The sequence below is a fragment of the Polaribacter sp. YIW18 genome, assembly GCF_057219325.1.
The window spans coordinates 288358-346028 of the sequence record NZ_JBXVVE010000001.1; the positions used below are offsets into that span (position 1 = coordinate 288358).

A 57671-nucleotide genomic window follows, 5' to 3' on the forward strand; every position below is an offset into this window, starting at 1 on the left:
TTCTTAAAACCGTAAAAAGGTTTATATATTTTTTGATTTAAATTAAATACACCCCCTTTTATATTGCTGATATCATCACCTAAAAAACAAACTACAGAGATATTATTTTTAAATTGCACTTTTTTACTACTGTCTATTAAAGCAATATCTGTAATATTTTTGGTTACAATAGGTAATTTTGCAAAGTTATTAATACCTGAAGATAATACTAGGTAAAACAACAACGGAAAAATAAATAACAAGAATAGTACTATTCTTTTTTTACTAATAAATTTCATATTTATAAATGTATTTTAACCTATTTTTAACAAATTAAATCCAAAAAAAAAAGGTGGTTAAAACCACCTTTTTAAATATATCTTACCAGTTTACAAGTGGTGATAATGTGTCGTATAAATAACCTCCTTCTATTAATAATAAGGTTACAAGGTAGATGATTAGAAAAACGGCTGACCAAACAATTGAGCGTCTAAACCATTTTTTTTCTCCTTCTAAATGCATAAACACCCATGCAATACCATATGCTTTTGCTAAAGTTAATATGATAAAAATCCAATTTAACCAGCTTGTACCTGGACCATGTAAGTGTAATGCTTCTGGTTTAATAATACCTAAGTAAACCTCTACTAAAGTTATTATAGAAAGAATACCGAAGACTATCCAGATTCTTTTTGTATTTGATTCTTGTGCGTGTGCCATTTTTACTGTTTTTTATTGATTCCTGGTTTTACAGGAAAGTCATTTTATAGGAAACCATGAAATTTCATGGGAATTTCTTTTATACTAAGTAGAAGAAGGTAAATACAAATACCCAAACTAAATCTACAAAGTGCCAATATAAACCAACCTTTTCTACCATTTCGTAATGGCCTCTTCTTTCGTAAGTACCTAAAATTACATTAAAAAATATAATAATATTAATTACAATACCAGAAAGTACGTGAAAACCGTGAAAACCTGTGATAAAGAAAAAGAAATCTGCAAAAATGGTATTACCATATTCGTTTACTTCTAAATTAGCACCTTCTACAACTAATTTTGCTTTGGCTAATTCTGCTGCTCCTTTTTCTCTAGAAAGAATTGTTTTTTGCTTTTTATCTAAATCGATTAACTCTGTTCTAACTTGTATTGCAGGATTTGCTTTGTAGGCATTAACCACTTGGTCTACAGAATATGTAGAAACAGTTTCTCCACTTTCCCACCAAAGTCCGTTTGTTCTATTATGTGTTTCTAAAGCATCTGTTCTATCTCCTGTAACAAAATCTGCTAGTGCTATTTGCTTACCGTCTTTTACAAATTGCAACACTTTACCATCTGTAGTCTTAACTGCCCCATAAGTTCCGTTGATAAAAGTATTCCATTCCCACGCTTGTGAGCCTACGAAAATAATACCACCAATAATGGTTGCAAACATATACCATGCTACTTTATTTTTTTTCATTTGATGACCAGCATCTACCGCCAATACCATTGTTACAGATGAAAAGATTAGGATAAAAGTCATAATTGCAACGTAAATCATTGGGTAATCTCCATGTACAAAAGGTACGTGTGTAAAAACCTCATCTGCAATAGGCCAAGAGTCTATAAACTTAAAACGTGTTAAACCGTAAGCCGCTAAAAAACCAGAAAAGGTTAATGCATCAGATAGAATAAAAAACCACATCATCATTTTACCATAGCTAGCGCCAAATGGTCTAGCACCACCTCCACCCCAGGTTTCTTTTTTGTCAGTTGGTACAGCAATATTTGCTTCCATAAAAATTTTCTATTAATTGAATATTAAAAATAGTTGTGCAAAATTAATCATTTTTCATCACCTAATAAAATAGAAAAAGAAAAATAGATAAATCCATAGTACATCTACAAAATGCCAAAAGATTGCACCAAGTTCAAACCCTAGTAAATCATTTGGTTTATACTTATATTTAAAATGATTATAAATAACAATAAAAAGTACAAATACCCCAGCAATAAGGTGTAAAACGTGCATTAACGTTATACCAATTATAAATGATGTTGATACTGTACTGCCTGGGCCTGTAAAATACAAGCCTGCATTTTTAAGTTCGTTAAAGCCTACATATTGTTGCCAAATAAAAGCAATTCCTAAAATTAAGGTTACAATTACCAATACTAAAGAAATTTGTCTTTTATCTTGTTTTAAAAATCTTTGCGATAAAATAAGTGTTATACTACTTAATACAATAAGTATAGTACTCATATAAAATGCATCTGGTAAATCAAAAGTTACCCAGTCATCTCTTTTCATACTAATTACATAGGCACTAGTTAAGCCTGCAAAAAACATTACCATACTTATCATAGAAACCCATAACATAGGTTTTGCAGATTTTTTTCTAGCAACTGTTAATTCTTGTTGTAATGTTTGTTCTTCCATCTTAATTTTTTTAATGTAAAAATTTATCTACTACATAAATAACTTGTACAACAGTTATGTATAATACACTAGACAACATTAATTTTCTTGCGTCTATATTTTGTTCACTTTTATACAATTTTACCCCATAATACAACATTACTAGTCCTAAAAAAGCAACTATTACTGCTGTTGCTGGATAAATATAAAAATCTCCAGACACTTTTAATGCTGGCGCTATTGATACCAATATCATTATAATGGTATAAAATATAATTTGTTTGATAGCGCCTTTGTCTTTTTTGCCCATTGGCAACATGTTAAAGCCTGCTTTTTTATACTCTTCATATTGTAACCACCCAATAGCCCAAAAATGCGGAAATTGCCAAAAAAATTGAATCATAAATAAAAAACCTGCCTCAATACCAAAATTGTTGGTAGCTGCAACCCAACCTAACATAAAAGGGATTGCGCCTGGTATTGCACCAACAAAAACAGTTAATGGGGTTATTGCCTTTAATGGTGTATATACACTTGTGTATAAAAATATAGATATGGCACCAAACAATGCAGATTTTGGGTTGATACTATATAAAATTGAAATGCCTAAAATTGTAAATGTAATGGCAACAAAAAGGGCAGTATTTACAGACATTCTGCCTGTTGGTAGCGGTCTATTTTTTGTACGTTGCATAATAGCATCTGTATCTTTTTCTATAATTTGATTGAATGCGTTAGAAGCACCCACCATAAAAAAACCACCTAAGGCTAATAAAAAAAGAATAAAATAATTTATGGTTTCTACTGCCAAAAGATATCCTGCAATAGAAGAAAATACAACGCTTAAAGACAGACCAACTTTGGTAAGTTGTTTAAAATCTGAAATAATAGTTTGCATAGATGTTTTCTTGTCTGAAATAACTGTTGTATTCATTTTACCACAATTAGCTTGCAAAGATATTTGATAATTATGAATTTACCATAGCTTTAATGTGCTTTTGTTAGCATACTTTTTATAAAAACATTTAGATAGAACCAATTTTAACATTTTCTAAGTAGAAAGTGTATATAAATAAAAAACCCACTCAATTAATTGAGTGGGAAAATTGCTATGAAAAAGAAAAAGTGTGACACTTTAAAAGTATCACACTACAAATATAATCATATATTATGATATTTTATCTTAAAATAATTAAAATTTTAAATATATAAGTGTCTTTTTAACAAATATGCCGATATAGTAACAAAAAACAACATGTTTTTTCCTTTTCAAAAAGTGATTTTAAATACTTCTGGCAAAAATATTCTATAAATAAAACCTGCAAAAAAGTTTTTTTGTTTTAAAATTAAACTTCTATGGCTATAATGTTTAAGCCATTACACACATCATAAACAGAGAGTGTCTTTTTTTTGCAAAAAAGAGTGATGGAAGTAATAAAATTGGAAACATATACTTTTAGTCTCCTATAGTTTTATAACTGTATTATTTTTTAGTTGATATTTTTGTTGGCTTTCTTTACAAGTTGCAATACCATTTTCGTTAAAATGTAATCTATGACCATATTGGCTCACCCAACCAATTTGTTTCGATGGATTGCCGACCACCAAAGCATAAGGCAATACTTCTTTAATAACAACTGCTCCAGCACCTACAAATGCATATTCTCCAATATTATTACCACAAACAATGGTTGCATTGGCACCAATACTTGCTCCTTTTTCGACAATAGTTTCTAAATATTGGTCTTGTCTTTTTATAGCACTACGTGGATTAATTACGTTCGTAAATACCATAGAAGGACCTAAAAAAACATTGTCTTTACAAATAACGCCTGTATAAATAGAAACATTGTTTTGCACTTTTACATTTTTTCCCAAAGTTACTTTTGGAGATACCACCACGTTTTGCCCAATATTACAGCTTTCGCCAATTATGGCATGAGACATTATGTGACTAAAATGCCATATTTTAGTGTCTTTACCAATGTTACAATCTGGGTCTATAACAGCAGTTTCGTGTGCAAAAAAGTCTTTCAAAATTAGTAATCTATTGGGTTTGTATTGGGTTGTTTGCTAATTATTTCTTTTGATGATGATGTGCCAATTCTATCTACACCTAGGGCAATCATTTTTAAAGCAGTTTCGTAGTCTTTAACACCACCAGCAGCTTTTACTTGTAATGGTTTTACGTTTTTAGAAATTAGTTTAATGCGCTCTAAAGTAGCTCCATTTGGTAAATTATTAGCCGTTTTAAAAAAACCTGTAGACGATTTTACAAATACATTTTTTGCATTTTCTTCTCCAAAATTTTGTAAAACTATTCTTTTTATCAATTGTGAAATTACAATTATTTCTTTGTTTGTAAGTGCTGCAACTTCAATAATCCATTTTACAACTTTATTGTTTTTTAGACATAGTTTTGTGCCTTGGATCACTTCTTCTGTAATAAGCTTTACATTTCCATTTTTAAAGGCTTGGTAATTTATTACAAAATCTAACTCGTCTGCCCCTAAATCTATTGCTTTTTGTGCTTCTTCTAATTTTTCTGATAATCTATAGGTACCTTCATGAAAACCAATAACGGTACCAATTAATACATCGGATTTTGCATCTAATAACAGTTTTTTTACTGTTGGTATGTATTTAGCACGAATCATAACCAACTTATAATTATAAGTTATAGCTTCTTCTACAAGTGTTATTACGTTTTGTAAATTTTCTTGTTCAGAAATATGGGCTTGTACAGCTGTTTTTAAATAAGTTGCGTCTAAAAATTGACAAATTCTCATTTTACAAAAGTAACAAAATCTACTATGCAAGTAAAAAAAAGCCCAACCAAATGGTTGCGCTTTATAATTTATTGTGTTCTTTATTGAACACTAAATGCAATAGGGAGTGTATATCTAACTTTTACAGGTTGATTTCTTTGTTTACCAGGCGTAAATTTGGGTAACTTTTTTATTAATCTGTTGGTTTCTTTTTCTAAACGTTGGTGTGGTGCTCTAATTTGAATGTCTATTACGTTTCCTTTGTCATCTATAATAAACTGCGTTTGTATTTTGTATTTGCCTGCATTTAAACCTATTTCATTGGCTAATTCTACATCAAAATTTCTTTGGACAAATTGTTTCATCTTTTTATCAAAACAACGTTTGTTTTCTTCTTTTGACAAACCTTCACATCCTTTAAAAACAGGTGCATCTTCTATCATCATAAAAGGCACATCACCTTCTGTAGGTTCGTCATCTTCTGGAATCTCTACAGTTACCAATTCATCTGGAGTTAGAATTACTGGCTCATCATCTTTAGTATTTATAAGGGTTTCTGGTACATGGTTTTCTGCCTTTACCACTTCTTCTGGTATAAATACTTTTGGTTGTAGTACTTCTGGAGTAGTAACCACTTTTTTCTCTTTCTGAAACAAAATAGTTTCATCGGGTATCATGTAAATTGTGGTGTTATTTTTTGTATTTAAAACAGCAATCGTTTTTTGAGGAGTCTCGTGCTCTAAAGTTATGTACACTATAAAGAGCACTAATACAAGACCTAACTGGGTAAAAATGTTAGAGAACTTTTCTAATTGTTTGGTTGGTAGTTTTTTTAGGTTTTTCATAATTAGAAAGTTTTAATATTAAGACTTTACTAAAACAAAGTTTGTGCCATAAAAAAACATCACTAAAAAGTGATGCTTTTTTTAATTAAGACATTAATCTTAACTAATTTTTCTAATTCATTTCGTAATTTCCCCCGAAATTGTAATCAAATTTACAAAATTTATCTCTAATTAAAATTTAAAAATGTATAAATGGTACTAAATAAGGTATAAGTGGTATTATGATTTAAAAAACAGTTCTCATAAAAGTTTAGGACCTAAAATAATATTGAAATTTTATTTATTTTAAATGCTTTTCTGCAACTTTTTCTAATTCAGCATACCAATTTTCTCCAAACTTTCTAATTAAAGCTTGTTTTACAAATTTATAAACAGGTACTTGTAGCTCTTTCCCTAAAGAACAAGCGTCATCACAAATTTCCCACTTATGGTAATTTACAGCAGCAAACTCGGTATAATCTTTAACTCTTACAGGGTATAAATGGCAAGAAACTGGTTTTTTCCAATCAATCTCACCTTGGTTATAGGCTTCTTCAATAGCACAAAGCGCTGTGTTTTTTTCATCAAAAATAACATAAGCACAATCTGCGCCTTTTATTAGAGGGGTTTCTAACTCTCCCCATTCACTGGTTACCCAAGTACCTTCTTTTTCTATAACAGCAATTCCTTCTTTTCTTAAAAAAGGTTTTACCTTCGGATATATTTTTTCTAGAATTTTGGTTTCCTCTTTATCTAAAGGCGCACCAGCTTCACCATCTATACAGCATGCCCCTTTGCACGCAGATAAATTACAGACAAAATCTTTTTCTATAATATCTTCTGAAACTATTGTTTTTCCTAACTGAAACATGTGGCAAAAATAGTATATTTTTTTTCTTTAACTTTACAGAAAGCTAAAGTTAGTTGGCTAATTTTGCAAAAAAAATAGAAACATATATGGAATTTAATCTAAAACAAATTTTAACTGCATTTATGGTCTTGTTTGCAGTAATAGATATTATAGGAAACATACCTATTATTATAGATTTACGTAAAAAAGTAGGTCATATTCAATCTGAAAAGGCTTCTATAATTGCTGGTATTATTATGGTATTTTTTCTATTTTTAGGAAAAAGCTTGTTAAGTTTTATAGGGATAGATGTAAACTCTTTTGCTGTTGCAGGTTCGTTTATCTTATTTTTTATTGCTTTAGAAATGATTTTAGGTATTACACTTTATAAAGACGATGCAGATTCTGGAACTATAACCGCTACTGTTTTTCCATTAGCATTTCCTTTAATAGCGGGTCCTGGTAGTTTAACAACTTTGCTATCTTTAAGAGCAGAATTTGCCATAGAAAATATTATTGTAGCTGTTTTTTTAAATGTACTCGTTATTTACATGGTATTAAAAACATCATCTAAAATAGAGCGTTTGATTGGTGCTACAGGTATACAAATAATTAGAAAAGTTTTTGGTGTCATTTTACTGGCTATAGCTGTAAAATTATTTGCAGCCAATATAAAAATGTTGTTTTAATATGAGTTTTGATGTGTTAATTATTGGTGGTGGAGTTTCTGGTATGCAGTGTGCCTTGGTTTTAGGTTCTGCAAAAGAAAAAGCCTTTGCAACCGATAAAAAAATTGGAATATTTATGCACCAAAAAGCATCTCATTTACAAAATGCGTTGTTTAATAACGTGTTAGGGTTAAGCCCTGGTAAATTGGGGAGTACTATTCTTAAAGAAGGTAAAAAACAATTAACAGACCTGTATCCTCATATTAATCAAATGAATACAGAAAAAGTACTGTCTATAGAAAGTACTGACAATGGCTATAAAGTTACTTCAAACAAAAACACCTATTTCTCTAAAAATATTGTTGTTGCATTAAACTACTCTAAGCCTTTTACTATTAAAGGTTTAGAAGAATATGTGATTCCACATAAAAAAGCCAACATATCAAAAAATAGAATTCAGTTACAAAACAAAAATCACGTTATAAAAAGTGGTTTATATTGTTGTGGTACTATTGCTGGCTGGCGTAGTCAATTTGCAATTGCAGCTGGAAGTGGTGCTAGTGTTGCTACAGATATTTTAACTTTATGGAACAATAATATACATACCAAAGTGCATGATAAAGTATGATGAAAGTCATATTTTAAACCTACACTTAGTTTTACTTTTATAGTGTCTTAAAAACTTTATTGACGTATCAGATAAAGATATTGACAAGACTATTTTTAAATAGTTTAATTTTTTAGAACCTATAAAACGTATATCATGCAAATTAAAAAAAACCCAAAGTTTCAAATGGAAAACTTTAGCAAGATTTTTTTCGAGTTAGGGTTAGTACTTACGCTATTTATAATTTACAGTTTGGTAGAGCATAAAACTTACGAGAATAACGAGGTGCAAAGTTTAGGCGAATTTTCGATGACAGAAGATATCAAGGAAGACATACCAATTGTACAAATTAAAACAGCACCACCACCAAAACAAACACCATCAATAGTAGAAAAAATAAAGGTTGTAGAAGACGAATTAAAAGTGGAAGAAACCGTTATCGAATCTACAGAAACTGATGAAACTGATGCTGTAGTTGTTGATGTAAGAGAGATTGTAGAAATAGAAGAAGAGGAAGAGATAGAAGAAGATATTCCTTTTTTAATGATAGAAAGTGTACCTGTTTATCCTGGATGTAAAGGAAATAATAAACAGTTAAGAGATTGTTTTACAAAAAAAATAACTCAATTTTTTGGTAAAAAATTTGATGTAAACTTATCTCAAGAATTAGGGTTAAGCAATGGTAAAAAACGTTTGTATGTTGTTTTTAGAATAGATAAAAAGGGACATGTTGTTGATGTAAAAGCAAGAGCACCACATCCTGTTTTAGAAAAAGAAGTAAAACAAATTATAAGTTCTTTACCAAAAATGACTCCTGGTAAACAAAGAGACAAACCGGTAGCAGTTAGTTACAGTTTACCTATTACTTTTTTAGTAAAAGAGTAATTAAAAAAACCAGCTTAAAAAGCTGGTTTTTTTTAGTTATTCCACTGTAATAGTTTAATTCGTTGTGACAATTACTCTTACTCCTTATACTTTTTTTGGTGTTTTTCCTTTAATTGTTCGATAATAAGATGAGAGTTTTGGTTTATCCCAGTTCTTTCCTGTTGGAGTTAGTAACCTCTCTTTATTTAATGTTTCACAAATGTTTTTTAAAGATAAAAACTCTACTTCTTTAAGTTGAATTATTCTTTCATTTAAAACTTTACGAACCTCTTTATTTAACTTGGTTCTTATTTGTACTGGTTTTTCAAATCTAAAGTTTACTGTTCTATCTCCATCTTTAATTTTATAATCTTTAAAACCAGTTTCATTAATAATTCCTTTTTTGTCATAAATCAGTTCATCACCAACAATCGGTAATCTAAAATTGATTGTAATATCATGTTCCTTTGATTTCTCATCAAAAAATACTTTAATATTTTGAACGTTACGATTTATAAAATCTCTTTTTTGTTCTAAAGATGAATTCATAATTTTTTTTACATCTTTTTCCATTTTTGAAATCCAGTTTACCCATCCTTTAGATTCTGAAATCAATCTCTCCTCATTCTTAATTAAATCAATTTCCTCTTGAACTATTTCTATGGAAGTTTTAAATTTTTCTCGAAGTTTACTTCCAATTGATTCACTAATTTTTTTAGTTCTAACATCATACTCAATCTGAATCTGTTCATCTTCTAAACTTTCTAATTCTCTCCTTTTATTTCGTAATTGTGATCTAATACTTCCCAACCTTTTAGAATTCTTAGTTTCTGAATCCCATTTTGGGGATAAATACTTTATTTTGTATTTTTCTCTAACAATCGATGATTTAGTAATAATATCAATAATCTTATCAAGAATTTTTTCATCAGTTTCAACGATATTTAAACTCCTCTTCATTTTACAATTTGTTTTATTGTAATTCTTCTTTTTATTATCGAGGTAATCTTTGTTATGTTTCCAACTGTATTCTGAACATCTACCATAGTACTGTTGAGAATTTCCTCTTTTTCTATAAGATAAACTCAACCCACATTCATTACACACAATAGTTCCTCCAAGAATTTGGTCTGTAGGAATACTCTTCTTTCTTTTTTGAAGATGTAAATTCATTTTTTGATTTACACTTTCCCATAACTCTTTTTCAATCAGTTTTGGTGTTTTAATAATTATTTCATCAACAGTAGTTATATCACCATTTGGAAGTTTTTCTTCCCACTTCCAAACTTGTGTTCCAATATAAATTGTGTTCCTCATCATTTTTTGAATTGTCCCTAAATTCCATCCTAATTTGGTTCTACGAGGTTTAATATCAGGTATTTTATCAAGATACATTTTAATATCCATGGTACTTTTACCTTGATTGTACATTGTGAATATTTTTTTTACGTGGAAACTCTCTTTTTCATTTTCTTTAAGTTTCTTATTTTTTACAGTATACCCAAAAGGAATTGTTGAACCAAGATAAGTATTACCACTTCGAAGAGAGTTTCTTTTTCCCATAATACTTCTCATTCTTCTCAACTCATTATCATACTGTGATATCAAGGATAATACTCCTATCATTAATTTATCTGGTGAGTTATTTAAATCATATGGTTTGGTTGAATCTCCGATATAGATTTGAACCCCATAATCAATAAAAACTTTTAAAATAGAATACCAAGATTGAGAATATCTACCTAACCTATCTGTATTAAAAACCCAAACCTTTCTTATACCATTAGGTTTTTGAATTTCGTCTAATAATTCAACTAATTTCGGACGTTGATTTATTTCAACTTTAAATGAACTTTGAACCCCTTCGTTAAATTCTTGAGGTTTTAACCCTAATTTTTCTGATATTTTTATTCCTATTTCCCTCTGTACATCAAGAGAACTTCCATCTGTTTCTTGAGGTTTTGAACTAACTCTATATAATAATCCTATTTTTTCCATTTGGGGTAAGATTGACACAAATTTAATTTATCCAAATGTAATTATAATAATTATTTAAACAATATCTTACCTATTAAATTCTAAATATTTAATTAAATATGGTATTCAAAAACTCCATAATTTGACTATATTGTCTTCAAAAATTAATTATGAGTAACCACCAAGAAATATCCTCCTTTATTTGGAATGGATTTGATGGTTATTAGATTTCATGTATAAAGAAGTAGGAAAATGAAACTATTCAAATTAAATAAAACCAATCTCAATGAGGTTGAACAAATTCCATTCAAATTAGAAAAGGATATCCAATCATTAGTGGAAGTAAATGTTGAATCCGTATTTAATTTGAAATTTATCCAATCAGAATTGTCTGTAGATAAGTATAGGATAGATACATTATGTTTTGATGAAGAGAATAATTCATTTGTAATTATTGAATACAAAAAAGGTAAAAGTTATTCCGTTATAGACCAGGGATATACATACCTTCAATTACTTCTAAACAATAAATCGGATTTTTTATTAGTACTATCTCAATACTTTAATAAAGTTCTAAGAATGGAAGATGTAGATTGGTCACAATCTAGAATCATCTTTGTTTCACCTTCATTTAACTCTTATCAAAAAGATAGTGTAAATTTTAAAGGCTTACCTTTTGAACTATGGGAGATTAAACGGTATTCAAATGATACTGTTGTTTTAAATGAACATCGTTCAAACTCTAAAGAAAGTATTGAAACTTTGAATCCAAAAACTAATTCAACAATTTCTCAAGTAAGTAAAGAAGTTAAAGTTTATACTGAAGATGAACATACTTCAAAAATGAACAAAAATATTCTTGAATCTTGGATAGAGTTAAAAGAAGAACTTTTGGAATTAGGAGGTGTTGAATTTGTACCTAAAAGACATTATATTGGTTTGAGTTTCGAAGGTACAAATGTATGTTATATCAATTTTCGAAAGTCTCACATTTTAATAGATATTTTAGGTGGTACGATATATCCAGATAAAAGTAAATCAAGGAATTTCCTTACTTTAGAAGACCATAAAAATCTTACATCTAAGAGAAGTAGAATCTTAAATTCTGGTGGAAATCAAATTAGTTACAGAATTAAATTCGATTCTAATTCAGATATAGATTATGTGATGTTACTTATAAAACAATCATACAAATCAAAAAGTTAAAAATGTGTGATGTTAATGGAAAATTCAAACTATGTACTTGTTCTGAAAAGATTGACAAGAAAAAACCTTATTGGGTATTAAAATCAAATCGAGAAGAAGGAGAAGAGGTTGGAGTAAAGGGTGTGTTCTCTCAACCTAATCCAATTTTCACACCAATCTTAAGAAGAAATATCCTTAGAAGATTAAATTCAGTAAAAGATATTTTTGATTTTGAATATACTCCTAAAGACAAAGATTTACTTAAACTATTTGGGGAATATGATGAATACTATTGTGAGTTTGTAAAAGGTAAATGGAGATGGATAGAAAATTTTGATTATATCGGAAAAAAAGAGAGTGAATTTAAAAATAAATCAAAAGGATATATAAAAGGTTCAAAATCAAAATTGATGGAAGTTTTGAACGAGTATCAGAAACTCACAAAAACTAATCTTTATAGAACTTTAGATTTTGGTATGATAGAACCTAAAAATGAATTCGAAGAAACATTATACTATTCATAAAAAAAAATCAGAGAGAATTAATTCAATTGATTCAAGAAGAGATAAATAAATTAAACTAAAAAGAAAAATGACTGAAGAAGAATTAAAAATATTAAAAGAAAAATATGATGAAAAATTTCTAAAATACTGGTCAAAAAGAGATGGTTCTTCGAAATTTCAACCTATTTCAATGGAAGAGTTTAAAAAAAGGTTAAATGATGAAGAGTTTAGAAATAATATCATTAAAGGATAAATAATTAAATAATCTTATGAGTATTAATAACTAATTGTTCATCTATTAAAACCCTCATTTCATCAACTGATTTAAACTTGAAATTATACTTTTTAATATATCGATTTAAATTATTTGTTAGAGTATAATTAACGACTTCATTTTTATTATTTAATTCATAAAGAAAAAATTCTTTTTTAGAGAAATAAATTTTTTTATCTAGTTTTAAATCTATTGTTGAGTTTGTTTTCATTTTAAGAAATATTTTATTCAAAATTAAATTAAATCATAGTTCCCACTATTACATAAACAAGTAATTAATGTTGACTTTTCAAAAATTAATGTGATTAAAAAATGATTCTTATAACAATCTATCAATATTATCTAGAAAAAAATTGACTCCGATATAAAAACGGGTCAGACCACCCTTTTAGAAAAAAGTAATTCTCTCAGTTACAAGAAACCTCCTATTCCATTCAACTTGCACAAGAATATATTCTTCAATATATTCGTTTTATGAAAGTAAACATCTCTAAACTATCTCATCATCCTAAAAATCAAGAAATCTATGATTTATCTTCTATTGAAGAACTAATGGAGAGTATTTCTGAAGTGGGGTTACTCCAACCAATAGTTATCGACCAATATTTCCAAATTATAAGTGGTAATCGAAGGTTTGAATCTATTAGACGATTGGGTTGGGATGAGGTTGAAGTAATTAAAAGAGAGGTTAAGGGTGGAGAAGAAGAATTATTGTTAATTCATTACAATAAACAACGAATTAAGAGTTTTAAAGAACTTATCAATGAATACCTAATACTTGATAGATATTATAGAAAAGGACAAGGGAGAAGGACGGATTTAACTTCTGTTAAATCTAACAGAGGTTCTTCAAGGGATATGGTTTCTAAAGAATTAGGAATATCTTCTTCTCAGTTAAGAAGATTAGTATTCATCCATAAAAACAAACCAGAATATATTGAACTTTTAGATAAGGGTATTTTAACGGTTAATCAATCTTATCTTCAAATTCAGAGGGAAATTAAAGAAAAAGAATCTAAAAAACCTACTTCTTCAAAATCAGAAAGTTTAGTAAAATCGAATTGGAGGTTTTATCAGAAATCCTCTGATGATATGTGTGAACTAAATGAAGGTGAAGTTCAAACTATTTTTACTTCTCCCCCTTATTGGAATAAAAGAACCTATTCTGAAGAGAAAGGATTAGGGAATGAAAAAACATCTGAAGAGTTTGTAGTACATCTTTCTGAACATTTAAAAGATTGTAAAAGAGTATTAAAAGATAGAGGAAGTTTCTTTCTTAATTTAGGTGATACTTTTTATAATGGAAATCTCCAAAATGTTCCTCATAGAGTAATACTAAAACTTAAAGAACAAGGATGGATACTTCGAAATACTATTATCTGGTCTAAAACCAATCCAAAACCCTCTTCTTCAAAATCTAATCTAACTCCTTCTTATGAGTTTATCTTTCATTTGGTAAAATCAATGGAGTATGATTATTACCCAACGTTAACAAAACTATCCGATAAAACCAAAGCGTCTCTACCTCCAAGACATAGAAGTGTTAATGGGGAGTATTCAAAATCAATAACACCTTATTTACCTAACACGAATGGTAAAAATATGGGAGATTACTGGAATGAGGATATCGTGAGAACTTCGGTTGCAAATCAGAAACTAAATATTCAAGGAGAACACCCTGCTCCGTTTCCAAATGAAATCATAACCTTACCTATTCTTCAAACTTCTAAAGAGTTTGAAATGGTGTTAGACCCTTTTATGGGAAGTGGGACAACTGGAAGGATTTGTGATAAACTAAGAAGAAATTTTGTTGGGTATGATTTGAAGGTGTTTTAAAAAACGATAACCTATCAAATAAATGATAGGTCATCAGTCTCAAATAATCACTTCTCTTTTTCACTAAAAGTTTATAATAGTTTTTTCATCACTTTAATCATATTGATGAAATTTTATTTTTTTATAAATCTACGAACTAATTGTCCCCTTATATCAGTGAATTTTATTAGATAAATACCCCTTTTAAGGTTATTAATATCTATTTCACTTGACGTCATTTTTGATAATACTAACTTACCTAATATAGTATAAATTGAAACTTTAGTTTTCTTCTGTAATCCTTGAATGATTAATTTATCATCTACAGGATTTGGGTAAATTTTTAAAATATTATTAATGTTATCATCAACTGAAAGACTCGATTCTACATTTACTGTTCGGGTTACCTCTACTGATACATTACCATTCGCATCACTAACATTGTAAGTAACTGTATATGTACCTACAACTGATGTGTCTACATTATTTACCGTAACAATAGATTCTGTAATATCGCCATCATAGTTGTCTTCTGCTGTTGCTCCTGCATCACTGTAGGTAGTTCCTACTTCTAATGTAACTGTCGATTCCCCCTCTAGTGTAATGACTGGAACTGTAGTGTCTACTATTTGTACTGTTCGGGTTACCTCTTCTGCTACATTACCATTCGCATCACTAACATTGTAAGTAACTGTATATGTACCTACAACTGATGTGTCTACATTATTTACCGTAACAATAGATTCTGTAATATCTCCATCATAGTTGTCTTCTGCTGTTGCTCCTGCATCACTGTAGGTAGTTCCTACTTCTAATGTAACTGTCGATTCTCCTTCTATGGTAATGACTGGAACTGCAGTGTCTTCTACATTTGTTATAAAATTTGTTATGTAAAATCTACTAGAATTTACATCTACAACATCATAAAGGTTATCTTGATTTAAATCAATAAAAATATACTGACCTTTGTATCCAATTTCGTCAATATTAAACTTAACAGGATGAAACCTACCGTTTTCTTGAATGAAAATAATTTTTTGTTCGTTACTATTGTAATGTTCGAGTGTTTCAACTATTAAATCAGAATCACCATCATTATCTATATCCTGGAAATATTGGCCTTTTCCTAAATAATCCTTAGTAATAAAATCTTTTCCAAATAAGTACTCAGTAACATCATCTGTATTTGGAGAAGATAAATTATATGATACGAGTTTAAACTCATTATTTGACGAATGAAATCTAACAAATAAAATGTTATTTTCTCCAATTTTAGAAATGTTAGTCATATCTTCGTTTTCAGCTATACTCCAATCACTCCCCATAGAGAACTCTCCAATTAATTCTTTTTCACTAAAATCAATCTGATCCATAGAATTTTCATACCCTGAATATTTATGAATTCTATAAGTATTTGTTGAACCACGAGAAACACTAAGAGTTATTAAATCTTTAAACTCATCTTCATCGAAATGAATGTTATAAACATCATTAAATTTATCTTCTGAGGTAGTAATTTCTCTTATGAATTCATGTCTTCCTTTTTCAGTGTCATAATCATAAAACGCCATTTGTTTATCATAAGTAAGAACCGCTATTTCTTTACTCATATCTTCATCAATTTGAATCGGTTTTTGTAATGAAGTATTACTATATTTTTGGTTGTTATAAGTAAAATCTAAGGAATCAATTTTAAATCCATTATCATTTTTATAGTATAAAAAATCAGGTCTATTGTGTGTTCCGTTATAAAAGGGAGGTTGTGTATTATCATCACCATGATAATTCCCAGTTGGTATGAAAATATCCAATGAATCATCATTATTAAAATGACCTACTTCTGGTGCATTTGCATTTGGTTCTCCTTTAATTTCAATAACATTGTTTAAGGATATCTCAACCACTTCATTTGTAATATCAAATGAAAAAACACCTATACGAGCTATTCCTATAGGTCTTTCTGTATGATAAAACATCGTAACATAGTCTAATTTACCATCATTATCAAAATCAATAATATCATAACCTTGATTAAACATGTAATAAAACCAACTACCAGTTGGGTTCATAAAAGGGTTTACAAAATCACGAAACTCATTTGTTCCGGGAATCTCTTGGATGTTAAAATATATAATGTATGGATCCTGTAATTCATCATCACAAATATCACCTATTCCATTATTATTTGTATCTATTTGTTGTGGATTGTAAAAATTGGGACAATTATCCTCACTATCGATAATACCATCATTATCCAAATCATTATAAATTTTAAAATGATTAACATCGAAACCTAATTTATCATTATTTTCAATTTGATAATTACCAAAAAATGAGAAACAAATTATTGGAATTATATTTAAAAAAAGATTCATAATTATTAATTAATAATTTACAAAATTATAATATGTTTGTATTAATTGAAAATACTTCAATATAATGCGACTAATATTCTTTTTCATTCCTTTCATTTGTTTTTCTCAACATTCAGTCTTTAAAGACTCATTAGAATTTATAGACTTAAATAATTACCAGTCAGAATTTAAACCCATAAGACCTCAAGAATTAGAATTAATAAAAGTATCAGGAATAAGTTATTTAATAGATAAGTTTGGTGGTAATATATTTGTTTTAGAAAATGACCGATTAAAAAGAATAGATAATTCATATCGACATAGGTCACAAATTGAATCTAATATTTTTAGTTATAATGATACTATATTTAGACATGGAGGTTACGGTTTTTGGGAAACAAGAGACTTATTAACTTTCTTTGATTTTAAAACAAATGAATGGGAAATTAAACAAAATAAAAACAAGGGAACAAAAAAATACTCTCACCTAATCACAATAAAAAATAATAAATTAATAACTTTTGGAGGTTTTCTAAAAGATGATTCATTAAATTCTATTGAAACTAAATCAAATTCAGTTTACTCATATGATTTTCAGAAAAATGAATGGACAAATTTAGGGGTTTCTAAATATCATTTTTCTAAAAATGACAATATTATTGATATCGGAGATGATAAAAAAATTATTATTCGAAAAGATATAAAGGACACTATTTTTTTAATTAAACCATTTGAAAATAAGATTGAATTTTACAAATCAAATAATTTTACAAGAAATATTAAATCTAACAAAAACTTAAAATCATTTTATAAAGACAGTGTTTTTCATTTAATATCAAATATTCATGTAAAAAATAAATTAGAGATTAATAAAAGATTTTACGATGAATTCTTATCAAATAAATTTGGAGAGGATGGGTTTGTCTCCAAAAAAAACAACTACCTAATTGAAATTTTAGTAATCCTCTTTTTAATTGTTTTCATTTTAATTTATTTCAAAAAACCTAAAACTAAAAAAAACAGAAAAATTCTAATATTAAATAACAAATCTGTTCATTACAAAAAAAGAAAAATTGAAATCTCAGATTACGATTTGAGTATTATTAATTTGTTAAAAAAGAATAACGAATTTAAAATTATAGATTTAATGAGTATTTACAAAAACTCAGAATTAAATTATAATCATCAGTTAAGAATAATGAACAAAATAATTAATGATTTAAATAATAAAATAAAAACTTTAATGGATTTAAAAAAACCTTTTATAATAATGGAAAAGTCATATTTGGACAAAAGAATAAAGGTTTACAAATTAAATAATCAAGTAACGATTAAATAAAACATTTAACCTCTGTTAAATCTAACAGAAGTTGATTCTCAAAAACATCCTCTTTATTTCGATTTATAAACTTCATTCCCAATTTTAGAGTATACTTCATTTTACTAATCTCATTTTGTGAATTTACACTCAATATAGTTGTATATATTAATATATTTTCGTAATTTAAGGGTGTTTGATTATTAATCCTAATATTGCGAATTATGAAAGTATTTTTATCAAGAGTTTCCACTGATGAACAAAGTGAATTAAGACAGATTCAAAATGTAGAAGGATTTGATAAAGTTATCATAGATAAATGTAGTGGACTAGTTCCTTTATGGGAACGACCAAACATTATTAAAAACAAAATTAAGAAGTTAGTTGATAACGGAACTATCAAACATATTGAGGTTCACTCTATCGATAGATTAGGAAGGGATACACTTTCGGTATTATCTGTTTGGAAGGAACTGACCGAAAAAGGTGTTAGAGTTGTTTGTAGAAACCCAAACTTCCAAAACCTAAATGATTCAGGTGAAAAAGATTACTTCTCTGAATTATTATTGAACATTCTTTCTACTATGAGTTCATTTGAGAAATCAATGATTAAATCTCGACAAATGGAAGGGATTCGTATCACTCAGAAAACGAATCCAGAAAAATATAGTGGTAGAAAACAAAACACTAAGGAATCTACTCTTAAATTCTTAACCAAACATTCTAAAGTGGTTGAGTATTTAGAAAAAGGAATGAAAGGTATTGAGATTTCTAAGTTATGTGATGTTTCTCTAAACACAATTACTAAGGTTAAGAAAAACCTTAAACTTCAAGAAAAAGTATATGAGTAAAAAGAAGAAACAAAATAGAAAAATCAGAGATAGTTATGAAACTATTACTCTGAAAGAATTAGAAGAAAAAGGATTAGTTTCTAAAAACTTCCACTTGTTCGATAGTATAGATATGAATGAGTACCAACTTAAACATAAAACTGATTGGTGGAAGAGAATGAGTTACTAACCCATTCCTTCAATATATTTATTTTTTAAAAGTTTATTCTCCAATTGTTTAATTCTAAACTCTAATTCGTTAATTTTAGATTCAAACATTTCAACGTTTGAAGTTTTGATAGGGTTTGAATCTTCTTTTAGATGTTTATTCTCCCATTTATCTTTAAATTCAGGTAAATGGAATCCATACTTCTCATATATTGGATTCCATATTTCTAAAAGTTCATAATCAGTTAAATTAGAATCTAATCCATTTGTAATTCCTCTATTTATTTTTTCTTCTTCAGTTAAATTAATTGAATTAAATATTTTATTCAAATACACTTCCGATTTACTAATAAGTTCTTTCCGATTCTTTCGAGATAGTTTTTCATTACATTGAATGTAAAAATTAAACCCTTCGAACTTTCGTCTGGAAGGAGTTCCATTATTTCTAATAACCTTATATTTTTTCATTTCTATATTTCATTTCAAATATTTCTTTTTCCATTTCATATTTTTCTAATACATCATAAAAACACTCCATAGTGTATTCTTTAATCTCTTTCATTGTGTGAACTCCTCCAAAGATTTCTTCTAATTCTTCTTCGAAATAAGATTCTTCAACTTCCTCCATAAAGTCTTCAAATTCATAATAAATTCTTTCCCATGTTGATTGAATTGGTAATCCCATATCATCCTCTTTTCTTATTAAATCCTCCACAACTCTTTCAATAATTTCTTTTACTTCTTTTCTCATTTTATTTGTTTTTTATTTGATTAAACTCTCACTCATTAACTATACTTAATTTAACTGAAATTAAGTAAGAAATATTTTTTTTATCCTACCAATTTAAATTGATTCTTATACAAAGTTGACTTTAGTTTCCCAAGTTCATCTCTTAGTAAATAAAAATGTTTTCGAGATGATTTAAAGTAACCAATCGGTTTTATAAACTTAGAATCTATATGTGATTGATTTATTACTGAATGAAGAGGAGATGTAAATTCATTTATCTCTTCTGAGGTAACTTCACCATTTATACCTTTTGAATCAATTTCTAAAACAACCATTTTAATATCCTTAACTCCAAAACCCAACTGACTATACCCTATTTGATTCCAAATTAAAGGAGAGTCACTCTCAATAGTCCAAGTTTTTAATTCCTTAATCTTCTAATCATTCTTATATCAAACAAGAGTTCTTCCAAATCCTCTTTTTTTTCATCACAACTCTCATCACGGAGTATCCTAACATTATCCTCCAAACCATAGAGTTCCTTAATACTCATTTTATTCAAATCGTGTCGACTAATTTCTGTTGTCATAATCTTAATTTGTAATTCTACATCTGTCATATCCTTTAAATTTTAATTGTTTCTAATTCACTAAACGGATTGTTCCAAGGAGAATATTCATCACCTTCTAATCCCCACTTATCAAAATCTTTGATGTTTGGAAAATGTTCTTCAAGAAGTAATTCTAAAACACTCATTTGAAAGGAATAATTTTCTTCGGTGGGGTTTTCATATAATTTCTCCCCAAGAATATTTCTGACTTTATCTAACTTTACTAATCCACCTATTTTTTCAAGGTGTGTAGATTTAATCTTACCACTCTCACAACTTAATACCCAACCTCTTTTCAGGTTTTCGGTATATCTATACCATCTTGATGGGATTGAATTATAATTTTCATTTGATTTCTGATAAAGAGGAAGTTTATTTCCCCATGTTACTTTTACACTCATAATATTTTGTGTTTTATACCCACCGGTTTTTAATTAAATAATTTTGTTCTCTTTTCTTTATTGAGGGTTAGAATCTCACTCCCTCACTAACAATACTATAGTTAGTACTCATTTTACTTACACACTAATTTTATTTTTAGTGTTGGTAATTTTATTAATTCTCACTTTTAATAGGTGGAGAAGTTTAACCCTCACTCACTAACAATACTATAGTTAGTACTCATTTTACTTACACACTAATTTTATTTTTAGTGTTGGTAATTTTATGAGTTATTTAAAATTGTTAAATTTGGAAACATGGAAGATAAATGGAGAGTTAAAAAAGTTGGAGATGATTGGTGGTTTATTCCCCAAAAAGAAAGAGATGAAAAAAGAGATTATGAAAATCTTGTAAATCGAATAAAAAGAAGAGAAAAGAAGATTGAATCTGATTTAGAAAAGATTAAGGAACTCAAAAAGGAGTTGAGAAAATGGAAATCAGATAGAACTAAGGGATTTAATAAAATGATTAAGTATCATAAAAAGTTCTTACCTTCTTTTTCAATATTCTTGGATGGTGATGATTTTAACCCTCAATGGGGTATGTGGGTTTCAATTGGTGGTAAAAGAAAATATATATACATAGGTACTGTAGATGATGTATCGTATCACTTAGATTTATTAGAAGATAATGTTCCTCATTACAATAAGAATAATAGATATGAGGATGGTCCCGTTGGACACTATGGTTCTATGAACCCTAAGAACTACGAGGGTGATGAACATAAAGAAATAATCTCCTCTAAGATTGATTCTTATGTTTGTGATGTTGTTAAGAAGAAAATGTTGAGTATTCTGAAGAAAGATGGGAACTTAGATAGGTTTTATGACAAAAAATACAAACTAAAAGGAATTGATATTCTTTATGATTTATATAAAAAATCTCCACATTATACACCTCCTCAGAAAGAAAGAGAAAAGAAAAAAGGAGGTACATTAAAACCTCTATATGTTGGTAAAAAGAAACAGTGGTAGTAGAATAACAACCTATATACTAATCATATCAAGTTCTTGTAATATTAAAACCCTTCGGTATTCTTTGAATATGTATTGAAACAACAAAGACACCATATTTTACCAACTGATAGATTAACCATAACTCTTTCAATCTTCAAAGTATATCAAAGTTTGAATCAAAACTATTTTGATACTGTAATCATTTTTAAACTACACTAAGGTGTGATTTTGTTTCATTTGATTTTCCCACTCTAATAAATCAGTTTTCCTGATGTATTTTTTATGAGATGATATTTCTATCATTGGTAACCCAAACCTTCTTCTCCATTCTTCTATGGTGGTTCTGTTTACATTATACATCTTCATTAGTTGTTGTTTTGTTATTCTTTCTTCCATAGTTTCTCTTCTTCTTTTTTTAATAATTCTTTGAATAATTTTTTATACCCTATTCTATCATTATTTTTTCGATAAGATTCAAGTTTATCTGAGAAGTTTTTAACCAGTTCTGATTTTCTGATTAACTCATCAGTGAACTCTTTTGGATTATCTTTTATCCATTTTATTTCTTCATAAGTTAGTTTAGTTTGTTTCATCTTTAAACAGTTTAATTTATATAGTACCAACCTCGAGTTTTAAGTAAAAGGTTATAATCTTTTTTCAAATTTTTTATTTGTTTGAATACTTCAGTATTGGATACACCAATCCCCTTTAAGAATTTTACTTCTTTTTTTATTTAATTCTAAATTTCCTCAGACCAGTTCGATTTAATCACCCATATCTGATTTATAGTAGAACCATTTTTGATACTATCGGAGAAACCTCTTCCATTATGTATAGATATTATTTCAATCTTATAGAATACTATCCGACTTCTAACCCACTAACTATTCCTTAGAACCCTCGTGGGTGATTAGTATTTTACCCTATGATGGATACCAGTATCTACTATAAGTATTACAAAGTGTAGGAAAACGTAAAAAAATAGAAGGGTTTTATTTAATAACTTCTACAATAGGGGGAGTAACAACAACTACATCTGGTCTATTTATTCGTTCTTCACGAATTAAACCTTTCTTATAAATGGAATGGACGTGGTTGTTTTTAAATTCATTACCACGAGGTGTTTTTAATCCTTCCTCATTAAGAATTTGAGATATCTTTCTATATCCAATAGGGGTAAGAAAATGTTCTTTTAAACCCCTTATTCTATTAAATAAATACTGTTGATATTCCGAATATGAAGAACTCCACAGATGAGTAGTTCTTATTGATATTGAGAACGTTACTAACAATTTGTAGGAGTAAGAGTAATTGTCACGAGTAACTACTCCACCGTAACAGATTTGGCTAAATTTCTAGGTTGATCTACATTTTTACCTAACATTACAGCTATGTGATAAGATAACAACTGCAAAGGTATGGTTGTTAAGAGTGGTGTTAAAGCTTCCTCTGTTTCTGGTATTTCTATAACATGATCTGCTATTTCTTTAACTTGTGTGTCTCCTTCTGTAACAATAGCAATAATTTTACCTGCTCTAGACTTAATTTCTTGTATGTTACTAACCACTTTTTCGTAATGACCTTTGTTAGTTGCAATTACAAATATTGGCATGTTTTCATCTATCAATGCAATAGGCCCATGTTTCATCTCTGCAGCTGGGTAACCTTCTGCATGTATATAAGAAATCTCTTTTAACTTTAAAGCGCCTTCTAAAGCTACAGGAAAGTTAAAACCTCTACCTAAATACAAACAGTTTTTTGCATTTTTATAAACGGATGCAATTTCTTTCACTTTATCATCTATCGTTAAAAGTGCTTCTATTTTTTTAGGAACTAACTGCATTTTCTGCAGGTACATTCTAAAAGCAGAATTTGATAAAGTGCCTTTTGTTTTTGCTAATTTTAAAGAAATTAGAGATAAAACAGTTATTTGGGTTGTAAAAGCTTTGGTAGAAGCAACACCAATTTCTGGTCCTGCATGTGTGTAAGCTCCTGCATGCGTTTCTCTTGCAATAGAAGATCCAACAACATTACAAATACCAAAAACAAAAGCGCCTTTAGACTTTGCTAGTTTTATGGCAGCTAAAGTATCTGCAGTTTCTCCAGATTGTGAAATAGCAATTACAACATCTTTAGATGTAATAATTGGGTTTCTATATCTAAATTCAGAGGCATATTCTACTTCTACAGGTATACGTGCCATATCTTCTATAAGATACTCGCCTACCAACCCTGCATGCCAAGAAGTACCACAGGCAACAACTATTATTCTATCTGCATTTAAAAACTTCTGAATATGATCATCTATACCAGACATTTTAATAATGCCTTCACCTGGTAACATTCTTCCTCTATAAGTATCTATTATCGCTTTTGGTTGCTCATAAATTTCTTTTAACATAAAGTGATCGTAACCCCCTTTTTCTATTTGATCTAAACTAATTTGTAGTTCTTGTATTTTTGCGTCAACTAAAGAGTCGTCTTTTATTTTTCTAACCTTAATACCTTTATCTAGTTTGATAATAGCCATTTCTTCATCTTCTAAATAAATAGCTTCTTTGGTATATTCTATAAATGGTGATGCATCTGAAGCTACAAAAAACTCTGCATTATTTTCTCCAACACCAATTGCAATTGGGCTTCCTAATCTTGCAACAACCAATTCGTTTGGTTTTGTTTTATCAAAAACAGCAATTGCATAAGCGCCAATAACATTATTTAATGCTACTTGAACTGCTTTACCTAACTTGCATTGTTCCTGTTTTTTTACTTCTTCTATTAAGTTTACAAGTACTTCGGTATCTGTATCGCTTTTAAAAGTATAACCTCTAGATATTAATTCTTTTTTTAAAGTATCGTAATTTTCTATTATACCATTGTGTACAATAACCAAATTACTAGATTCAGAAAAGTGAGGGTGAGAGTTTACATCATTTGGTACACCATGTGTTGCCCAGCGTGTATGACCCATACCTATTTTACCTACTTTTCTTTCCTTTTCTTTATTTGTAATAACCTCTAAATCAGAAACTTTCCCTTTGGTTTTAGATAAATGGATGTTATTGCCATCATACATCATGATTCCTGCACTATCATACCCTCTATATTCTAGTCTCTTTAAGCCATTTATTACTATTGGATATGCATCTCTAAAACCTATGTATCCTGTAATTCCACACATAAAAATTAATATTTATAATTTTGGTTGATTAATTTGATGGTTTTTCTGTGTAAGAAATTTTTAATTTAGCTCTTCTTGTTTCTCCGTTTGCAGCTTTATCGCCATTTAAAAGAGAGACTGCTTTTGGGTTCCAACTAAAATTTCTAAAAATAGTGTCGTTTATTTGTGTATCTGAAGTATTAAAAACTTTTAATCTTAAAGGAGGGTTGTAAGTAGTTTCCCCACTTAGCAAGTCTGACACATAATCTGTTATTCTAAAATTGTAACGATCTACTTTACCACTTTCTCTAATTAAATTGCCTCCAAAAAAAGCCGTTTCTGTATAAACATCTTTTACAAAGCTTTGTATTGAGTTTCCATTAGCATCGATACCTTTTTTGTATAAAAATAATTTGTTTGGTACGTCTGTAGTATCTATGTCTTTATTTATGTAAAAAGTTAATGAAGCGTCGTTTATTAACCAATTTTTAGCTTTTAAAGCTGCCAATTCATTTCCATTTAAAACCTCTACCTTAGCTTCAGAGCCAGCTGCACCTTGTAAACGAACTTCGTTTGTAATAGGATAGGTTCTATTGGTCATTTCAAATTTATTGTTTGCTATACCACCTAACTGAAAGGTATGATTTACTTTTATAACAGTATCTATTTCAGTACTATTTGCTTTAAAATAAGTATTTGTATAATAGACCTCTATGGATGATGTAGATGCCTGTGTATTAGAGTTTCTTAAATTAAAAGAAATTAAAGCGCCTCCTTTTTCTCCAGAAGCATGGTTTATTTCTTTTGCCTCTATTTTAATACCTCTAAAATAATCGTTAAATGCTTGTTGAGATTCAAAATTTGATGACCCATAATTATCTACAAATACTTGTTTTGCAAAACTCTTTTTTAAAGGAATAATTGCCATTGGTCTTGAAATTTCAGAAGTTACACCAGAAGTATATTTTATGGTATCTGTTTCAAACAAGTCTCCTAAACTATTTCTTCTTTTAATGATAACTAAAGTATCATTAGCGGTTGGAGTAAAATCAATATCAGCAAACTCATTTAAAGGGTTGGGTTTTACATCATAATCTGTATCTGAAAGAAAAACGTTGGTTTTTGAAGGGTCTGCAGGGTTTAATCTATTTAAATAAGTGTCTAACTCATAAATATTTAATGTAAATGGCAAGTCTTTATTGCCAACAATAGAATCTAAAGTATAAACTGGTCTGTCTGTATTTGATTCTAAAGTAGCGTAATATGGCAATCTTACATAAGCTGTATCTATTGTGGTTTCAAAAGCTAAATTATCAGGATTGCTGTATGGTGAAACTTCTAAGCTGGTATTTATAAGAACTTGTGAAATAATAGAAGCTTCTATATTCTCAAAATCATCATTTATATAAGTACCTAGCAAATATTGCCCTTGAAAACCAAAAAATGGTGTTGCTGTTAATGTTAAACCATCTGCTCTAACATTATCTACTGGTGCATTAGAAACTACAATATCTAAAATTGTGTCTTTGGTTATAAATTTTGTATTACTTACTACCCCACTTTTAATATCTGTAAAGTCTTCTTCGCAAGAAATAACAGCAGATAAAACGAATATTAATACACCTAAAAAGGCGCTTTTTCTAAGAATTTTTTTCACCATAAACCAATTAATTTTCCGACACTAAGTCAGCATAAAAATTTAAATAATTTTCTTTTAGATTTTCTTCTTGAAATCCTAAAAAAGGAATTTCTTTTTCTTCTACAAAAGAAGTTAATTCTTCAGAAACATCTTCACTACCATAAATAATTGCATCAGAATTTTCTATGGCACTTTTTAATATATTAGTATGGTTAGGTATTTGTATTGTTGCTGCTTTTTTTGCTTCATTTAAATCGAAAGTAACTTTATCTGCCAAAGCTTTATTTAAACAACCTTCAAAACCATTATTATAAATAGAAGTTACAATTTTACTCTCTGTAAAAAGTGGTTCTTCATTATAAAACTCTTTTAAATAAAGGGGTAATAAAGACGCCATCCAACCATGAACATGAATAATATCTGGTGCCCAATTTAATTTTTTTACCGTTTCTATAACGCCTTTTGCAAAGAAAATAGCACGCTCATCATTATCTTCAAAAAGAGTATCATCTTCATCTGTAAAAACGGCTTTTCTTTTAAAGTATTCTTCGTTATCTATAAAATAAACTTGCATTCTTTCTTTTGGTATCGAAGCCACTTTTATAATTAACGGCATATCCATATCATTTACAACAAGGTTCATTCCAGAAAGACGAATTACTTCATGTAATTGATGTCTTCTTTCATTAATAACGCCAAATCTTGGCATAAAAATTCTGGTTTGTACTCCTTTAGAATGCGCGTTTTTTGCAGCATTAAATGCGGTTGACGATAATTCTGTTTCTGGTAAGTAAGGTACTACTTCAGACGAAACAAATAATATTCTCTTGTCCTTCATTAAATCAAACTCTTTTGTGAGATTGGCAAAAATACAAATTAATATGCAAATATCGTGTTAAAATGGTAAGTTTGCACGCAATATCAATTTTTCAAACATGAATATTTTTTCTACAAAGAAAGATTTAACAGGTTGTATTTTAAGTTATAAGGCAAAAAATAAATCTATTGGTTTTGTTCCAACAATGGGGGCTTTGCATCAAGGGCATTTATCTTTAATATCTACTGCAAAAAAGAAAAATGATGTTGTTGTGGTAAGTATTTTTGTAAATCCAACCCAATTTGATAATGTAGAAGATTTAAAAAAATATCCTAAAACACTAGAAAATGATATTAAATTACTAGATACAATTTCTTGTGATATCGTTTTTACGCCTTCTGTAGAAGAAATTTATGCAGAAAACATTGTTTCCAATAAATTTAATTTTGATGGTTTAGAAAACCAAATGGAAGGAAAATTTAGGACTGGACATTTTGATGGTGTAGCCACAATTGTAAAAACGCTCTTCGAAATTGTACAACCAAATCGGGCATATTTTGGGCAAAAAGATTTTCAGCAATTGCAAATCATTAAAAAAATGGTCAAAAAAAATAGACTTCCTGTAAAAATAAAAGGATGTTCTATTTTTAGAGAAGAAGACGGTTTGGCAATGAGTTCTAGAAATATTCGTCTATCTAAAAAACAACGAGAAGCAGCTCCTTTTATTTACAAAACTTTAAAAAAGGTACAAAGAAAAATTGGTGCAAAAAATATTACTGAAATTAACGAATGGGTAGAAAATGAGTTTAAAAAACAACCTTTATTAGAATTAGAATATTTTACCATTGCTGAAGAAAAAACATTAGAAACAGTAGAAAAGATAGAATCTGACAAAAAATATCGTGCTTTTATGGCAGTATTTGCAGGAAAAATTAGATTGATTGACAACATTCGCTTAAAATAATAATAATAAAAAAAGAGTATTTTTGCAACATGTTAGTACAAGTAGTAAAATCTAAAATCCACCGTGTAAAAGTTACAGGTGCAGATTTAAATTATATAGGAAGCATTACCATAGATGAAGATTTAATGGATGCAGCCAACATTATAGAAGGAGAACGCGTTCAAATTGTAAACAACAATAATGGCGAACGTTTAGAAACATATGCCATTCCAGGACCAAGAGGTAGTGGAGAAATTACCCTAAATGGTGCTGCAGCAAGAAGAGTTGCTGTTGGCGATGTGTTGATTTTAATAGTGTATGGGTTTATGGATTTTGAAGAGGCTAAAACATTTAAACCATCATTGGTATTTCCGAACGAAAAAGACAATACCCTTACCTAATTTTGAACATTAAAAAAACTTTAAAAACAATTTTACCTCTCTTATTGGGAGGTTTTTTAGTTTGGTATTCTTTGTCTAAAATCTCTTTAGAAACTTTAGGAAATTATTTTAAGGAAGCCAATTATGGTTGGATTTTATTAGGCCTTTTCTTTGGAATTTTAAGTCATTTATCTAGAGCATACAGGTGGAAATTTATACTAGAACCTTTAGGTTTTAAGCCCAAATTTACCAATAGTGTTTTGGCTGTTTTAGTTGGGTATTTAGTTAATTTAGCATTGCCTAGAGCTGGAGAAATCTCTAGAGCCACAGTAATGACCCAATATGAAGAAATTCCTTTTGAAAAAGGATTTGGAACCATTGTAGCAGAACGTATTGCAGATTTAATTATGATGCTTTCCATTATTGCCATTACGCTTTTTGTACAATTTGATTTTATTTACGAACTCCTAACCAAAAATTTCGATCCCACAAAAATGATTATTGGATCAATAATTCTAGTAATTGGTTTTTTTATTTTTACCTCTTTTGTAAAAAAAGCAAAATCTGGTTTTTTATTAAAAATTAAAACCTTTATAACAGGTTTAATCGAAGGTGTGACAAGCATTTTTAAAATGAAAAACAAGTGGGCTTTTATTTTTCACACCGTTTTTATTTGGATAATGTATGTCGCCATGTTTTGGGCAACAATCCCTGCAATTAAAGGTTTAGAGGTTCCTTTTGGTGGTATTTTAATAGGTTTTATTGCTGGCGGCTTTTCTATTGCTGCTACAAATGGCGGAATTGGTTTATACCCAATTGCAGTAGCAGGTGCATTGGCTTTATTTAACATCCCTACAGAACCTGCAACCGCCTTTGGTTGGATTATGTGGACAGCACAAACAGCAATGATTGTTGTTTTTGGCGGTTTGGCATTTTTATTATTACCAATTTACAATAAGGAAAAATAATTTTTGGGCGTTTCTTTATCCTGAAAGCGTTCAGGACCAAGTCGCGCTTTCACTACTCGCTTTTTTATTTTATCAAATAAAAAGAGCTCAAACAAGTCGTTCAATCGCTAACGCAACTATTTGCCAGATTATAAAAATTCCGAATTACTTTTTTTATTTAAGAGCTAAAACCTTTTCAATTTACAAGACCCTTCAGGTTTTTAAAACCTGAAGGATCAATTATTTTTTTAACCCATAAATTATTACAATATCAAGTTATAAAAAATAGCTATTTATAATCTAACTTTACTTTGTAACTTTACAGCTTTCAAACTTTGCAACTAAATCAAAATGGCTAAAACCAAAACAACTTTTTTCTGTCAAAACTGTGGTACCCAACACGCAAAATGGATTGGGCAATGTGGTGCCTGTAAAGAGTGGAATACTATTGTAGAAGAAGTGATTCAGACAGCAGAAAAACGCGTTTGGAAACAAGCTACAACAGCAAAGCAAACTATAAACAAACCGTTAAAAATTGCAGACATTGTTCTAAATCCAGAAGAACGGGTTGTTACCAATAACAACGAATTAGACACAGTTTTAGGTGGTGGTTTGGTAAAAGGCTCTGTAACACTTTTAGGTGGTGAACCTGGTATAGGAAAATCTACCTTACTGCTACAAGTTGCTTTAAATATCAGTCAAAAAGTGCTGTATGTTTCTGGTGAAGAAAGTCAGTCTCAAATTAAAATGCGAGCAGAACGTTTGGCTGCCCAAAATTCTAATTGTTTAATTTTAACAGAAACCAATACCCAACAAATATTTAAAAACATAGAAGAAACCGAACCCGAAGTTTTGGTTATAGATTCTATACAAACCTTACATACCAATTCTATTGAAGCTTCTCCTGGAAGCATTTCTCAAATTAGAGAAACCTCTGCAGAATTGATTAAATTTGCCAAAGAAACTGCAACACCTGTCTTGTTAATTGGTCATATTAATAAAGAAGGAAACATTGCTGGTCCTAAAATTTTAGAACACATGGTAGACGTGGTTTTACAATTTGAAGGCGATAGAAATCACACCTATAGAATTTTAAGAAGCCAGAAAAACAGATTTGGTTCTACTTCAGAATTAGGAATTTACGAAATGCTTTCTAATGGTTTGAGAGAAATTACAAATCCATCAGAAATACTAATTTCTAAAAAAGATGCAGATTTAAGCGGAACAGCAATTGCATCAACCTTAGAGGGAGTTAGACCTTTAATGATAGAAATTCAAGCCTTGGTTTCTACAGCAGTTTATGGTACACCACAACGTTCTACCACAGGTTACAATCTAAAAAGATTAAATATGTTATTGGCTGTTTTAGAAAAACGAGCTGGTTTTAAATTAGGTGCAAAAGATGTATTTTTAAACATTACTGGAGGGATTAACGTAGATGATCCTGCCATAGATTTAGCTGTTGTTGCAGCTATTTTATCATCCAACCAAGACATTGCAATTAACCCCAATGTATGTTTTGCTGCAGAGGTTGGTTTGGCAGGAGAAATTAGACCTGTTTCTAAAATAGACCAACGTATTACAGAAGCAGAAAAGTTGGGTTATAAAAGTTTTGTAGCCTCTAAATACAATAAGATTTCTTCTAAAAATCATGGAATTAAATTGATTTTAGTTGGTAAGATTGAAGAAGCATTTGCTACTTTATTTGCTTAAATTTAAATTTATCTAAAAATTAATCAACTTTAAAAAACTTTTTTAAGACAAAAAAACCGAACATTACTGTTCGGTTTTGATTTAAAATATTGTAAAAGAGTTGTTATTTCTTATTTGCTTCTTTAATATATTTTTCTAATGCCATTGTCATAGAAGGCGTTTCTGGCGCTGGCGCTTTTATATCACATTTAAACCCAGCTGCAGTAACCGCACTTACTGTAGAGTTACCAAAAGCGGCAATTCTAGTATTGTTTTGTTTAAAGTCTGGAAAGTTTTGTAGTAAAGATTCGATACCAGAAGGGCTAAAAAACACTAAAATATCATAAAAAACATCTTCTAAATCCGATAAATCGCTTACTACAGTTCTATACAAATCTAAACGGGTCCATTTTACACCTAATGCATTTAACTCATCTGGAATTAATGGTTTTAATTTGTTAGAAGATGGTAATAAAAAGTTTTCTGTTTTATGTTTTTTAATCAACTTTGTTAACTCAGGAAACGTTCTGTTACCAACATAAATCTTACGCTTTCTGTACACTACGTATTTTTGTAGGTAATAAGCAACAGCTTCTGACTGGCAAAAATATTTCATATCATCTGGCACTTTAAAACGCATTTCTTCTGCAATTTTAAAGAAATAATCTACAGCATTTCTACTTGTTAAAATAATAGCAGTAAAGTTTTTAAGATCTACTTTTTGAGATCTTACCTCTTTTACAGGAATCCCTTCTACATGAATAAAAGATCTAAAGTCAATTTTTACTTTCTGTTTGCTAGACAATTCAAAATAAGGGGAAGTTTCTGTTTTAGGCTCAGGTTGCGATACTAAAATAGTTTTCACTTTCATACGCTTTTGTTTTTTAATTTAAAGTATCAATTTAAATAATAAAAATAGCGGTGCTATTTCGAGGGCGCAAATATACAAAATAAAATAAAACAACTTGCTAAAAATCAGCTTTTTGTTAATTACAATGTGAGCTATAAAACGAATTACTAACAAAAAAAGCGTGCTATAAAGTAAGACACTCGCTTTTAAAGCACTATAGACAGTTAAAATATATACAATAAACAATACAAAACTGATGGTATAAAGGTAACTAGTTTTAGAAATTGTATAAAACAGTAGCTGTTTTTGGATTAGAAAAAGCCTAACCAATAAAAATTCTAGAAACTTTTTAAGCAGAAAATAACTTAAAACAATTGTAAAAACGATTAAAAAAGAAGAGAAAGTAGTATCAAAAAGGTAACTTTTTGTATCTAACAAAAAGCTAATTGTTAAAGATAGGGTTATTGTAGAAAATAAAAATAACAAAAGGTTAAAACCATTAAAAAAAGAAGGGTTATCGTCTGCTTCGGTAGTTATAAAATTCTTATTAAATAAAACAAAAACAAAACCTTTTAAACGTTCTTTATTTAAGGATTTTAATAACACAATTAAAATCAATAATAAAAGTATTATTAATGTAATCCAATTTCTATTAATTACTATTTTTTCTAATGCTTGCACTTCTGTTTTCTTGGTAAGATTAACACAAAATTAGTAATTAAAAAATGTATATTTGTACTATATCACATGAAATTTAATTTATGTCAGACGCGTTAGTCATCATTCCTACTTACAACGAAAAAGAAAACATAGAAGCCATCGTTAGAGCTGTTTTTAGTGAAGAAAAAGAATTCCATATTTTAGTTGTAGACGATAATTCTCCTGATGGAACTGGCACTATTGTAGAAAACTTAACAAAAGAATTTCCAAACCAACTTTTTTTAGAAAAAAGAAAAGAAAAAAATGGTTTAGGTACTGCTTACATTCATGGTTTTAAATGGGCTTTGTCAAAAAAATATGACTACATGATCGAGATGGATGCTGATTTTTCTCACAATCCAAAAGATTTGGTAAGATTGTATAATGCCTGTGCAAAAGAGGGTGGAGATGTTTCTGTAGGTTCTAGATATGTAAACAACCAAGTAAACGTAGTAAATTGGGATATTAAAAGGTTGTTACTTTCTTATTTTGCATCAAAATACGTACGTATTATAACTAGAATACCCATTTTTGACACTACTGCTGGTTTTGTTTGCTGGAAACGTAAAGTTTTAGAAACCATTAACTTAGATAAAATAAAGTTTATTGGTTATGCATTTCAAATAGAAATGAAATTTAAAGCTTGGAAACATAAATTTAATATAAAAGAAGTCTCTGTAATTTTTACAGATAGAGACTTAGGAGCCTCTAAAATGAATGGAAATATTGTTTCTGAGGCGCTTTTTGGAGTGATAAAAATGAGATTAAAAGGATTACCAAAAGATTAAAAATGATGACTTATCTTATAAAAAACGCTAAAATAGTTAACGAAAATAAAACCTTTACAGGAGATGTTTTAATAGAAAACGAAATTATCAAGCAAGTTTCTAAAGAAATTCAGCTAGATAAAAATGTGACAACAATAAACGCAAATGGTAAGTATTTAATACCTGGTTTTATAGACGATCAAGTTCATTTTAGGGAGCCTGGTTTAACGCATAAAGCAAACATTGCTACAGAAAGTAGAGCGGCTGTAGCTGGTGGTATTACCACTTTTATAGAACAACCCAATACAGTACCACAAGCAACCACACAAGAGTTGTTAGAAAATAAATTTAGTATTGCTAGTAAAGATTCTTATACCAATTACTCTTTTATGTTTGGTGGCACCAATAATAATTTAGAGGAGTTATTAAAAACAGACCCGCAAAAAGTGGCTGGGATTAAGTTGTTTTTAGGTTCTTCTACAGGAAATATGTTGGTAGATGATGTAGAAGTTTTAGAAAAGATTTTCTCATCAACCAAAATGATTATTTCTGTACATTGTGAAGACGAAGCAACCATCAGAAAAAATACAGCAGAATTTAAAAAGAAATATGGAGATGAAATTCCTATTAAATATCACCCAATTATTAGAAGCGAAGAAGCTTGCTATATATCTTCCTCTAAAGCCATAGAATTAGCCAAAAAAACAGGCGCTCGTTTGCATATTTTTCATGTTTCTACAGAAAAGGAAACACATCTTTTTAGAAACGATATTCCACTAGAAGAAAAACAAATTACAGCAGAAGTTTGTGTACATCACCTTTGGTTTAACGACCAAGATTATGATGAAAAAGGAACTTTTATAAAATGGAATCCTGCTGTTAAAACAGAAAAAGACAGGCAAGGTTTATGGAAAGCTTTATTAGATGATAGAATTGATGTTTTAGCTACAGACCATGCACCACATACTTTAGAAGAAAAAAACAATGTGTATACAAAAGCACCAAGTGGTGGCCCATTAGTACAGCATGTTGTTCCAGCTATTTTAGAAAAAGTAAAAGAGGGCGTTATTACGATTGAAAAAGCAGTAGAAAAAATGAGTCATAATCCCGCAAAATTATTTCAAATTAAAAAACGTGGTTTTATTAAAGAAGGTTATTATGCAGATTTGGTTTTAATAGACCCTAACAAACCACAAACTGTAACTAAAGAAAATGTTTTGTATAAATGTGGTTGGTCTCCTTTTGAAGGTACTACTTTTTCCGCAAGCATTACACATACTTTTGTAAATGGTAATTTAATATATGATAATGGGGTTTTTAATGATGATATTAAAGGTAAAAGGCTAACATTTAATAGATAAAATGAAACATATTTTCATTATTTTTTGTGCTGTTTTAATTTTTTCTTGCACAAGTAATACCATTTTAGAAAAACCAAAAGATCTTATACCAAAAGATAGTATGCAATTGTTACTGCAAGAAATGGTGATTGCTGGTAGTGCAAAATTTATTAAAAATAAAAATCTTGAAAAAAATATTAATTACATGCCTCTTGTATATCAAAAATTTAAAATTGATAGCGCTAGGTTTCAAAACAGTAATTTGTATTATATGTCTAAAATAGATATGTATCAAAAAATATTAGAAAGCGCCAAAGAAAGCATAGAAAAGCAAGGAAAACTATACAAACAAAAACAAACCAGATTAGATTCTATAAAAAAAGACTCTATTGACAAAGTTAGAATTCTTGAAAGAAGGTTAGATAGTATTAAAATTATCAACGATTCTTTAAAACAACAAAGTGTTAAATTATTAGATACCATTAACATCAATATTTTAGACAAAAAAGAAGTCTTACAAAGACAGTAATTATTTTGAGTAATTTTTACAAACGTCTTTAATAACAGTATCTACTTTTTCAAATTGATAGTTTAATGCCTCTTTTATTTTTTGAGAAGAATATTTAGAAACCGAATGTGCACTTCTTGCAGAATACTTGCTTAACAAAGGTTGTACTCCCGAAATTTTAGCTACAAAAGCAGAAGACCTCCACAAAATAGTAGTTTGCCAAGGTTTAATTTTTTTAGAAGGTCTTTTTTTACCAAAACCATCTGCAATGGCAAACAACACATCTTTGTATGTTTTGTTTTCTGAAACTAGAATAAAACGTTGGTTTTTTATGGTAGATTCCGTTAATAAAATCATGGTTTTTACTACATCTTTTACACCCACAAAACCTGTAATCCCTTCTGTAAAATATTTAAAACCATTATAAACCTGACTAAATAATTTACCAGAACCAGATTGCCAAAAACCACTTCCTAAAATAACCCCTGGATTTACAATAACCACCTCAACACCTTCTTGACTTGCTCGCCAAACCTCCATTTCTGCGCCAAATTTTGTAATGGAATACCCACTGTTATCTAATTCCTTATTCCACTCATTTTCTTCGGTAATCAATTGGTCGTTTATAGATTCTCCCACAGAAGCAATAGAACCTACAAAACACAATTTGTCTATTTTGGCATCAATAGATAGGTTTACAATTATTGCTGTACCATGTATATTTATTTTACGCATTTCTATATAATCTTTCGGATTAAAAGAAATAAACGCTGCACAGTGGTACACTTTTTTTACACCTACAAAAGCAGGTATCATTGCAGGTACTTCTGTAATATCTGCTTTAAACCAGTCTATTTTATCTATTAAAGTAACATCGTCTGTATAATAAGAAAATACCTTTTTTACACTTTCTATTTTATCTTTAGAACGATAAATAGCGCGGATTTTTTTATCATTTTTTAATAAATGATACAATAAATGTGCACCCACTAAACCTGTTCCACCAGTTACTAAAATCATACTGCTAAGTTATGGTTTTTTGATTGATAAGTTTATCTTTGTACTGTTAAAACAAGTTATGTTCTAACTTGAATAACAATGTCAGATTGAGCTTGTCGAAATCGATTATTAAAATTCGACAAGATCAATTTGACATTCGTATTTTAAATTCAATTAATTAAAATTTATAATGAATAATTTTATAGAAGAATTACAATGGAGAGAGATGTTGCATGACAGTATGCCAACTACAGAACAGCACTTGTTAGAAAATATGAGAAGTGCGTATGTAGGTTTTGATCCAACTTCAGACTCTTTACATATAGGAAATTTAGTGCCTATTATGTTGTTGGCACATTTTCAAAGATGTGGGCATAAACCTATTGCTTTGGTAGGTGGTGCAACAGGTATGATTGGAGATCCTTCTGGTAAATCTGCAGAACGTAACTTATTAGACGAAAAAACGTTAAGACACAACCAAGAAGCTATAAAAGGGCAATTAAGTCATTTTTTAGATTTTACTTCCGATGCAAAAAATGCAGCTGTTTTGGTAAATAATTACGATTGGATGAAAGATTTCTCTTTCCTTGAATTTATTCGTGATGTTGGTAAACACATTACTGTAAATTACATGATGGCAAAAGATTCTGTAAAAAACAGAATTGGTTCAGAGTCTAAAGAAGGGATGTCTTTTACAGAGTTTACCTATCAATTAGTACAAGGTTACGATTTTTTACATTTGTACCAAAATAATGGCGCTACTTTACAAATGGGTGGGTCAGATCAATGGGGAAATATTACAACAGGTACAGAATTAATTAGAAGAATTGGTGGTGGAAAAGGGTATGCAATTACCTGCCCATTAATTACAAAGTCTGATGGTTCTAAATTTGGAAAATCTGAAGGAGGAAATGTTTGGTTAGATGCCAACAGAACATCACCTTACAAATTTTACCAATATTGGTTAAATACTTCTGATGAAGACGCAGAAAAATATATTAAAATATTTACTTTTTTAAAGAAAGAAACCATACAAACTTTAATTGCAGAACATAAAGAAGCACCACATGCGCGTATTTTACAAAAACGTTTAGGAGAAGAAGTTACTTTATTAGTACATGGCAAAGAGGCTTATGAAAATGCAATTAAAGCATCTGCAATTTTATTCGGAAAAAGTACGGCAAGCGATTTAAAATCTCTAGACGAACAAACATTTTTAGATGTTTTTGATGGTGTGCCACAAGCCACTGTTTCTTTAGGTGATATTGCACAAGGGTTGGATATGATTGGAGCTTTGGCTGCAAAAACCAACTTTTTAAAGTCGAATGGAGAAGCTAGAAGGGCCTTAAAAGAAAATGCAATTTCTGTTAACAAAGAAAAGGTAAAAGAAGATTTTACAATCACAAAAGAAGATTTAATAGCTAATAAATATGTGTTGTTACAACGTGGTAAAAAAACGTATTATTTATTAGTGGTAGAATAAGATAATTTTTAAATATTCCAAAAGACATTTCAGGTTTTAAAAACCTGAGAGGTCTTCTGGGTAAAGAAAAAAAACTTACTCTTTACTAATATTCAACCAGTTGGCATCTGCCTTTTTTTAGTTGTAATTTTTTGCTTTTAAACTTGCAGTTATTACAAATAATAAATGATTGCTAATTTTTTCATCTAGATGGTTTTTAATTTTGTCGATGAAGATTTTTAAAGTTTACAACTTTTCTGCTTTTTATTTTACAGTACCATTAAGTTACAGCCTCTAATATCTGAGTTGTCAAAACGCCCAACAATTTCAAATGTGCCGTTTATATAGGTTTTACCTAAATCTTGGGTAGCAATAAAACTGCAAGAGTTGTAATTTGCTAAATCAATCACATTAATTCCACCGTTTTTTTCTGTAGTATTTATGGTTAGGGCGTCTTCTGTATCTCTGATTAAAATTTGCATCCAAGGTGGAGTTTCAAAAACGCCATTTCCTTTAGAATAAGCCTGACTTAATAATTCTGTCATGCCATATTCTGAGTGAATTTTATCAACAGAAAAACCATTTTTTAAAATTGTATGCAACTCTTGTCTTATGATTTCTTTTCTTCTTCCTTTCATACCGCCAGTTTCCATAATTATGGTGTTTTTTAGGTTGAATTGTTGCTTCTCAATTAAATCTAACAAGGCAAAAGAAACTCCAATTAAGAGTACTTTTTGTTCTTTTTTGTCTAATTCTATTAGTTTTTTAGCTAATTCATCTAAATTGTTCAAATAAAAACCGCTTTCTATGTTTTTAGATTTTCTTATCAAATCATCTACCATAAAAACCAAAGAAGACCCTTTACGCTCTAAATAGTTGGGCAATAAAGCTAATACCGCATAGTCTTCTATATTGCCATAAAAATGTTCAAAGCCCTTAAAATAACTTTGTTTATAAATATTAATATCTGTTACAAAATGTTTGCTAGTAACACTACCTGTTGTGCCAGAACTTGTAAAAACTTCATCAATTTCATCTAAAGAAGAAAGTACTTTTCTGCTTTTAAAAAATTGAATGGGTAAAAAAGGAATATCTTTTACTTGGTTGATCTCTGAAGGATGTTTGTATAACAAATCGCAAAAAGACCTGTAAACCTTGTTGTTTTTAAATTGATGCTTAAAAATGGCTAAGGCATTTTTGTTAAAGTCTTCTTGAGATTGTATGTTAAATATTTTTGCTTGCATAAACTTGTACAAAAATAACATTATTGCACGCAACCTTTCACTAATTTTTTATCTAATAAAAAAGAACTAAAATATAAAAAATGAAAACTGTTTTTACCCATAAAAAAAATGAATAAATACATCTTTTTAACAGTGTTTTTTTTTCTTGTGGTTGTAATAGCCAAAATCTAGTTCAAAAAAACTATAAATAATTGCATCAAAATTTACTAAAGTGAAATTACAATCTATTCCAGCAAAATGGTTAGATTATTCCTTATAGATCTTTACAACCAATTCGCCCTTATCATTCATAGAAGCTCTGTACATTCCTGCAGTATTAAATTCAAAAGACATATTTCCGTTTTTGTCTAATGCTACAACACCACCTGTACCCCCTAATTTTGTCAATTTATTTTGTATTACATCTGTGGTAGCTTCTTTTAAAGTTTTTTGTTGGTATTCCATCTGCGCAGAAATATCATAAGCAACTTGACTTCTAATAAAATATTCTCCCCAACCAGTAGACGAAACACCACAAGTTAAATTATTTGCATAGGTACCAGAACCAATAATAGGTGCATCTCCAATTCTTCCCCAACGTTTGTTGGTCATTCCTCCTGTAGATGTTCCTGCAGCAATATTTCCGTATTTATCTAGGGCTACACAACCTACTGTTCCAAATTTCGAGTTTTTAATATCGGCATCATAAAAGGCGGCTTTTTTATCATCATGATCTATCTGCTTTTTAGCTCTATTTTTTATTCTTTGTAAAGATTTATATCGGTTTTCTGTATAAAAATAACTAGGGTCTACAATTTCTAAGCCTTTTTCTTTAGCAAAAATAGAAGCTCCTTTGCCAGATAACATTACGTGATCTGAATCTGTCATCACTTTTATGGATAATTCAATAGGACTTTTTACATTGGTAACTCCAGCAACAGCCCCTGCATTTAAAGTTTTACCATCCATAAAAGAAGCATCTAACTCATTGGTTTCTTCGTGTGTAAAAACAGCCCCTTTACCTGCGTTAAATAATGGAGAATTCTCCATAACCTGAATCGTTTTCATCACTGCTTCTTGACTGGTACCTCCATTTTTTAAAATGGTATGCCCTGTTTTTATAGCTTCTTCTAATTTTGCTACATAAGCAGTTTCTTTGTCATCTGACATGTTTTTCTTTAAAATAGTGCCAGCACCACCATGAATTATAATGGCAAAATCATTCACTTTTTTAGTTATTTTTATTTCTTTAGCGTCTTTTGTCTTTTCTATTTTACACCCGAAAGAAATTAATAAAATTGAAGCAATGTAGAGTAGTTTTTTCATATCTTTTGTTTAATATTAAACAGATGTTAATCTTTTTGTTTAATTTATAAGTGTGTAAAATTATTCGTAAATTCGAACTTCTAAATTAAACAACAAAAACCACTCAGCAAAATGAATAATTTTGGAATACAAAAAACCTTGCAACAATTAGGTATAAAAGACATAAATAATGGAGCATCTACGGGTTCTAATAACTTTTCTAACGGAGAAATTATAGAAAGTTTTTCGCCTGTTGATGGTAAATTGATAGCAAAGGTAAAAACAACCACCAAAAAAGATTATGAACAAGTGATCGAGGCTGCTGGTAAAGCGTTTTTGTCTTTTAGAAATATGCCCGCTCCACAAAGAGGCGAGATTGTGCGTCAATTTGGTAATAAGTTGAGAGATTTAAAAGAGCCTTTAGGCAAATTAGTTTCTTACGAAATGGGGAAATCTTTGCAAGAAGGCTATGGTGAGGTTCAAGAAATGATTGATATCTGCGACTTTGCAGTAGGTTTGTCTCGTCAGCTAAATGGACAAACAATTCCGTCTGAAAGACCAGGCCATGTTATGAGAGAACAATGGCACCCAATAGGAGTTGTTGGTATTATTTCTGCCTTTAATTTTCCAGTGGCAGTTTGGGCTTGGAACACAGCTTTAGCATGGATTTGTGGTGATGTTTGTGTTTGGAAAGCCTCTGAAAAAACACCTTTGTGTGCAGTAGCTTGCCAAAATATTATTGCCCCAATTTTAAAAGAAAACAACTTGCCAGAAGGAATTTCTTGCATAATAAATGGCGATTATAAAGTAGGTGAAATGATGACGAGTGATACTAGAGTTCCGTTAATTTCTGCTACAGGGTCTTCTAGAATGGGACGAATTGTGGGCGCAAAAGTAGCCCAACGTTTTGGAAAATCTCTATTAGAATTGGGTGGTAATAATGCCATTATAATTACACCAACAGCCGATTTAAAAGTGGTGGTTCCTGGTGCTGTTTTTGGTGCTGTGGGTACTTGTGGCCAAAGATGTACCTCTACAAGAAGGTTAATTATACACGAATCTGTTTATGATAAAGTACGAGACGCTATTGTTGGTGCTTACAAACAAATAAAAATTGGGAATCCTTTAGATGAAAATAATCATGTTGGCCCGTTAATTGATAAAGATGCTGTAAACACCTATTTAAAAGCCATAGAAAAGGCAAAAGAAGAAGGTGGAACTGTTTTAGTTGATGGTGGTGTTTTAGATGGAGATGGATACAATTCTGGTTGTTATGTAAAACCAGCAATTATAGAAGCCGAAAATCATTTTGAAATTGTACAACACGAAACGTTTGCTCCTATTTTATATGTGATGAAATATTCTGGTAACATAGAAAATGCCATTGCAAAACAAAATGGTGTTGCCCAAGGTTTATCGTCTGCAATTATGACCAACGAATTAAAAGAAGCCGAAAAATTCTTGTCTTATGCAGGTTCAGATTGTGGAATTGCCAATGTAAATATTGGTACTTCTGGAGCAGAAATTGGTGGTGCTTTTGGGGGCGAAAAAGAAACTGGTGGTGGACGAGAGTCTGGCTCTGATGCTTGGAAGGTTTATATGAGAAGGCAAACAAATACCATAAATTATTCTGATGAACTGCCTTTAGCACAAGGTATTAAGTTCGATTTGTAAGAAAAAAAAAGAGGCTGAAAATTCAGTCTCTTTTTTTATATTATAGCTTAATTTTAATTTTTTTAATTATTCAAAGCTTCTGCTCCACCAACAATCTCTAAGATTTCGTTAGTAATTGCAGCTTGTCTTGCTTTGTTATACGTTAATAACAATTCGTCTCTTAATTCTGTTGCATTGTCTGTTGCTTTGTGCATTGCAGTCATACGAGCACCATGTTCTGAGGCAAAACTGTCTCTTAACGCTTTGTATAGTTGTGTTTTTAAAGACTTTGGTATTAAAGCTTCTACGATTTCTAATTTAGAAGGCTCAAAGATATAATCAGAATTTACTGCTGCTACATCACCGCTTTCTATAGGTTTAATGGGTAGGAATTGTTCTACTTGAGGAATCTGAGTCGCAGCATTTTTAAATTGATTGTATATAATTTCAATTCTATCATACGTGCCATCTACATACATTCCCATCAAATTTTCTGCTACAGCTGCTGTATTATCAAAAGTTAAATCATCGTATAAATCGTTTCTTGTAGCTACAAGGTTATGTCCTTTAGATAAAACGTCTGCTCCTTTTTTACCAATAGAGAATATTTCTACAGAAGTATTTACATATTTTTCTTTAATTGTTTTTACAACTTCTTTGGTAATTGAAGAGTTAAAACCACCACATAGACCTCTGTTAGATGTAACAACTACTAATAATACTTTAGAAACCTCTCTTTGCTCAGAATATGCACCACCAGCATCACTATCTAAAGTTGCACTTAAATTTTGCAACAATTCTGTTAATTTAGATGAATAAGGCCTCATTGCTACAATTGCATCTTGTGCTTTTTTTAATTTTGCAGCAGACACCATTTTCATAGCAGATGTAATCTGCATTGTAGATTTGATAGAGGTAATTCTATTACGTATTTCTTTTAAGTTTGCCATTTACTAGTGTTTAGTTATTAGTGCTTAGTTGTTAGTGCTTAGATTCGTGTAAAGAATTTTTGCGACTAAAAGCTAATGTCTAATTAAACAAAATGCTTCGTTATTTCTGCAGCAGCTGCTTCTAATGTTGCAGTAGCTTCGTCTGTTAATTTACCAGATTTTAAAACATCTAACGTATCTCTATGTTTTGTGTTTAAGTAATCGATATATTCTTTTTCGAACTTTTTAACTTTCTCTACAGGTACATCTTTTAACAAGTTTTTAGAACCTGCATAGATAATTGCAACTTGGTCTTCTACTGCAAAAGGATCGTTTTGTGCTTGTTTTAAAATTTCAACATTACGTTGTCCTTTAGAAATTACACTCATGGTTGCAGCATCTAGATCTGAACCAAACTTAGCAAATGCTTCTAATTCTCTAAATTGTGCCTGGTCTAATTTTAAAGTACCAGATACTTTTTTCATTGATTTAATCTGAGCATTACCTCCAACACGTGATACAGAAATACCTACGTTAATTGCTGGACGTACACCAGAGTTAAATAAATCTCCATCTAAGAAGATTTGACCATCTGTAATAGAAATTACGTTTGTTGGTATATATGCAGATACATCACCTGCTTGTGTTTCGATAATTGGTAATGCAGTTAAAGAACCTCCACCTTTTACAATTCCTTTGATAGAATCTGGTAAATCGTTCATTTCGCTTGCAATTTTATCGTCATTAATAACTTTTGCAGCTCTTTCTAATAATCTAGAGTGTAAGTAAAATACATCTCCTGGATATGCCTCACGTCCTGGAGGTCTTCTTAATAATAAAGAAATTTCACGGTATGCGACTGCTTGTTTAGATAAATCATCATAAATAATTAAAGCTGGTCTACCTGTATCTCTAAAATATTCTCCAATTGCAGCTCCAGCAAATGGTGCATATACTTGCATTGCTGCAGGATCTGATGCATTGGCAGCTACAATAGTTGTGTAAGCTAAAGCGCCTTTTTCTTCTAACATGTTTGCAATAGCAGCAACTGTAGATGCTTTTTGCCCAACTGCAACATAGATACAATATACTGGCTCACCAGCATCAAAAAATTCTTTTTGATTTAAAATGGTATCAATAGCCACAGTAGATTTACCTGTTTGACGATCTCCAATAATCAACTCACGCTGACCTCTACCTACAGGAATCATTGCATCAATAGATTTAATACCTGTTTGTAATGGTTCTGTTACAGGTTCTCTGTAGATTACACCAGGGGCTCTTCTTTCTAATGGCATCTCGTATGTAGTACCCGTAATTGGTCCTTTACCATCTATAGGACTACCTAATGTATCTACAACTCTACCTACAATACCTTCACCTGCTCTTAAAGAAGCAATACGTTCTGTACGTTTTACTGTAGAACCTTCTTTTATAGAAGTAGAAGCACCTAATAATACAACACCTGCATTGTCTTCTTCTAAGTTTAATACAATACCTTCTAAGCCGTTTTCGAATTCTACTAATTCTCCATACTGTACATTAGAAAGACCATAAACACGAGCAATACCATCACCTACTTGTAAAACGGTTCCTACTTCGTTTAAAGTAGCTTTTGCTTCGAAATTTGTTAACTGTTGCTTTAAAATTGCTGATACTTCAGCTGGTTTAATACTTGCCATTTTTAATTGCTTTAAGCTTTTTGCCATATGCTTTAGGCTAAAGCTAATTGCTTAGAGCCTAATGCATATTGCTTAATTATATTTTTGGAACGTAATGACTGTTGTCAAATTCCTTTTTCAATTCGTTTAAATAATTAGAGATACTTGCATCATACTGCACATCTCCAACACGTAAAATAAAACCTCCTAAAATTGCTGGGTTTATTTTGTTTTCTAAGTTTGCTTTGTCTCCTGTTAAAGAAACAATTTTATCTAAAACTTGTTGCTCTACTTCTTTTGTTAAAGGTACTGCTGTTGTTACAGTGGCTACTTGTGTATGTTTTAAATGATCATATACAATAGCGTATTGTTTTGCAACACTATCTAGCATAGCTATCCTTTTATTATCTTCTAATAAATGAAATAAACCCAATGTGATGTTGTTTACCTTACCATCAAACAACGCGTTTAAAACGTTCATTTTATCTGAAGACTTTACAATAGGACTTTTTAACATTACTTCTAACTCGCTATTTTCTGCAATAATAGAAGTAATTAAAGACATATCTGTATTTACTGCAGCTTCTGATTTAGAATCTGTTGCAAGATTTAAAATTGCTTTTGCGTAACGTAATGCTGCTCTTGCGTCTTTCATTTCTTTTTAGTTTAAAGTAACATCTTTTAAGATTCCTTCTACCAGCTCTAATTGGTCTTTCTTATTAGATAATTCTTTTTTAATTACAGATTCTGCAATGCCTATAGATAATTCTGCTACGTTTTTCTTTAACGCTGCTAACGCTGCTTGTTTTTCTTGTTGGATTGAAGCTTGTGCTGTTTCAATTAACTTGGTAGTTACTTCTTTTGCATCTTGTTTTGCATCTGCAATAATTTTATCGCTAATTTCTCTAGCTTCTTTCATCATTGCTTCTCTTTCAGCTCTAGCTTCTTTTGCTAATCTTTCGTTATCTGCAGTTAAATTTTGCATTTCTTTACGTGCATTATCTGCGGCGGCTAAAGCGTTTTCAATACCAGATTCTCTTTCTTCTAAAGAGTTTAATATTGGTTTCCAAGCAAATTTCTTTAACAGCACTAATAAAACAATAAGAATAACCAGTTGTAGTGCAAATAAACCTACTGAAAAATCATTAAAAATATCCATAATATTATTTTTTGTTGTCTAATTTTAAAAAACACATCTATAACCAACCGTTATAGATGCATTTTTGTTTCTGTATCAGATTATTTACCTAAAAGTAAAGCACCAAATGCTAAACCTTCTAATAATGCTCCAATAATGATCATCGCTGTTTGGATCTTACCTGCTGCTTCTGGTTGACGCGCAATACCTTCCATTGCTTTACCACCAATTTGACCAAGTCCGATTCCACCTCCGATTACGATTAATCCTGCTCCAATTAAATTGTACATACTAATTGATTTTAAATATATTAATTAAACAAACTCTAATTCTAATTTATTATTATCTAGATTACTCTAGTTTAATGGTGCTCATGTTCTTCTACAGCCATTCCAATAAACAATGCGGATAGCATTGTAAAAATAAATGCCTGTAAAAAAGCTACTAATACCTCTATAACCGTTAAAAATAAGGTTAAGAAAAATGAAATTCCTGTCGCACCAACAGTTCCAAATTCAGCTTTTAATAATAACATTAAAGCGGCAATACCCATTACAACAGAGTGACCCGCTGTAATATTGGCAAATAAACGTACCAATAAAGAAAATGGCTTTATTAATAAATATCCTGCTAATTCTAATACAGCAAGTATTGGTCTTAACAGTTTTGGTACTCCTGGCATCCATAAAGTATGCATCCAAAAATCTTTACTACCATTGCTTATGTATATTATTAAAGTGAAAATTGCTAAACAAACTGTGATTGCGATTTGACCTGTAACATTAAAACCTATAGGAGTTAATCCCATTAAATTTAATATCCATATGAAAAAAAACACCGTTAATAAATAAGGCATAAACTTTTTATATTTTTTTTCACCAATATTTGGTCTCGCTATTTCGTCTCTAACGTATAAAACAAGTGGTTCTAAGGCACGCCCCAAACCTGTGGGTATTGCTTTAGATTTATATTGTTTTGCTAATTTAGAAAACCCAAAGAAAATTAAAAAGGCCGCTATTAAAATTCCAACAACACTTTTAGTAATAGAAAAATCTAAAACTTTGTGAGCGTTTTTTGCATGGTGTGTTTCATCAAAAGATACTTGAGTAGCCCCATTATCTAATTCGTATATCTTAGAGTGGATTTTAGCTAGTTTTAAACCATCTTTCTCTACGATTACATGACCATCATCATTATGATGAAATTCAGAAGACATAAAAGTTACTAAACCTTTACTAGTCCATACAATTACTGGTAATGAAAAACCAACATGTTTTCTTTCTCCAGCATCTGAAGTGTAGGAAAACAAAGAAAAATCATGAGAATCTGCTAAATGATGTTTAATATAATCATTAATTTCTTGCTTCGTATTTACACGACCACCATCGTTTTGGTTGTCTGTTTTGTTAGATTCTGAAGCAAAACTAAGCGTTGTAAAAAGGCTTATTGCTACTATTGTAAGAAACTTGATAGATTTTTGTGCAATCTTCATTATAAAAATACGCTTTCTAAATTCGGCGCAAAGGTATGCAATAATTCAAAAATACAAACCTTTTTTTTTTAATTATTTACTATTCTTTTAACTTGAGTATTTTTAAAACAAAAATTGTTTCTGTTAATAAAAAAATAAATAGTGGTATAATTAGGGCTCCTTTTTCTGGTAGATTAAAGGTTTCTCTTGTAAATATAGGGTTATAAAAAAATATAGAAAACAAAACTAACTTTATAAGTAGGATGCCTAAATAGATAAAACCTAGTTGAGGAAAAAGTTTATCAACAGTAGAAACTACTCTTAAATTTATACAAACGATACCCGAAAATAAGGCATGAAAAAGATATATTTTTTCTAGGGAAAAGGAAAGGTTTGCAATTAAATTCTCTAAAAGAAACTGGTGTGTATAAAAACCTGTTAAAAATAAAACACCAAAAACTATAATGTAGGTAAAAATATCTTTATTCATTAATTTTATTGGCTTGTTTAACTAACAAATACATGGTTAAAAAGATAGCCAAAAGTGTCATTGTTTCTGTTAAAAAAGTTAATTTAAAAACACCATCTAACCATTTGCCTAATAAAAAACCTAAATAAATGGTTACCCCCATTTGTAAACCAGCACCAGATAGTGCAATGGCTTTGTTAAGCGGTTTTTTCTGAGGCTTTTTTTGTTTCATTATCTTTATTTAGTTCTTTTAATGCACCTTTCATTGCACAAGTTGCATTAAACGTTGCGCCTGGTTCTATAGATAATTTACCAATGGTTACATCTCCAGAAATATTTGCAGTGGATTTAATAGTTAAAGTATTTGCTACAGATAATTGTCCAGAAAATTTACCTTCTATATCTGCATTTGTAGATTCTACATTCCCTTTAATAATACCTTCTGAACCAATAATTACACGTCCTTTGGTTTTTAAAGTACCTTCTAGAATGCCGTCTATTCTAAAATCTCCTTCAGAATTTATATCTCCAACAAATGTGGTGGTTTTTGCAATTACATTTCTTTCCATGGTTCTTGGTTTATTTTTTTGCATTTCTTCTTTTTTTTCTTTTTTACTAAACATAACTATTTACTTAATTGTTTAAGAATTTCTGTTGCCATTTTTCCTTCTTCTGTATTTCCATAGTTAACTGCAACAAATTCTAAGGCTTTTGAATAGGTTTTTTTATCTAGGTATTTTCCTATTGCGTAGGCTTTTAAAAGTTCAAATTTAGGTTTTAATTTTGAACTTGCAAGTGTGGGTAGTAAATCATTCACTTTTACAAGTACCTCTTTGTAATTTTTTTCTTTCTTATAAATGTAATATAGTTCTTTATAGGTTTTTTCTACTTCTGTAACCTCTTGATCTTCTTCTATCTTTTTATTTGGATTTTTAATGATTTGCGCAAAAACAGTTTTTGGATAATCGGTAAGAATGGTGTTTTTATAACTGTTTGCTTTATTTGTTTCTCTTAGACTTTTATGTATTTGATACAAATGCCAATTTATAGGCAATACTAATTCTTTTCTAGGGTTTAAGCTGGCTACTCTTTCTAAACGATTTACAGCTAAGTTAAGGTCTTTAAATTGTTCTTTGTATATTAAACCTAATTCGTATAAAGCCTGGTTTCTATCTATTTTTAAAGTGTCTATATTTTCTTTATTTGTAGGAATTTTATCTAAATAACTTGCTAAATCGTATCTTAAATCTTTGGTTTGTACCACTGCAGAATCTTTTTCTGTACTACCAAAGTTAACCGTAGAAGACCAACGCCATTTGTCTGCTAATTTTCTATCTCCCCAAATTTTTCTAAATTCGGTTTTACCAAAACCTATAGATTGATTGTTATAAAAATACCACTTCCCTTTGTTTGTTGCTTGCAAAGAACTTGTGTTATTGGCACCAAAAGCAATTTGATTCAACCTTAATTGTGCATCTTCTTTATCTTTCTTTTTAATACGATCTATATAGTTTTGAAAAAATTCTTCTTGTCCTTTTTTGGGTAAAGAGGCTATCTTTAAAATACTATCGTTTTTTGCTACTAAATTTTCGAATTTAATCAAAGAAGCTAAATTTCTATATTTTCTTTTTACTCTTCGTATTCTTAAATCTAAGGTATCTGTAGTTACTTTTAAAACACTATCATAGTAAGAACTAGCAGCTAGATAATTAGAATTTTTAAAGTAGAGATTCCCTAAGTTTTCGTAGGTAAAACTTTTTTGTTTGTCTGAACCGTTTTTTGCTCTTAAAGATTTGTTGTAAAACTCTTTTGCCAATCTAACACTATCGTACTTTTGGTGGGTTAAACCTACTTGGTAATATAGCTGATCTAAGTAAGGTCTGTTTTCTCTTTTTTCTATCAGCTTTCTTAATCTTTTTAAAACCGAAGAAGATACAGAATCATTTGAAGCATTTTTTGCCAATTCTATAACCGAATGTATTTTGTATTTGTAAGGTGCCTTTTTAAAATTGCTGAGCTTGTTAAAAACAATAGTTGCTGAATCTTTTTTGTTTTCTTTCGCATAAATTTGCCCTAAAACAAACATATTTCTTGCAGCTTGAGCTTTATTTTCTTGTGTTCTTGTGGCTAATTGTAAATGTTTTTTTACTTTTTGAAGACTGTCTGCTTTCATGTAAGCCATAGCCAAAGCTGTGTGCCCTTTTTCTTTTAACTCGTTAGATAAATCAGATTCTAAAGTATCTTTTACATCTAAAAGTAACTTCATAGATTCTATAGCAAACTCTTCATTATCCATTCTAATGTTTGCTTTAGCACGCCAAATTTTGGTTTCTGCTATTAAGTTTGCATTTGGATAATTGGCAATTACATAATTAAAGGCTTCTATTGCCGGTATAAAACGTTGTGTATAATAACGAGATTTACCCAACAATAAATAAGCATCATCTATTTGACGGTTTCTCTCTAATCCATTGATATTCATGCCGTGCTTTTGAATCGATTTAACGGCTTTTTCTTCGGCAATATCAAAAGGTGTAGATGCTTTTTTGGTTTCTTCTTGTTCTGCCGGCCTACCAAAACCTGCACCTGGGCCATTACTTTTAAAAACGGGTACTGCAATTTTACGGTCATCAAAATCTATAGGTTCTATAACCAATTGTTGAAACCAATCGTCTTTATAACTATCTCTAATACCTTGTAACCCTTTTTCAAAGGCCTCTTCTCCATTAAAAATAATGTTGAATTTGGTGGTTAAAACATGATAATTTCTATTAATAACAGTATCTTTTCTTGTGCTACAAGCGTGTAATACTCCTAAAAGAAGAGTAAAAACTAGTATTTTTTTAATGTGCTTCATAAAACTAAAAACTCTTACTTACAACTAATTTCTTTTGAAAATAGTATAAATAAGAGTGTAAAAATAGTAATAAATTAAGAATAACGACTTTATAGCGCAAAATAGCTTTCTAATTCTTTTAAAGTTTCTGTTGATGTTTGGATGTCTTTTACTACTTGACCTTTGTCTAAAACCACAATACGCTCACAAACCTCGGTTACATGAGTTAAATCATGACTAGAAATTAGTACCGTAATTTCTCTGTTTTCAGTTAATTTTTTTATAATTTCCTTTAAACGGATTTGTGTTGTTGGATCTAAGTTTGCAAAAGGTTCATCTAAAATTACTACCTGCGGATTTCCCATCATTGCAGCAGCAATACCTGCTTTTTTCTGATTTCCTTTACTTAAATCTCTTAAATATTTTTTCTTTCCTATAATTTCCCCATTAAAAAACTCATCAAACTGTGCTAAAAAACTGGTTACGTCTGCTTTGTTCATACCACGTAAATCGCCTATAAAATCGAAATATTCTTCTGGTGTTAAGTAACCAATTAAAAAAGATTCGTCTATAAAAGAACCTGTAAAGTTTTTCCATTCTTCACTTTTGCTTACCACAATATCATGGTTGGTAATTGCGCCAGATGTTGGTCTAATTAAATCTAATAAAATATTAAAATAAGTGGTTTTTCCTGCGCCGTTATTTCCAACTAATCCAAAACTTTGCCCTGTAGGAATCTCTAATGCAGCTATATTTAAAACTTCTGCTTTTCCGTATTTTTTTGAAATTTCTGTAGTTTGTATCATAGTTTTGTGTTTTAATTTTCTTGTTTAAAAGCGTGAATCATTATGTACTTAGAAGCATGATATTTTTTGGTTATTACCAACATTAATTTTTTATGCAATGCAATGCCAATAAAACCTAAAACCGCCAAAGTAATTGTAGCTGTCTCAAAACCTATTTGCCAATTTAATAAGGCAAAAAGACCCATTGGAATAACCATTAAAGGGATACCAATTAACCATTGTACAGCGCCTGTGCCTTGATAATTAAAAGCAGCTTTTTCATCTAAATTTATTCTTTTTCTATTAAAAGAACCTCCATACATAATTACATGTGTATTTACACCCACATTGTAAATTGCAGCAGCAAAATGTACCAGTAGAATTTTCCAGCCAAAGTAAACATAAGGTATCCCTAAAACGAATAAAATAATTACACTTACACACATTAAGGTAAATTTAGAGGTTAAATAACGTTCGTACTTAAAATTCTGACTCATTAGCATGTTGTAATAAACACTATCCCAAGCAGGTATAAATTGACCAAAATTTATTAAAAAAGCACCTGTTGAAAAAATACCTACAAAAGCAAATAAAAATTCTTTGTCTGCATACAGGGGTTGTGGATAAAAGAATAAACCATATAATAAACCTATAATAAGAATAAATAAAGAGGATTTTGTTCTCTTATTTCTTGTGATTAACCGCAGATCGTTTTTCATAAACGGAGCCAAATCTCCAAACCTGTTTAACCAAGATAAATCTGATGAATTTGCTTCTTTTACTTTAATTGCAATGGCCTCATCTAAGTATACTTGACTTCTTAATTGTTTGTAGTTTAAATGATATAAAACCACAAGTAAAATAATACTAACTAAACTGTAAATAGGATTCTGATAAATAAAGTCGAAACCTTGCCCAACATAACCTGCTAGATTGAAAATTTCGAAACGCTGAACCAAAAATCCACCTAATAAAATGGCTATCATAAACCCAAAAGCAATATTATTTTTATTGACTAAGAAATTTAAAAAGTTGATACTTTGTACGAGTAAAATCATTAAAAATAACCATCCTAAAACACCATTTGTATCATAACCTTCTTTTATCAATACCACTGAAAAAGGAATGTAAAAAAACAAACTCATGATATTAAAAAATGAAAATGATGATTTTACCAATACGTAATTGACAATGGTTTTCTTTTTAATAGGTAAAAGTAACAATGGTTTAATATTCATTACTGGAAGTTTCTGCATGAGGTACCGAAAAATCAAATCGCCAGTAATGGCAAATAATAAAAATGAATTGACCACAACTAAAGGGTCTTTTTCTGGATACATTTCTTTTATCGCAAAAAAGCCGCCAAATCCCATCCCTAAAAATATGAGTATAAAATACACAGCAAAAAACCCAATTAAAATTTTAGCACCCATGCTTTTACCAAAAGCAGCAGATCTAAAAAATTGTTTCCATTCTAACTTTAAAAAATGTGAAATCATACGTTGGTTATTTTGTTCTAGTAATGTGTAGTTTAAATGTAAAATTTGTTACAAATTTTTTACTAATTTATATTCTGGGTATGTTTCTTCTAGTAACTGTTCTGCTTTTTTGGGAATTATCACTAAAGTTACATATCCAAAAATAACCAAAATAGTTAGTAAAATAGCTGAAAAAAAACGCCTAAAATCGCCCATTGCTAAAAAGTCTTTTGTATTGTTGGGTAAGAAAAAATCAAACATATAAAAAAATATAATTACAGAATTACCAATTCCATTCATATGAATTACATCTTTAAACATCCACTTTTTTTGCGTTATTTTAAATTGTTGTTTTGCTTTTCTTTTATTGTTGATTAAAACAATTAATTCTAAAACAATTACAACACCATAAATGGTTGCATATATATAATACCCATTTTGCAATTCTTGAATTTTATAAAAGGCAAAAAGTAGAAAAAAAGTCAATATTATTTTTTTCAAACGAAACCACTCTTTGGCAAACTTAAAAATAACCTTAAAGTACTTTTTTGTCATTTGCCTTTGCTTCTTTTCTACAACATCCATAAAACCAAAAACACCAAATTTTTTAAACGATTTATCTCTAGCTTGTTCAAAGGTAATTTTTGGATGTTCCTCCCAAATTTGCTCTATATCATTAGCCAAATGATCTACCAATTCTGTTTGCACATCATAATGTTCTACATAATGTTGTCTTGTAAATTTGTATAGGTTTTCTATTTGTATTTCTGATAATTTCATGTCTTTGAAATTTGATATTTTGTAACTACTTCTTTGTGTTTTTTGAAGAAGTGATGACAAATGTACACTACTGTAAAACCAGCACAAACAAAGCCTGTAAACACAGGGTTCATTTCACCATTTTCTTTAAAAACACTTCCAACAAAAACGGCTAACACTAAAAATATTGTTCCAAAAAATTGGGTTTTTAAAATAAAACTATAGGTTGTTTTTTGTTTAAGTTGAATTATTTTAAAAATAATAAAGCCTATATAAATTAGCATAGAAAATGTAAAACCCGATAAAAATCCATTTATAGAATTTGCAAAGCCTTTAGAAACTTGTATTGGTATTACTTTTAAAAATGCAACTGGTAAAATATATGCAGCTAAATATAAAAAGTAGAAGTATTTAAACTGCTTTACTGCTTTATTTACAACAATTTTAGAGTTGGAATACAACATACCAAAAAAGAAACTAGAGGTTTCTCTAAAATGTTTTTCCCAACGTATTTTAACTCTTGCAAAAGCCTCTTCAAATGTATTGCCTTTTTGCATAAAATTTTCAACATCAGAAATTATATGATCTAAAATTTCATCTTTTAAATCTATAAAATCGAAGTTTTTAGATGCTAAATAGTCTTGTACATTTTCTATTTCTTTTGTTGTTAATTCCATACTAATCGAAGCTAAATTTAGGGTTTACCAAATGCTGCATGGTTTTTAAAAACTCCTGCATTTCTTCTAACTTGTTGGCAGTTTCTTTAGTGCCACTTTCGGTTAATTTGTAATATTTTCTTAGTCGATTTCCCACTTTTGCAACCTCTACATCTAACAAACCATCTGCTTCTAACTTGTGTAAAGCTGGGTACAAAGCACCTTCTGTAATTTTTAGTTCGCCTTTTGTGAGTTCTTTTACTTTTTGGGTAATTTCGTATCCATACATTTTATCGTTGGTTGCTAACAACTTTAAAATAATGGTTTGTAAAGAACCTTTGTATAATTTCTGATTTCCCATTTTGTTGATGTGTAATCGATTAATTGTTGAAATGTATAATTGTTTTCCTGTAACTTCGAGTAATTTCGATTTTTTTTTAATCGAAATTGTATCGAGAAGTCTTGTGTGTTCTCGATACAAATTTGTTAAGCTACGCTTACTATCTTCAATAAAAATGTATTTTTATTTCGATAATTTTTCAAAATCACTCAAGGTGATATTTTAAATTTGTCTATGCAACTCGCATCAAATATACATAATTTTTTGATGCATAGAAATCTTATGTATTAATATCTAACAAAAAAATCCTGAAAAGTTAACTTTTCAGGATTTTTTATAAATAAGATTCCTGCCTAAGCAAGAATGACAATCTTGAGTATTTTCCCCTTTGGAGGATTAAAGGTTTTTTTTACTTCTTCACTTTTAAAACATCAGCAATTACCCTTTCTAACTCCGCTTTTGGTAAGGCACCATTTGCCATTTGTGGTTCGCCTTCTGTAGGGCAAAACAACATAGAAGGTATACTTCTAATACCAAATGCTGCAGATAATTCTTGTTCTGCTTCAGTATCAATTTTATAGATATTTATTTTACCATCATATTCTTCTGAAAGTTGCTCTAAAATGGGTGCTAACATTTTACATGGCCCACACCAATCTGCATAAAAATCGATTAATGCTGGTTTGTCTCCTTCAAATTTCCATTCCTTATTTTCTTCAAAGTTAAATACCTTTTTTAAAAAGCTATCTTTTGTTAAATTTTCTGTCATAATAAATAATTTTCACAAAAATAGTCGTTTTTATTTGCTTCAAATTACAAATCAACATCAATATGAAATTACAAACGTTAAAAAATGTTAAATAACTGACAATATGTTAAATAACATCTAATTTTGATATAAATCAAATTTTATTACTCATGAAAATAAAAATCATTTTACCTGTTCTTACAGCAAGTGTTATTTTAGCATCTTGTTCTAAAGAAATGAAACAAAGAAATATAGACGTGAATTATCCTGAAACTATAAAAAAACCAGTTGTAGACACCTTATTTGGAACTGCTGTAACAGACAATTACAGATGGTTAGAAGACGACAAAAGTACAGAAACAGAAGCTTGGGTAAAAGCAGAAAACGAAGTTACTTTTAATTACTTAAGCAAAATTCCTTATAGAGAACAATTAAAATCTCGTTTGTCTGAATTATGGAATTATGAGAAGGTTGGTAGCCCTTTTAAAGAAGGTGATTACACGTATTTTTATAAAAATGACGGTTTACAAAACCAATATGTGGTTTATCGTAAAAAAGAGGATGGTGATGCAGAAGTTTTCTTAGATCCAAATACATTTTCTGATGACGGTACAACCTCTTTAGGTTCGTTAAGTTTCTCTGAAGATGGAAAAACAGCTGCATACGCTATTTCTGAAGGTGGTTCTGATTGGAGAAAAATAATTGTAATGGATGTCCGTTCCAAAACCATTAAAGAAGATACTTTGGTTGATGTAAAATTCTCAGGAATTTCTTGGTACAAAAACGAAGGTTTTTACTATTCTAGTTACGACAAACCGAAAGGAAGTGAATTGTCTGCCAAAACAGATCAACACAAATTGTATTATCACAAATTAGGTACATCTCAAAAAAATGATGCAGTTATTTTTGGCAGTATTCCATCAGAAAAACACAGGTATGTTAGAGGTTATGTAACAGAAGATAACCGGTACTTAGTTATTACCGCCTCTGTTTCTACTTCTGGAAACAAGTTATTCATCAAAGATCTATCAAAATCAAATAGCAAATTAGTTACAATTTTAGGTGATGTTAAAAGTGATACCTATATCATTGCCAATAGAGAAAGTAAACTCTATTTAGTTACCAATTTAAATGCACCCAATCAAAAAGTAGTTACAGTTGATGCTACTAATCCTACCCCAAAAAACTGGCAAGATTTTATACCGGAAACAAAAAATGTATTAAGTCCTTCAACTGGTGCAGGTTATTTCTTTGCAGAATATATGGTAGATGCAGTTTCTAAAGTATTACAATATGATTTTGATGGAAAATTAATTAGAGAAGTAAAATTACCAGGAGTAGGCTCTGCTGGAGGTTTTGGAGGAAAAACAAAGGCAACTGAATTGTACTTTTCGTTTACCAATTACAACACCCCAAGTTCTTTGTATAAATTTAACCCAAAAAAAGGTACATACAAATCATACTGGAAACCTTCAGTTGATTTTAAAGCTGACGCTTACACAAGTAAACAAGTGTTTTATACCTCTAAAGACGGCACAAAAGTTCCGATGATTATCACCCATAAAAAAGGAGTAAAATTAAATGGTAAAAATCCAACGATTTTATATGGATATGGAGGATTTAATATCAGTCTAACACCAAGTTTTAGTATTGCCAATGCTGTTTGGATGGAACAAGGGGGTATATACGCAGTTCCTAATTTACGTGGTGGTGGAGAATATGGTAAAAAATGGCATGATGCAGGTACACAACTTAAAAAGCAAAATGTTTTTGACGATTTTATTGCAGCTGCAGAATATCTAATTCAAGAAAAATACACATCCTCAGAATATTTAGCTATTAGAGGTGGCTCAAATGGAGGCTTATTAGTTGGTGCAACAATGACGCAAAGACCA

65 protein-coding genes (2 of these 65 only partly in view) are annotated in these 57671 nt (G+C 29.8%); 21 read left to right on the forward strand and 44 right to left on the reverse strand.

Translation table 11 applies throughout. The features are described 5' to 3' along the window. From AC2D6T_RS01125 to AC2D6T_RS01165, 9 genes are all read right to left on the reverse strand, one after another. Positions 1–278, reverse strand: the 5' end (the start) of a protein-coding gene (locus AC2D6T_RS01125; RefSeq protein WP_484680176.1) for a hypothetical protein. Its footprint begins 376 nt before the window's first position; the window shows 278 of its 654 coding nt (coding positions 1–278); its start codon is at positions 276–278; the stop codon falls past the left edge of the window. Positions 279–360: 82 nt separating this feature from the next. After that, a complete protein-coding gene (locus AC2D6T_RS01130; RefSeq protein ID WP_298949834.1) occupies positions 361–699 on the reverse strand; it encodes a cytochrome C oxidase subunit IV family protein in 339 nt (112 codons plus the stop codon). A gap of 79 nt (positions 700–778) precedes the next feature. Next, entirely contained in the window at positions 779–1759 is a 981-nt protein-coding gene (locus AC2D6T_RS01135; protein ID WP_298949832.1) for a cytochrome c oxidase subunit 3, read from the reverse strand. 57 nt (positions 1760–1816) lie between these two features. Continuing rightward, entirely contained in the window at positions 1817–2401 is a 585-nt protein-coding gene (locus AC2D6T_RS01140) for a cytochrome c oxidase subunit 3 (protein ID WP_484680177.1), read from the reverse strand. Between the two features lie 10 nt (positions 2402–2411). Further along, positions 2412–3314 (reverse strand): heme o synthase, encoded by a 903-nt coding sequence (gene cyoE / locus AC2D6T_RS01145; protein ID WP_484680178.1) that lies wholly within the window; start codon positions 3312–3314, stop codon positions 2412–2414. A gap of 530 nt (positions 3315–3844) precedes the next feature. After that, a complete protein-coding gene (locus AC2D6T_RS01150; protein ID WP_484680179.1) occupies positions 3845–4417 on the reverse strand; it encodes an acyltransferase in 573 nt (190 codons plus the stop codon). A 2-nt stretch (positions 4418–4419) separates the two neighbouring features. Then, positions 4420–5169 (reverse strand): deoxyribose-phosphate aldolase, encoded by a 750-nt coding sequence (gene deoC / locus AC2D6T_RS01155; RefSeq protein WP_484680180.1) that lies wholly within the window; start codon positions 5167–5169, stop codon positions 4420–4422. An 80-nt stretch (positions 5170–5249) separates the two neighbouring features. Continuing rightward, entirely contained in the window at positions 5250–5993 is a 744-nt protein-coding gene (locus AC2D6T_RS01160; protein WP_438989377.1) for an energy transducer TonB, read from the reverse strand. Between the two features lie 280 nt (positions 5994–6273). Next, entirely contained in the window at positions 6274–6843 is a 570-nt protein-coding gene (locus AC2D6T_RS01165) for a DUF3109 family protein (RefSeq protein WP_347186841.1), read from the reverse strand. An 86-nt stretch (positions 6844–6929) separates the two neighbouring features. On the opposite strand from AC2D6T_RS01165, the gene AC2D6T_RS01170 reads away from it, so the two are divergent. The 3 genes from AC2D6T_RS01170 to AC2D6T_RS01180 all read left to right on the forward strand — a co-directional run bounded on the left by AC2D6T_RS01170 (position 6930) and on the right by AC2D6T_RS01180 (position 8982). Next, the gene (locus tag AC2D6T_RS01170; RefSeq protein WP_298949818.1) at positions 6930–7511 is read left to right on the forward strand and encodes a MarC family protein; all 582 of its coding nucleotides are present in this window, start codon (positions 6930–6932) and stop codon (positions 7509–7511) included. A 1-nt stretch (position 7512) separates the two neighbouring features. Next, on the forward strand, positions 7513–8118 hold the full coding sequence (locus AC2D6T_RS01175; protein WP_298949816.1) for an FAD-dependent oxidoreductase: 606 nt from the start codon (positions 7513–7515) through the stop codon (positions 8116–8118). A 135-nt stretch (positions 8119–8253) separates the two neighbouring features. After that, positions 8254–8982, forward strand: coding sequence for an energy transducer TonB (locus tag AC2D6T_RS01180; RefSeq protein ID WP_347186842.1), 729 nt, complete (start codon positions 8254–8256; stop codon positions 8980–8982). Between the two features lie 84 nt (positions 8983–9066). Here AC2D6T_RS01180 and AC2D6T_RS01185 read toward each other — a convergent pair whose 3' ends face one another. Beyond that, entirely contained in the window at positions 9067–10959 is a 1893-nt protein-coding gene (locus AC2D6T_RS01185) for a recombinase family protein (RefSeq protein WP_484680181.1), read from the reverse strand. 345 nt (positions 10960–11304) lie between these two features. Here AC2D6T_RS01185 and AC2D6T_RS01190 point away from each other — a divergent pair, with 345 nt between their 5' ends. The 3 genes from AC2D6T_RS01190 (at position 11305) to AC2D6T_RS01200 (ending at position 12879) form a co-directional block, all read left to right on the forward strand. Beyond that, positions 11305–12144 carry a DUF5655 domain-containing protein gene (locus AC2D6T_RS01190; RefSeq protein ID WP_484680182.1) on the forward strand — a complete coding sequence of 280 codons (840 nt, stop codon included), beginning with the start codon at positions 11305–11307 and terminating at the stop codon, positions 12142–12144. Positions 12145–12146: 2 nt separating this feature from the next. After that, positions 12147–12647 carry a hypothetical protein gene (locus tag AC2D6T_RS01195; RefSeq protein WP_484680183.1) on the forward strand — a complete coding sequence of 167 codons (501 nt, stop codon included), beginning with the start codon at positions 12147–12149 and terminating at the stop codon, positions 12645–12647. Positions 12648–12714: 67 nt separating this feature from the next. Continuing rightward, positions 12715–12879 carry a hypothetical protein gene (locus tag AC2D6T_RS01200; protein ID WP_438989337.1) on the forward strand — a complete coding sequence of 55 codons (165 nt, stop codon included), beginning with the start codon at positions 12715–12717 and terminating at the stop codon, positions 12877–12879. Positions 12880–12883: 4 nt separating this feature from the next. Here AC2D6T_RS01200 and AC2D6T_RS01205 read toward each other — a convergent pair whose 3' ends face one another. Beyond that, the gene (locus AC2D6T_RS01205) at positions 12884–13111 is read right to left on the reverse strand and encodes a hypothetical protein (protein ID WP_484680184.1); all 228 of its coding nucleotides are present in this window, start codon (positions 13109–13111) and stop codon (positions 12884–12886) included. A 263-nt stretch (positions 13112–13374) separates the two neighbouring features. Here AC2D6T_RS01205 and AC2D6T_RS01210 point away from each other — a divergent pair, with 263 nt between their 5' ends. Continuing rightward, positions 13375–14736 carry a DNA methyltransferase gene (locus tag AC2D6T_RS01210; protein WP_484680185.1) on the forward strand — a complete coding sequence of 454 codons (1362 nt, stop codon included), beginning with the start codon at positions 13375–13377 and terminating at the stop codon, positions 14734–14736. A 113-nt stretch (positions 14737–14849) separates the two neighbouring features. On the opposite strand, the gene AC2D6T_RS01215 is transcribed toward AC2D6T_RS01210, so the two are convergent. After that, positions 14850–17090 carry an immunoglobulin-like domain-containing protein gene (locus AC2D6T_RS01215; RefSeq protein ID WP_484680186.1) on the reverse strand — a complete coding sequence of 747 codons (2241 nt, stop codon included), beginning with the start codon at positions 17088–17090 and terminating at the stop codon, positions 14850–14852. A gap of 64 nt (positions 17091–17154) precedes the next feature. Here AC2D6T_RS01215 and AC2D6T_RS01220 point away from each other — a divergent pair, with 64 nt between their 5' ends. The 3 genes from AC2D6T_RS01220 (at position 17155) to AC2D6T_RS01230 (ending at position 19407) form a co-directional block, all read left to right on the forward strand. Beyond that, entirely contained in the window at positions 17155–18408 is a 1254-nt protein-coding gene (locus AC2D6T_RS01220; RefSeq protein WP_484680187.1) for a Kelch repeat-containing protein, read from the forward strand. 203 nt (positions 18409–18611) lie between these two features. Continuing rightward, positions 18612–19238 (forward strand): recombinase family protein, encoded by a 627-nt coding sequence (locus tag AC2D6T_RS01225; protein ID WP_484680188.1) that lies wholly within the window; start codon positions 18612–18614, stop codon positions 19236–19238. After that, positions 19231–19407, forward strand: coding sequence for a hypothetical protein (locus AC2D6T_RS01230; RefSeq protein ID WP_484680189.1), 177 nt, complete (start codon positions 19231–19233; stop codon positions 19405–19407). The genes AC2D6T_RS01225 and AC2D6T_RS01230 overlap by 8 nt, the downstream gene beginning before the upstream one ends. Here AC2D6T_RS01230 and AC2D6T_RS01235 read toward each other — a convergent pair. From AC2D6T_RS01235 to AC2D6T_RS01255, 5 genes are all read right to left on the reverse strand, one after another. After that, on the reverse strand, positions 19404–19853 hold the full coding sequence (locus AC2D6T_RS01235; RefSeq protein ID WP_484680190.1) for a hypothetical protein: 450 nt from the start codon (positions 19851–19853) through the stop codon (positions 19404–19406). The genes AC2D6T_RS01230 and AC2D6T_RS01235 overlap by 4 nt on opposite strands. Beyond that, positions 19840–20136 carry a hypothetical protein gene (locus tag AC2D6T_RS01240; protein ID WP_484680191.1) on the reverse strand — a complete coding sequence of 99 codons (297 nt, stop codon included), beginning with the start codon at positions 20134–20136 and terminating at the stop codon, positions 19840–19842. The genes AC2D6T_RS01235 and AC2D6T_RS01240 overlap by 14 nt, the downstream gene beginning before the upstream one ends. A gap of 80 nt (positions 20137–20216) precedes the next feature. Continuing rightward, on the reverse strand, positions 20217–20477 hold the full coding sequence (locus tag AC2D6T_RS01245) for a hypothetical protein (protein WP_484680192.1): 261 nt from the start codon (positions 20475–20477) through the stop codon (positions 20217–20219). 59 nt (positions 20478–20536) lie between these two features. After that, complete coding sequence (locus AC2D6T_RS01250) at positions 20537–20734, reverse strand: hypothetical protein (protein WP_484680193.1); 198 nt, start codon at positions 20732–20734, stop codon at positions 20537–20539. A gap of 5 nt (positions 20735–20739) precedes the next feature. Then, on the reverse strand, positions 20740–21126 hold the full coding sequence (locus AC2D6T_RS01255; protein ID WP_484680194.1) for a hypothetical protein: 387 nt from the start codon (positions 21124–21126) through the stop codon (positions 20740–20742). Between the two features lie 297 nt (positions 21127–21423). On the opposite strand from AC2D6T_RS01255, the gene AC2D6T_RS01260 reads away from it, so the two are divergent. After that, positions 21424–22140 (forward strand): hypothetical protein, encoded by a 717-nt coding sequence (locus tag AC2D6T_RS01260; protein ID WP_484680195.1) that lies wholly within the window; start codon positions 21424–21426, stop codon positions 22138–22140. Between the two features lie 192 nt (positions 22141–22332). Here AC2D6T_RS01260 and AC2D6T_RS01265 read toward each other — a convergent pair whose 3' ends face one another. From AC2D6T_RS01265 to AC2D6T_RS01290, 6 genes are all read right to left on the reverse strand, one after another. Then, positions 22333–22518, reverse strand: coding sequence for a helix-turn-helix domain-containing protein (locus AC2D6T_RS01265; protein WP_484680196.1), 186 nt, complete (start codon positions 22516–22518; stop codon positions 22333–22335). Continuing rightward, the gene (locus tag AC2D6T_RS01270; RefSeq protein WP_484680197.1) at positions 22503–22715 is read right to left on the reverse strand and encodes a hypothetical protein; all 213 of its coding nucleotides are present in this window, start codon (positions 22713–22715) and stop codon (positions 22503–22505) included. The genes AC2D6T_RS01265 and AC2D6T_RS01270 overlap by 16 nt, the downstream gene beginning before the upstream one ends. Before the next feature lie 399 nt (positions 22716–23114). After that, the gene (locus tag AC2D6T_RS01275) at positions 23115–23414 is read right to left on the reverse strand and encodes a recombinase family protein (RefSeq protein ID WP_484680198.1); all 300 of its coding nucleotides are present in this window, start codon (positions 23412–23414) and stop codon (positions 23115–23117) included. 32 nt (positions 23415–23446) lie between these two features. Beyond that, entirely contained in the window at positions 23447–25303 is a 1857-nt protein-coding gene (gene glmS / locus AC2D6T_RS01280; RefSeq protein WP_484680199.1) for a glutamine--fructose-6-phosphate transaminase (isomerizing), read from the reverse strand. 28 nt (positions 25304–25331) lie between these two features. After that, positions 25332–26942 carry a DUF4270 family protein gene (locus tag AC2D6T_RS01285; protein ID WP_484680200.1) on the reverse strand — a complete coding sequence of 537 codons (1611 nt, stop codon included), beginning with the start codon at positions 26940–26942 and terminating at the stop codon, positions 25332–25334. Between the two features lie 7 nt (positions 26943–26949). Further along, positions 26950–27759, reverse strand: coding sequence for a glycogen/starch synthase (locus AC2D6T_RS01290; RefSeq protein WP_298949808.1), 810 nt, complete (start codon positions 27757–27759; stop codon positions 26950–26952). Between the two features lie 97 nt (positions 27760–27856). On the opposite strand from AC2D6T_RS01290, the gene panC reads away from it, so the two are divergent. From panC to radA, 4 genes are all read left to right on the forward strand, one after another. Beyond that, positions 27857–28702, forward strand: coding sequence for a pantoate--beta-alanine ligase (gene panC / locus AC2D6T_RS01295; RefSeq protein ID WP_298949806.1), 846 nt, complete (start codon positions 27857–27859; stop codon positions 28700–28702). A gap of 29 nt (positions 28703–28731) precedes the next feature. Continuing rightward, positions 28732–29082: an aspartate 1-decarboxylase gene (gene panD, locus AC2D6T_RS01300; RefSeq protein WP_159950221.1), complete on the forward strand. Its 351-nt coding sequence runs from the start codon at positions 28732–28734 to the stop codon at positions 29080–29082. A gap of 2 nt (positions 29083–29084) precedes the next feature. Beyond that, positions 29085–30029: a lysylphosphatidylglycerol synthase transmembrane domain-containing protein gene (locus tag AC2D6T_RS01305; protein WP_298949799.1), complete on the forward strand. Its 945-nt coding sequence runs from the start codon at positions 29085–29087 to the stop codon at positions 30027–30029. Between the two features lie 330 nt (positions 30030–30359). Continuing rightward, complete coding sequence (gene radA / locus AC2D6T_RS01310; RefSeq protein WP_484680201.1) at positions 30360–31721, forward strand: DNA repair protein RadA; 1362 nt, start codon at positions 30360–30362, stop codon at positions 31719–31721. Between the two features lie 103 nt (positions 31722–31824). Here the strand turns inward: radA and AC2D6T_RS01315 are convergent, their stop codons facing one another. Both AC2D6T_RS01315 and AC2D6T_RS01320 read right to left on the reverse strand, forming a co-directional pair. After that, positions 31825–32571 (reverse strand): uroporphyrinogen-III synthase, encoded by a 747-nt coding sequence (locus AC2D6T_RS01315; protein ID WP_298949795.1) that lies wholly within the window; start codon positions 32569–32571, stop codon positions 31825–31827. A gap of 18 nt (positions 32572–32589) precedes the next feature. Further along, the gene (locus tag AC2D6T_RS01320) at positions 32590–33231 is read right to left on the reverse strand and encodes a DUF4271 domain-containing protein (RefSeq protein ID WP_484680202.1); all 642 of its coding nucleotides are present in this window, start codon (positions 33229–33231) and stop codon (positions 32590–32592) included. Positions 33232–33311: 80 nt separating this feature from the next. On the opposite strand from AC2D6T_RS01320, the gene AC2D6T_RS01325 reads away from it, so the two are divergent. The 3 genes from AC2D6T_RS01325 to AC2D6T_RS01335 are packed head-to-tail and all read left to right on the forward strand — an operon-like array spanning position 33312 to position 35885. Then, positions 33312–34037 (forward strand): polyprenol monophosphomannose synthase, encoded by a 726-nt coding sequence (locus tag AC2D6T_RS01325; protein WP_298949793.1) that lies wholly within the window; start codon positions 33312–33314, stop codon positions 34035–34037. Positions 34038–34039: 2 nt separating this feature from the next. Further along, on the forward strand, positions 34040–35377 hold the full coding sequence (locus tag AC2D6T_RS01330; protein ID WP_484680203.1) for a dihydroorotase: 1338 nt from the start codon (positions 34040–34042) through the stop codon (positions 35375–35377). A 1-nt stretch (position 35378) separates the two neighbouring features. Beyond that, complete coding sequence (locus AC2D6T_RS01335; RefSeq protein WP_298949790.1) at positions 35379–35885, forward strand: DUF4296 domain-containing protein; 507 nt, start codon at positions 35379–35381, stop codon at positions 35883–35885. On the opposite strand, the gene AC2D6T_RS01340 is transcribed toward AC2D6T_RS01335, so the two are convergent. Further along, positions 35886–36884, reverse strand: a complete 999-nt coding sequence (locus tag AC2D6T_RS01340; RefSeq protein ID WP_438989441.1) for an SDR family oxidoreductase — start codon at positions 36882–36884, stop codon at positions 35886–35888. 169 nt (positions 36885–37053) lie between these two features. Between AC2D6T_RS01340 and tyrS the strand changes: the two genes are divergently transcribed. Continuing rightward, positions 37054–38346, forward strand: coding sequence for a tyrosine--tRNA ligase (tyrS, locus tag AC2D6T_RS01345; protein WP_484680204.1), 1293 nt, complete (start codon positions 37054–37056; stop codon positions 38344–38346). A 248-nt stretch (positions 38347–38594) separates the two neighbouring features. Here the strand turns inward: tyrS and AC2D6T_RS01350 are convergent, their stop codons facing one another. Next, positions 38595–39569, reverse strand: a complete 975-nt coding sequence (locus AC2D6T_RS01350) for a LuxE/PaaK family acyltransferase (RefSeq protein ID WP_484680205.1) — start codon at positions 39567–39569, stop codon at positions 38595–38597. Between the two features lie 246 nt (positions 39570–39815). After that, positions 39816–40874 (reverse strand): isoaspartyl peptidase/L-asparaginase family protein, encoded by a 1059-nt coding sequence (locus tag AC2D6T_RS01355; RefSeq protein ID WP_484680206.1) that lies wholly within the window; start codon positions 40872–40874, stop codon positions 39816–39818. 111 nt (positions 40875–40985) lie between these two features. On the opposite strand from AC2D6T_RS01355, the gene amaB reads away from it, so the two are divergent. Further along, positions 40986–42527, forward strand: coding sequence for an L-piperidine-6-carboxylate dehydrogenase (gene amaB, locus AC2D6T_RS01360; RefSeq protein ID WP_484680207.1), 1542 nt, complete (start codon positions 40986–40988; stop codon positions 42525–42527). A 62-nt stretch (positions 42528–42589) separates the two neighbouring features. On the opposite strand, the gene atpG is transcribed toward amaB, so the two are convergent. From atpG to trxA, 16 genes are all read right to left on the reverse strand, one after another. After that, positions 42590–43456, reverse strand: a complete 867-nt coding sequence (gene atpG, locus AC2D6T_RS01365; RefSeq protein ID WP_484680208.1) for an ATP synthase F1 subunit gamma — start codon at positions 43454–43456, stop codon at positions 42590–42592. Between the two features lie 83 nt (positions 43457–43539). Continuing rightward, positions 43540–45117: a F0F1 ATP synthase subunit alpha gene (gene atpA / locus AC2D6T_RS01370; RefSeq protein ID WP_484680209.1), complete on the reverse strand. Its 1578-nt coding sequence runs from the start codon at positions 45115–45117 to the stop codon at positions 43540–43542. A 76-nt stretch (positions 45118–45193) separates the two neighbouring features. Further along, entirely contained in the window at positions 45194–45751 is a 558-nt protein-coding gene (gene atpH / locus AC2D6T_RS01375; RefSeq protein ID WP_484680210.1) for an ATP synthase F1 subunit delta, read from the reverse strand. Positions 45752–45757: 6 nt separating this feature from the next. Next, entirely contained in the window at positions 45758–46255 is a 498-nt protein-coding gene (locus tag AC2D6T_RS01380) for a F0F1 ATP synthase subunit B (protein WP_298949773.1), read from the reverse strand. An 80-nt stretch (positions 46256–46335) separates the two neighbouring features. Next, positions 46336–46524 (reverse strand): ATP synthase F0 subunit C, encoded by a 189-nt coding sequence (atpE, locus tag AC2D6T_RS01385; RefSeq protein WP_053973883.1) that lies wholly within the window; start codon positions 46522–46524, stop codon positions 46336–46338. A gap of 71 nt (positions 46525–46595) precedes the next feature. Beyond that, positions 46596–47726, reverse strand: a complete 1131-nt coding sequence (atpB, locus tag AC2D6T_RS01390) for a F0F1 ATP synthase subunit A (protein WP_438989433.1) — start codon at positions 47724–47726, stop codon at positions 46596–46598. 79 nt (positions 47727–47805) lie between these two features. Next, positions 47806–48195 carry a DUF6168 family protein gene (locus AC2D6T_RS01395; protein WP_484680211.1) on the reverse strand — a complete coding sequence of 130 codons (390 nt, stop codon included), beginning with the start codon at positions 48193–48195 and terminating at the stop codon, positions 47806–47808. Continuing rightward, on the reverse strand, positions 48188–48406 hold the full coding sequence (locus tag AC2D6T_RS01400) for an AtpZ/AtpI family protein (protein ID WP_298949769.1): 219 nt from the start codon (positions 48404–48406) through the stop codon (positions 48188–48190). Before AC2D6T_RS01400 ends, AC2D6T_RS01395 begins: the two co-directional genes overlap by 8 nt. Continuing rightward, positions 48372–48767 (reverse strand): bactofilin family protein, encoded by a 396-nt coding sequence (locus AC2D6T_RS01405; RefSeq protein ID WP_484680212.1) that lies wholly within the window; start codon positions 48765–48767, stop codon positions 48372–48374. Before AC2D6T_RS01405 ends, AC2D6T_RS01400 begins: the two co-directional genes overlap by 35 nt. A 32-nt stretch (positions 48768–48799) precedes the next feature. After that, entirely contained in the window at positions 48800–51031 is a 2232-nt protein-coding gene (gene porW / locus AC2D6T_RS01410) for a type IX secretion system periplasmic lipoprotein PorW/SprE (protein WP_484680213.1), read from the reverse strand. Between the two features lie 89 nt (positions 51032–51120). Continuing rightward, positions 51121–51816 carry an ABC transporter ATP-binding protein gene (locus AC2D6T_RS01415; protein ID WP_298949763.1) on the reverse strand — a complete coding sequence of 232 codons (696 nt, stop codon included), beginning with the start codon at positions 51814–51816 and terminating at the stop codon, positions 51121–51123. Between the two features lie 11 nt (positions 51817–51827). Next, positions 51828–53294, reverse strand: a complete 1467-nt coding sequence (locus AC2D6T_RS01420; protein WP_484680214.1) for a DUF5687 family protein — start codon at positions 53292–53294, stop codon at positions 51828–51830. 48 nt (positions 53295–53342) lie between these two features. Then, positions 53343–54053 carry a hypothetical protein gene (locus AC2D6T_RS01425; RefSeq protein WP_484680215.1) on the reverse strand — a complete coding sequence of 237 codons (711 nt, stop codon included), beginning with the start codon at positions 54051–54053 and terminating at the stop codon, positions 53343–53345. Continuing rightward, on the reverse strand, positions 54050–54709 hold the full coding sequence (locus tag AC2D6T_RS01430; RefSeq protein WP_484680216.1) for a hypothetical protein: 660 nt from the start codon (positions 54707–54709) through the stop codon (positions 54050–54052). Before AC2D6T_RS01430 ends, AC2D6T_RS01425 begins: the two co-directional genes overlap by 4 nt. A gap of 1 nt (position 54710) precedes the next feature. Further along, the gene (locus AC2D6T_RS01435; protein ID WP_298949753.1) at positions 54711–55049 is read right to left on the reverse strand and encodes a PadR family transcriptional regulator; all 339 of its coding nucleotides are present in this window, start codon (positions 55047–55049) and stop codon (positions 54711–54713) included. Between the two features lie 388 nt (positions 55050–55437). Then, a complete protein-coding gene (trxA, locus tag AC2D6T_RS01440; protein WP_484680217.1) occupies positions 55438–55797 on the reverse strand; it encodes a thioredoxin in 360 nt (119 codons plus the stop codon). Positions 55798–55946: 149 nt separating this feature from the next. Here trxA and AC2D6T_RS01445 point away from each other — a divergent pair, with 149 nt between their 5' ends. Further along, positions 55947–57671 carry the 5' portion of a prolyl oligopeptidase family serine peptidase gene (locus AC2D6T_RS01445; protein ID WP_484680218.1) on the forward strand. The gene runs 435 nt beyond the window's last position, so the window shows 1725 of its 2160 coding nt (coding positions 1–1725); its start codon is at positions 55947–55949; the stop codon falls past the right edge of the window.

Bases quoted from the DNA above. Each gene is read 5' to 3' on its own strand.
- AC2D6T_RS01180 (WP_347186842.1), top strand. From the start codon at position 8,254: ATGCAAATTAAAAAAAACCCAAAGTTTCAAATGGAAAACTTTAGCAAG.
- atpG (WP_484680208.1), bottom strand. From the start codon at position 43,456: ATGGCAAACTTAAAAGAAATACGTAATAGAATTACCTCTATCAAATCT.
- panD (WP_159950221.1), top strand. From the start codon at position 28,732: ATGTTAGTACAAGTAGTAAAATCTAAAATCCACCGTGTAAAAGTTACA.
- AC2D6T_RS01285 (WP_484680200.1), bottom strand. From the start codon at position 26,942: ATGGTGAAAAAAATTCTTAGAAAAAGCGCCTTTTTAGGTGTATTAATA.
- AC2D6T_RS01250 (WP_484680193.1), bottom strand. From the start codon at position 20,734: ATGACAGATGTAGAATTACAAATTAAGATTATGACAACAGAAATTAGT.
- glmS (WP_484680199.1), bottom strand. From the start codon at position 25,303: ATGTGTGGAATTACAGGATACATAGGTTTTAGAGATGCATATCCAATA.
- radA (WP_484680201.1), top strand. From the start codon at position 30,360: ATGGCTAAAACCAAAACAACTTTTTTCTGTCAAAACTGTGGTACCCAA.
- AC2D6T_RS01355 (WP_484680206.1), bottom strand. From the start codon at position 40,874: ATGAAAAAACTACTCTACATTGCTTCAATTTTATTAATTTCTTTCGGG.
- AC2D6T_RS01350 (WP_484680205.1), bottom strand. From the start codon at position 39,569: ATGCAAGCAAAAATATTTAACATACAATCTCAAGAAGACTTTAACAAA.
- AC2D6T_RS01135 (WP_298949832.1), bottom strand. From the start codon at position 1,759: ATGGAAGCAAATATTGCTGTACCAACTGACAAAAAAGAAACCTGGGGT.
- AC2D6T_RS01185 (WP_484680181.1), bottom strand. From the start codon at position 10,959: ATGGAAAAAATAGGATTATTATATAGAGTTAGTTCAAAACCTCAAGAA.
- AC2D6T_RS01260 (WP_484680195.1), top strand. From the start codon at position 21,424: ATGGAAGATAAATGGAGAGTTAAAAAAGTTGGAGATGATTGGTGGTTT.
- AC2D6T_RS01415 (WP_298949763.1), bottom strand. From the start codon at position 51,816: ATGATACAAACTACAGAAATTTCAAAAAAATACGGAAAAGCAGAAGTT.
- AC2D6T_RS01325 (WP_298949793.1), top strand. From the start codon at position 33,312: ATGTCAGACGCGTTAGTCATCATTCCTACTTACAACGAAAAAGAAAAC.
- AC2D6T_RS01255 (WP_484680194.1), bottom strand. From the start codon at position 21,126: ATGAGTGTAAAAGTAACATGGGGAAATAAACTTCCTCTTTATCAGAAA.
- AC2D6T_RS01175 (WP_298949816.1), top strand. From the start codon at position 7,513: ATGAGTTTTGATGTGTTAATTATTGGTGGTGGAGTTTCTGGTATGCAG.
- AC2D6T_RS01240 (WP_484680191.1), bottom strand. From the start codon at position 20,136: ATGAGAAAAGAAGTAAAAGAAATTATTGAAAGAGTTGTGGAGGATTTA.
- AC2D6T_RS01205 (WP_484680184.1), bottom strand. From the start codon at position 13,111: ATGAAAACAAACTCAACAATAGATTTAAAACTAGATAAAAAAATTTAT.
- amaB (WP_484680207.1), top strand. From the start codon at position 40,986: ATGAATAATTTTGGAATACAAAAAACCTTGCAACAATTAGGTATAAAA.
- AC2D6T_RS01230 (WP_484680189.1), top strand. From the start codon at position 19,231: ATGAGTAAAAAGAAGAAACAAAATAGAAAAATCAGAGATAGTTATGAA.
- AC2D6T_RS01435 (WP_298949753.1), bottom strand. From the start codon at position 55,049: ATGGGAAATCAGAAATTATACAAAGGTTCTTTACAAACCATTATTTTA.
- atpE (WP_053973883.1), bottom strand. From the start codon at position 46,524: ATGTACAATTTAATTGGAGCAGGATTAATCGTAATCGGAGGTGGAATC.
- AC2D6T_RS01420 (WP_484680214.1), bottom strand. From the start codon at position 53,294: ATGATTTCACATTTTTTAAAGTTAGAATGGAAACAATTTTTTAGATCT.
- AC2D6T_RS01330 (WP_484680203.1), top strand. From the start codon at position 34,040: ATGATGACTTATCTTATAAAAAACGCTAAAATAGTTAACGAAAATAAA.
- atpH (WP_484680210.1), bottom strand. From the start codon at position 45,751: ATGAAAGACGCAAGAGCAGCATTACGTTACGCAAAAGCAATTTTAAAT.
- AC2D6T_RS01140 (WP_484680177.1), bottom strand. From the start codon at position 2,401: ATGGAAGAACAAACATTACAACAAGAATTAACAGTTGCTAGAAAAAAA.
- AC2D6T_RS01265 (WP_484680196.1), bottom strand. From the start codon at position 22,518: ATGGAAGAAAGAATAACAAAACAACAACTAATGAAGATGTATAATGTA.
- atpA (WP_484680209.1), bottom strand. From the start codon at position 45,117: ATGGCAAGTATTAAACCAGCTGAAGTATCAGCAATTTTAAAGCAACAG.
- porW (WP_484680213.1), bottom strand. From the start codon at position 51,031: ATGAAGCACATTAAAAAAATACTAGTTTTTACTCTTCTTTTAGGAGTA.
- AC2D6T_RS01430 (WP_484680216.1), bottom strand. From the start codon at position 54,709: ATGGAATTAACAACAAAAGAAATAGAAAATGTACAAGACTATTTAGCA.
- AC2D6T_RS01290 (WP_298949808.1), bottom strand. From the start codon at position 27,759: ATGAAGGACAAGAGAATATTATTTGTTTCGTCTGAAGTAGTACCTTAC.
- AC2D6T_RS01335 (WP_298949790.1), top strand. From the start codon at position 35,379: ATGAAACATATTTTCATTATTTTTTGTGCTGTTTTAATTTTTTCTTGC.
- AC2D6T_RS01400 (WP_298949769.1), bottom strand. From the start codon at position 48,406: ATGAAACAAAAAAAGCCTCAGAAAAAACCGCTTAACAAAGCCATTGCA.
- panC (WP_298949806.1), top strand. From the start codon at position 27,857: ATGAATATTTTTTCTACAAAGAAAGATTTAACAGGTTGTATTTTAAGT.
- AC2D6T_RS01210 (WP_484680185.1), top strand. From the start codon at position 13,375: ATGAAAGTAAACATCTCTAAACTATCTCATCATCCTAAAAATCAAGAA.
- AC2D6T_RS01200 (WP_438989337.1), top strand. From the start codon at position 12,715: ATGACTGAAGAAGAATTAAAAATATTAAAAGAAAAATATGATGAAAAA.
- deoC (WP_484680180.1), bottom strand. From the start codon at position 5,169: ATGAGAATTTGTCAATTTTTAGACGCAACTTATTTAAAAACAGCTGTA.
- cyoE (WP_484680178.1), bottom strand. From the start codon at position 3,314: ATGAATACAACAGTTATTTCAGACAAGAAAACATCTATGCAAACTATT.
- AC2D6T_RS01270 (WP_484680197.1), bottom strand. From the start codon at position 22,715: ATGAAACAAACTAAACTAACTTATGAAGAAATAAAATGGATAAAAGAT.
- atpB (WP_438989433.1), bottom strand. From the start codon at position 47,726: ATGAAGATTGCACAAAAATCTATCAAGTTTCTTACAATAGTAGCAATA.
- AC2D6T_RS01195 (WP_484680183.1), top strand. From the start codon at position 12,147: ATGTGTGATGTTAATGGAAAATTCAAACTATGTACTTGTTCTGAAAAG.
- AC2D6T_RS01215 (WP_484680186.1), bottom strand. From the start codon at position 17,090: ATGAATCTTTTTTTAAATATAATTCCAATAATTTGTTTCTCATTTTTT.
- AC2D6T_RS01425 (WP_484680215.1), bottom strand. From the start codon at position 54,053: ATGAAATTATCAGAAATACAAATAGAAAACCTATACAAATTTACAAGA.
- AC2D6T_RS01405 (WP_484680212.1), bottom strand. From the start codon at position 48,767: ATGCAAAAAAATAAACCAAGAACCATGGAAAGAAATGTAATTGCAAAA.
- AC2D6T_RS01130 (WP_298949834.1), bottom strand. From the start codon at position 699: ATGGCACACGCACAAGAATCAAATACAAAAAGAATCTGGATAGTCTTC.
- AC2D6T_RS01315 (WP_298949795.1), bottom strand. From the start codon at position 32,571: ATGAAAGTGAAAACTATTTTAGTATCGCAACCTGAGCCTAAAACAGAA.
- AC2D6T_RS01340 (WP_438989441.1), bottom strand. From the start codon at position 36,884: ATGATTTTAGTAACTGGTGGAACAGGTTTAGTGGGTGCACATTTATTG.
- AC2D6T_RS01235 (WP_484680190.1), bottom strand. From the start codon at position 19,853: ATGAAAAAATATAAGGTTATTAGAAATAATGGAACTCCTTCCAGACGA.
- AC2D6T_RS01225 (WP_484680188.1), top strand. From the start codon at position 18,612: ATGAAAGTATTTTTATCAAGAGTTTCCACTGATGAACAAAGTGAATTA.
- AC2D6T_RS01395 (WP_484680211.1), bottom strand. From the start codon at position 48,195: ATGAATAAAGATATTTTTACCTACATTATAGTTTTTGGTGTTTTATTT.
- trxA (WP_484680217.1), bottom strand. From the start codon at position 55,797: ATGACAGAAAATTTAACAAAAGATAGCTTTTTAAAAAAGGTATTTAAC.
- tyrS (WP_484680204.1), top strand. From the start codon at position 37,054: ATGAATAATTTTATAGAAGAATTACAATGGAGAGAGATGTTGCATGAC.
- AC2D6T_RS01165 (WP_347186841.1), bottom strand. From the start codon at position 6,843: ATGTTTCAGTTAGGAAAAACAATAGTTTCAGAAGATATTATAGAAAAA.
- AC2D6T_RS01380 (WP_298949773.1), bottom strand. From the start codon at position 46,255: ATGGATATTTTTAATGATTTTTCAGTAGGTTTATTTGCACTACAACTG.
- AC2D6T_RS01170 (WP_298949818.1), top strand. From the start codon at position 6,930: ATGGAATTTAATCTAAAACAAATTTTAACTGCATTTATGGTCTTGTTT.
- AC2D6T_RS01160 (WP_438989377.1), bottom strand. From the start codon at position 5,993: ATGAAAAACCTAAAAAAACTACCAACCAAACAATTAGAAAAGTTCTCT.
- AC2D6T_RS01220 (WP_484680187.1), top strand. From the start codon at position 17,155: ATGCGACTAATATTCTTTTTCATTCCTTTCATTTGTTTTTCTCAACAT.